The sequence below is a fragment of the Streptomyces aquilus genome (assembly GCF_003955715.1).
Classification (GTDB): domain Bacteria; phylum Actinomycetota; class Actinomycetes; order Streptomycetales; family Streptomycetaceae; genus Streptomyces; species Streptomyces aquilus.
Genome location: NZ_CP034463.1, coordinates 10306903 through 10364573, shown reverse-complemented (window position 1 = coordinate 10364573; position 57671 = coordinate 10306903). Strand labels below are relative to the sequence as shown.

54 protein-coding genes and 3 pseudogenes (1 of these 57 running past the window's edge) are annotated in these 57671 nt (G+C 67.7%); 33 read left to right on the top strand and 24 right to left on the bottom strand.

Translation table 11 applies throughout. The annotated features are described in order from the left end of the window. Positions 1–147, bottom strand: partial view of a GNAT family N-acetyltransferase gene (locus tag EJC51_RS47365; protein WP_425276834.1) — the 5' portion only. It extends 363 nt beyond the left edge of the window; only the first 147 of its 510 coding nucleotides appear in the window; the start codon lies at positions 145–147; the stop codon falls past the left edge of the window. Positions 148–158: 11 nt separating this feature from the next. Next, on the bottom strand, positions 159–1406 hold the full coding sequence (locus EJC51_RS47360; protein ID WP_126269120.1) for a helix-turn-helix domain-containing protein: 1248 nt from the start codon (positions 1404–1406) through the stop codon (positions 159–161). A gap of 243 nt (positions 1407–1649) precedes the next feature. Here EJC51_RS47360 and EJC51_RS47355 point away from each other — a divergent pair, with 243 nt between their 5' ends. The 5 genes from EJC51_RS47355 to EJC51_RS47335 all read left to right on the top strand — a co-directional run bounded on the left by EJC51_RS47355 (position 1650) and on the right by EJC51_RS47335 (position 6167). Beyond that, the gene (locus tag EJC51_RS47355; RefSeq protein WP_126269121.1) at positions 1650–2213 is read left to right on the top strand and encodes an ATP-binding protein; all 564 of its coding nucleotides are present in this window, start codon (positions 1650–1652) and stop codon (positions 2211–2213) included. A gap of 381 nt (positions 2214–2594) precedes the next feature. After that, on the top strand, positions 2595–3611 hold the full coding sequence (gene rfbB / locus EJC51_RS47350) for a dTDP-glucose 4,6-dehydratase (protein ID WP_126269122.1): 1017 nt from the start codon (positions 2595–2597) through the stop codon (positions 3609–3611). Positions 3612–3613: 2 nt separating this feature from the next. Further along, positions 3614–4621: an ATP-grasp domain-containing protein gene (locus EJC51_RS47345; protein WP_244362269.1), complete on the top strand. Its 1008-nt coding sequence runs from the start codon at positions 3614–3616 to the stop codon at positions 4619–4621. Next, complete coding sequence (locus tag EJC51_RS47340; protein WP_126269123.1) at positions 4621–5751, top strand: DegT/DnrJ/EryC1/StrS family aminotransferase; 1131 nt, start codon at positions 4621–4623, stop codon at positions 5749–5751. The genes EJC51_RS47345 and EJC51_RS47340 overlap by 1 nt, the downstream gene beginning before the upstream one ends. Continuing rightward, entirely contained in the window at positions 5748–6167 is a 420-nt protein-coding gene (locus tag EJC51_RS47335; protein ID WP_126269124.1) for a low molecular weight protein-tyrosine-phosphatase, read from the top strand. Before EJC51_RS47340 ends, EJC51_RS47335 begins: the two co-directional genes overlap by 4 nt. A gap of 18 nt (positions 6168–6185) precedes the next feature. Here the strand turns inward: EJC51_RS47335 and EJC51_RS47330 are convergent, their stop codons facing one another. Further along, complete coding sequence (locus EJC51_RS47330; protein ID WP_126276726.1) at positions 6186–7358, bottom strand: UDP-N-acetylglucosamine--N-acetylmuramyl-(pentapeptide) pyrophosphoryl-undecaprenol N-acetylglucosamine transferase; 1173 nt, start codon at positions 7356–7358, stop codon at positions 6186–6188. 419 nt (positions 7359–7777) lie between these two features. Here EJC51_RS47330 and EJC51_RS47325 point away from each other — a divergent pair. From EJC51_RS47325 to EJC51_RS47300, 6 genes and pseudogenes are all read left to right on the top strand, one after another. Then, positions 7778–8958: pseudogene (locus EJC51_RS47325) on the top strand (IS110 family RNA-guided transposase). Between the two features lie 804 nt (positions 8959–9762). Then, complete coding sequence (locus EJC51_RS47315) at positions 9763–10710, top strand: IS481 family transposase (RefSeq protein ID WP_126269125.1); 948 nt, start codon at positions 9763–9765, stop codon at positions 10708–10710. 114 nt (positions 10711–10824) lie between these two features. After that, positions 10825–12858 (top strand): NACHT domain-containing protein, encoded by a 2034-nt coding sequence (locus EJC51_RS47310; RefSeq protein WP_126269126.1) that lies wholly within the window; start codon positions 10825–10827, stop codon positions 12856–12858. Positions 12859–13063: 205 nt separating this feature from the next. Next, positions 13064–13231 (top strand): replication-relaxation family protein, encoded by a 168-nt coding sequence (locus tag EJC51_RS49090; RefSeq protein WP_244362272.1) that lies wholly within the window; start codon positions 13064–13066, stop codon positions 13229–13231. 4 nt (positions 13232–13235) lie between these two features. Beyond that, a complete protein-coding gene (locus EJC51_RS47305) occupies positions 13236–14018 on the top strand; it encodes a replication-relaxation family protein (RefSeq protein ID WP_244362275.1) in 783 nt (260 codons plus the stop codon). Positions 14019–14316: 298 nt separating this feature from the next. Further along, positions 14317–15312, top strand: a complete 996-nt coding sequence (locus EJC51_RS47300; RefSeq protein ID WP_126269127.1) for an ATP-dependent DNA ligase — start codon at positions 14317–14319, stop codon at positions 15310–15312. Positions 15313–15991: 679 nt separating this feature from the next. Here EJC51_RS47300 and EJC51_RS47295 read toward each other — a convergent pair. Together EJC51_RS47295 and EJC51_RS47290 are read right to left on the bottom strand one after the other, a co-directional pair. Then, entirely contained in the window at positions 15992–16675 is a 684-nt protein-coding gene (locus EJC51_RS47295; protein WP_126269128.1) for a DUF6292 family protein, read from the bottom strand. A 42-nt stretch (positions 16676–16717) separates the two neighbouring features. Beyond that, the gene (locus tag EJC51_RS47290; RefSeq protein ID WP_126269129.1) at positions 16718–17728 is read right to left on the bottom strand and encodes a DNA polymerase Y family protein; all 1011 of its coding nucleotides are present in this window, start codon (positions 17726–17728) and stop codon (positions 16718–16720) included. Here EJC51_RS47290 and EJC51_RS49085 point away from each other — a divergent pair. The 4 genes from EJC51_RS49085 (at position 17685) to EJC51_RS47270 (ending at position 22743) form a co-directional block, all read left to right on the top strand. Further along, positions 17685–18461: a DUF6233 domain-containing protein gene (locus EJC51_RS49085; RefSeq protein ID WP_244362277.1), complete on the top strand. Its 777-nt coding sequence runs from the start codon at positions 17685–17687 to the stop codon at positions 18459–18461. The genes EJC51_RS47290 and EJC51_RS49085 overlap by 44 nt on opposite strands. Before the next feature lie 96 nt (positions 18462–18557). Then, a complete protein-coding gene (locus tag EJC51_RS47280) occupies positions 18558–19727 on the top strand; it encodes a tyrosine-type recombinase/integrase (protein ID WP_166682789.1) in 1170 nt (389 codons plus the stop codon). Beyond that, positions 19724–22222: a tyrosine-type recombinase/integrase gene (locus tag EJC51_RS48350; RefSeq protein ID WP_208870669.1), complete on the top strand. Its 2499-nt coding sequence runs from the start codon at positions 19724–19726 to the stop codon at positions 22220–22222. Before EJC51_RS47280 ends, EJC51_RS48350 begins: the two co-directional genes overlap by 4 nt. After that, the gene (locus EJC51_RS47270; RefSeq protein ID WP_244362280.1) at positions 22219–22743 is read left to right on the top strand and encodes a hypothetical protein; all 525 of its coding nucleotides are present in this window, start codon (positions 22219–22221) and stop codon (positions 22741–22743) included. Before EJC51_RS48350 ends, EJC51_RS47270 begins: the two co-directional genes overlap by 4 nt. 35 nt (positions 22744–22778) lie before the next feature. Here EJC51_RS47270 and EJC51_RS47265 read toward each other — a convergent pair whose 3' ends face one another. Further along, positions 22779–24059 (bottom strand): PIN domain-containing protein, encoded by a 1281-nt coding sequence (locus tag EJC51_RS47265; RefSeq protein WP_126269131.1) that lies wholly within the window; start codon positions 24057–24059, stop codon positions 22779–22781. Positions 24060–24423: 364 nt separating this feature from the next. Here EJC51_RS47265 and EJC51_RS47260 point away from each other — a divergent pair, with 364 nt between their 5' ends. Beyond that, positions 24424–25506, top strand: a complete 1083-nt coding sequence (locus EJC51_RS47260) for a hypothetical protein (RefSeq protein ID WP_126269132.1) — start codon at positions 24424–24426, stop codon at positions 25504–25506. 426 nt (positions 25507–25932) lie between these two features. Here EJC51_RS47260 and EJC51_RS47255 read toward each other — a convergent pair whose 3' ends face one another. From EJC51_RS47255 to EJC51_RS47245, 3 genes are all read right to left on the bottom strand, one after another. Continuing rightward, the gene (locus EJC51_RS47255; protein ID WP_126269133.1) at positions 25933–26619 is read right to left on the bottom strand and encodes a hypothetical protein; all 687 of its coding nucleotides are present in this window, start codon (positions 26617–26619) and stop codon (positions 25933–25935) included. Positions 26620–26740: 121 nt separating this feature from the next. Beyond that, complete coding sequence (locus EJC51_RS47250) at positions 26741–27145, bottom strand: hypothetical protein (RefSeq protein WP_126276729.1); 405 nt, start codon at positions 27143–27145, stop codon at positions 26741–26743. A 16-nt stretch (positions 27146–27161) separates the two neighbouring features. Continuing rightward, positions 27162–28019, bottom strand: coding sequence for an IS5 family transposase (locus EJC51_RS47245; RefSeq protein ID WP_126269134.1), 858 nt, complete (start codon positions 28017–28019; stop codon positions 27162–27164). 246 nt (positions 28020–28265) lie between these two features. On the opposite strand from EJC51_RS47245, the gene EJC51_RS47240 reads away from it, so the two are divergent. From EJC51_RS47240 to EJC51_RS47225, 4 genes are all read left to right on the top strand, one after another. Continuing rightward, complete coding sequence (locus tag EJC51_RS47240; protein ID WP_126269135.1) at positions 28266–28472, top strand: DUF6207 family protein; 207 nt, start codon at positions 28266–28268, stop codon at positions 28470–28472. 139 nt (positions 28473–28611) lie between these two features. Then, a complete protein-coding gene (locus tag EJC51_RS49475) occupies positions 28612–28944 on the top strand; it encodes a DUF6207 family protein (protein WP_341870723.1) in 333 nt (110 codons plus the stop codon). Between the two features lie 159 nt (positions 28945–29103). Next, positions 29104–29403: a hypothetical protein gene (locus tag EJC51_RS47230; protein ID WP_126269137.1), complete on the top strand. Its 300-nt coding sequence runs from the start codon at positions 29104–29106 to the stop codon at positions 29401–29403. A gap of 38 nt (positions 29404–29441) precedes the next feature. After that, positions 29442–29882, top strand: a complete 441-nt coding sequence (locus EJC51_RS47225; RefSeq protein WP_126269138.1) for a hypothetical protein — start codon at positions 29442–29444, stop codon at positions 29880–29882. Positions 29883–30988: 1106 nt separating this feature from the next. On the opposite strand, the gene ku is transcribed toward EJC51_RS47225, so the two are convergent. Both ku and EJC51_RS47215 read right to left on the bottom strand, forming a co-directional pair. Then, positions 30989–31960, bottom strand: coding sequence for a non-homologous end joining protein Ku (gene ku, locus EJC51_RS47220; protein WP_126269139.1), 972 nt, complete (start codon positions 31958–31960; stop codon positions 30989–30991). Between the two features lie 127 nt (positions 31961–32087). After that, positions 32088–33098 (bottom strand): RNA-binding protein, encoded by a 1011-nt coding sequence (locus tag EJC51_RS47215; protein ID WP_126269140.1) that lies wholly within the window; start codon positions 33096–33098, stop codon positions 32088–32090. A gap of 527 nt (positions 33099–33625) precedes the next feature. On the opposite strand from EJC51_RS47215, the gene EJC51_RS49075 reads away from it, so the two are divergent. The 4 genes from EJC51_RS49075 (at position 33626) to EJC51_RS47200 (ending at position 35228) form a co-directional block, all read left to right on the top strand. After that, a complete protein-coding gene (locus EJC51_RS49075) occupies positions 33626–33763 on the top strand; it encodes a hypothetical protein (RefSeq protein ID WP_244362283.1) in 138 nt (45 codons plus the stop codon). 144 nt (positions 33764–33907) lie between these two features. After that, positions 33908–34039, top strand: a complete 132-nt coding sequence (locus EJC51_RS49340; RefSeq protein WP_279631326.1) for a hypothetical protein — start codon at positions 33908–33910, stop codon at positions 34037–34039. Positions 34040–34466: 427 nt separating this feature from the next. Continuing rightward, positions 34467–34679: a hypothetical protein gene (locus tag EJC51_RS47205; protein WP_126269141.1), complete on the top strand. Its 213-nt coding sequence runs from the start codon at positions 34467–34469 to the stop codon at positions 34677–34679. Between the two features lie 192 nt (positions 34680–34871). Then, positions 34872–35228, top strand: coding sequence for a hypothetical protein (locus EJC51_RS47200; RefSeq protein WP_126269142.1), 357 nt, complete (start codon positions 34872–34874; stop codon positions 35226–35228). Positions 35229–35666: 438 nt separating this feature from the next. Here the strand turns inward: EJC51_RS47200 and EJC51_RS47195 are convergent, their stop codons facing one another. Then, positions 35667–36362 carry a hypothetical protein gene (locus tag EJC51_RS47195; RefSeq protein WP_126269143.1) on the bottom strand — a complete coding sequence of 232 codons (696 nt, stop codon included), beginning with the start codon at positions 36360–36362 and terminating at the stop codon, positions 35667–35669. Positions 36363–36502: 140 nt separating this feature from the next. On the opposite strand from EJC51_RS47195, the pseudogene EJC51_RS47190 reads away from it, so the two are divergent. Together EJC51_RS47190 and EJC51_RS48130 are read left to right on the top strand one after the other, a co-directional pair. Further along, positions 36503–36958, top strand: a pseudogene (locus EJC51_RS47190) (ATP-dependent DNA ligase); the annotation flags it as partial. Positions 36959–37206: 248 nt separating this feature from the next. Continuing rightward, the gene (locus EJC51_RS48130; protein ID WP_166682771.1) at positions 37207–37356 is read left to right on the top strand and encodes an ATP-dependent DNA ligase; all 150 of its coding nucleotides are present in this window, start codon (positions 37207–37209) and stop codon (positions 37354–37356) included. A gap of 219 nt (positions 37357–37575) precedes the next feature. Here the strand turns inward: EJC51_RS48130 and EJC51_RS47185 are convergent, their stop codons facing one another. Both EJC51_RS47185 and cdgB read right to left on the bottom strand, forming a co-directional pair. Beyond that, a complete protein-coding gene (locus EJC51_RS47185) occupies positions 37576–37959 on the bottom strand; it encodes a hypothetical protein (protein ID WP_126269144.1) in 384 nt (127 codons plus the stop codon). A 441-nt stretch (positions 37960–38400) separates the two neighbouring features. Continuing rightward, entirely contained in the window at positions 38401–39933 is a 1533-nt protein-coding gene (gene cdgB / locus EJC51_RS47180) for a diguanylate cyclase CdgB (RefSeq protein WP_244363331.1), read from the bottom strand. Between the two features lie 1740 nt (positions 39934–41673). On the opposite strand from cdgB, the gene EJC51_RS47175 reads away from it, so the two are divergent. After that, positions 41674–41874, top strand: a complete 201-nt coding sequence (locus EJC51_RS47175) for a hypothetical protein (RefSeq protein WP_126269145.1) — start codon at positions 41674–41676, stop codon at positions 41872–41874. Positions 41875–41883: 9 nt separating this feature from the next. Here EJC51_RS47175 and EJC51_RS47170 read toward each other — a convergent pair. Further along, positions 41884–42233 (bottom strand): annotated as a pseudogene (locus EJC51_RS47170) (DUF72 domain-containing protein); the annotation flags it as partial. Positions 42234–42444: 211 nt separating this feature from the next. Here EJC51_RS47170 and EJC51_RS47165 point away from each other — a divergent pair. Together EJC51_RS47165 and EJC51_RS49070 are read left to right on the top strand one after the other, a co-directional pair. Beyond that, positions 42445–44163, top strand: a complete 1719-nt coding sequence (locus tag EJC51_RS47165; RefSeq protein ID WP_126269146.1) for an SIR2 family protein — start codon at positions 42445–42447, stop codon at positions 44161–44163. A 216-nt stretch (positions 44164–44379) separates the two neighbouring features. Continuing rightward, positions 44380–44841, top strand: a complete 462-nt coding sequence (locus EJC51_RS49070) for a hypothetical protein (protein WP_244362286.1) — start codon at positions 44380–44382, stop codon at positions 44839–44841. Here the strand turns inward: EJC51_RS49070 and EJC51_RS47155 are convergent. From EJC51_RS47155 to EJC51_RS47140, 4 genes are all read right to left on the bottom strand, one after another. Then, a protein-coding gene (locus EJC51_RS47155) for an IS5 family transposase (RefSeq protein WP_126269147.1) occupies positions 44811–45628 on the bottom strand; the annotation gives its coding sequence in 2 pieces (ribosomal slippage) (positions 44811–45286 and positions 45286–45628; 819 coding nt in all). The genes EJC51_RS49070 and EJC51_RS47155 overlap by 31 nt on opposite strands. Before the next feature lie 71 nt (positions 45629–45699). Further along, positions 45700–46104 carry a hypothetical protein gene (locus EJC51_RS47150; protein WP_126276729.1) on the bottom strand — a complete coding sequence of 135 codons (405 nt, stop codon included), beginning with the start codon at positions 46102–46104 and terminating at the stop codon, positions 45700–45702. 16 nt (positions 46105–46120) lie between these two features. Beyond that, positions 46121–46978, bottom strand: coding sequence for an IS5 family transposase (locus tag EJC51_RS47145; RefSeq protein WP_126269134.1), 858 nt, complete (start codon positions 46976–46978; stop codon positions 46121–46123). Positions 46979–47266: 288 nt separating this feature from the next. Next, on the bottom strand, positions 47267–48457 hold the full coding sequence (locus tag EJC51_RS47140) for a helix-turn-helix domain-containing protein (protein WP_126269148.1): 1191 nt from the start codon (positions 48455–48457) through the stop codon (positions 47267–47269). 90 nt (positions 48458–48547) lie between these two features. On the opposite strand from EJC51_RS47140, the gene EJC51_RS47135 reads away from it, so the two are divergent. Together EJC51_RS47135 and EJC51_RS47130 are read left to right on the top strand one after the other, a co-directional pair. After that, positions 48548–49096, top strand: a complete 549-nt coding sequence (locus tag EJC51_RS47135) for a flavoprotein (RefSeq protein WP_126269149.1) — start codon at positions 48548–48550, stop codon at positions 49094–49096. 515 nt (positions 49097–49611) lie between these two features. Further along, entirely contained in the window at positions 49612–50241 is a 630-nt protein-coding gene (locus tag EJC51_RS47130) for a hypothetical protein (RefSeq protein ID WP_126269150.1), read from the top strand. 6 nt (positions 50242–50247) lie between these two features. Here EJC51_RS47130 and EJC51_RS47125 read toward each other — a convergent pair whose 3' ends face one another. After that, the gene (locus tag EJC51_RS47125) at positions 50248–51036 is read right to left on the bottom strand and encodes an SAVMC3_10250 family protein (RefSeq protein ID WP_126269151.1); all 789 of its coding nucleotides are present in this window, start codon (positions 51034–51036) and stop codon (positions 50248–50250) included. Positions 51037–51362: 326 nt separating this feature from the next. On the opposite strand from EJC51_RS47125, the gene EJC51_RS47120 reads away from it, so the two are divergent. Together EJC51_RS47120 and EJC51_RS47115 are read left to right on the top strand one after the other, a co-directional pair. Continuing rightward, positions 51363–52088, top strand: a complete 726-nt coding sequence (locus tag EJC51_RS47120) for a hypothetical protein (RefSeq protein WP_126269152.1) — start codon at positions 51363–51365, stop codon at positions 52086–52088. Between the two features lie 143 nt (positions 52089–52231). Further along, entirely contained in the window at positions 52232–52480 is a 249-nt protein-coding gene (locus tag EJC51_RS47115) for a hypothetical protein (RefSeq protein WP_126269153.1), read from the top strand. Positions 52481–53638: 1158 nt separating this feature from the next. Here EJC51_RS47115 and EJC51_RS47110 read toward each other — a convergent pair. From EJC51_RS47110 to EJC51_RS47095, 4 genes are all read right to left on the bottom strand, one after another. Further along, positions 53639–54837, bottom strand: a protein-coding gene (locus EJC51_RS47110; protein ID WP_126269154.1) for an IS3 family transposase whose coding sequence is annotated in 2 segments (ribosomal slippage) — positions 53639–54532 and positions 54535–54837 — 1197 coding nt in all. Because the reading frame shifts where the segments join, the coding sequence is not laid out codon by codon here. Between the two features lie 364 nt (positions 54838–55201). Continuing rightward, complete coding sequence (locus EJC51_RS47105) at positions 55202–55861, bottom strand: HAD family hydrolase (RefSeq protein WP_126269155.1); 660 nt, start codon at positions 55859–55861, stop codon at positions 55202–55204. Positions 55862–55865: 4 nt separating this feature from the next. Next, positions 55866–56615, bottom strand: a complete 750-nt coding sequence (locus EJC51_RS47100; RefSeq protein ID WP_126269156.1) for a phytanoyl-CoA dioxygenase family protein — start codon at positions 56613–56615, stop codon at positions 55866–55868. After that, complete coding sequence (locus tag EJC51_RS47095; RefSeq protein ID WP_126269157.1) at positions 56612–57652, bottom strand: DUF5919 domain-containing protein; 1041 nt, start codon at positions 57650–57652, stop codon at positions 56612–56614. The genes EJC51_RS47100 and EJC51_RS47095 overlap by 4 nt, the downstream gene beginning before the upstream one ends. Between the last annotated feature and the right edge of the window lie 19 nt (positions 57653–57671).

Sequence of the window (57671 nt, the reverse complement as noted above, 5' to 3'; positions counted from 1 at the left end):
TCCCTCGGCACTCGACCAGTGCTCCACGAACCAGTCAAAGCGCTGGTTGAACGGGTCGTCCATCTGGTCGGCATAGGCGTCGGCATGAACATCGATAAGTAGCTGCCGGAATCCTTCGGGAAGGTGTCCGTGCCGGAAGTGGCGCATCTCGATCACATTCAGCTCCATTCTGTTCGCAGACGGTCTGCCCAGTCGCGTGCGTACGTGGCGGAGGGGGCCATAGTGAACAGAGCCCGGTGGAAGTCGCCGATGAGGGTGCGCATCCGGCCGGGGAGCGGCGTACCGGCCATGACAGTGAAGACGTCAGCAGCTGTGGCCGTGGCCTGTTCGCTGTCTCCTTGGTGGAGTTGCGCGAGGGCGAGCTGGGCGGTTGCCAGCGCCCGGTTGCGGCGGAAGGACGGCGGGATCTTGGCCAGGGCGCGGTGGGCCATGGCTTCGGCGTGGGTGTAGCGGCCGCTGCGGTGGTTGACGATGGCCCCGAGGTGGTCGAGTTCGGCTTGGCAGTAAAAGGTTGTCCAGCGCGGGCGTTCGCGCTCGGGGGCTGCGGCGAGGGCTTCCTGGGCGGAGCCGAGGGAGCGGAGGGCGGCGCGGCTGTCGCCGAGTGCCGCGTAGGCGAGTGCTGCGCGAATGCGCCCCAGGGAAGCGAAGAACAGGTCTGCGCGGGCCGCTGGGGAAGCTTGTGCGGCCTGTGCTGCTGAGAGTGCCTCTGGCCAGTTGCGGCGCTGGGCGGCGAAGATCGCCATGCTGACCCACACACTCATCTGGGTGGGTCCGTCCTGGGAGAGGCCGGCGTACGTGGAGGATTCGTTCAGATATTTCTGTGCCTGGTCGAGGTTGCGGGCGTCGATGCAAGACCAGGCCGCCGCGTCGGTGTACTCGGCGGCCAGTGCGTACAGGGCCCGACGGACACGTTCGCTCGCGTTGCGCTGCTGCAGTTCCAGCACTCGGTTGCGGCCACGGAGGGCGGCCATTTCAAGGTTGGTGTGTCCACCTTGATGCTGATCGGCCGTGACGAGGGCGTTCATTCCTTTCGCAGCCCGCGCTACGTCCGACATCCCGACCGTGCGGCGCTGAGCGAGCAGGGGAACCGCGGCGGATGCGGTCCCGGTGGCCGAGGCGATGAAAGTGCGACGCCGCACGGGATCCTCCTGCGGATGCTGCATGGTGCGTGGTGCGCTGAACCCTAAGTCCTGGACAGAGCAGCCGAACACCCGCTCCAGGGCAGCACAGGTACGGCCGATGGGGCGGCGGGACGTACCGTTGAGCAGGTTGCGGACCGTGCGGGCCGAGACATCGCCGGGCCTGCCGGTGATCTCTGCCAGCGCGGTGTTCATCCGACCAGCCAATTCGTCCTGCGTGAGCCCGAGTTCCTCCATCCGGCGCTTGAGCACGGCGTTCGCTGCCATGGCACCGACGGTAAACCGGCAGGCACTGGCCGAACCAGACTCCAGGTCACGCGACCGCAAAGTCTTCCGGTTCAAGGCGGTTAGTGAGAGCACGACTTTTCCTGTTCCTCATGAGCCCCGGGTCGTTGACTCGGTATCAGCTGTTCGAGGTCCGGGCTCCCCTTCCTCGACGGCACAGAGGAGAGCCCGGCCCGACGTCCCCGTCGTCGGGCCGGGCGCCTACCCCGGAGGGATACCGCGACCATGATCGCTGCCCGACTTACCCCGTCCGGCGCCCGCAGGTACACCGAGACGCTTGCGTGCGAACCGGCATCCGCTCGCCGAGCCCGCCTGCTCGTCTCAGCCGCTGTGAACGCCTGGGGCATAAGCGAGATGTCCGAGGCGGGCATGCAGATCGTGGCTGAGCTCGTCAACAACGCCGTCGAGCACACCCGGTGCCGCAGCGTTCGCGTACTGGTCACGCGCACGACTGAGCGCAGGGTGCGTATCGCCGTCGCCGACACCTGCCGCGAGACACCAGAGATGGGCAGACCCGACGGCGACGCTGAGGGCGGACGCGGCCTGCTCCTGGTCGATGCCCTCAGCTCCAGATGGGGCTACGACCGCGACCCCTTGGGCAAAGTCGTCTGGGCCGAGTTGGAGGTGCCACCAACCGCGGAGCATCAGTTCGCCGAGGCGTTATCTCTTGGCACCAGGACATCGCGGCCCCGGGGAGACGACGCTCCGCCTGGCTCAGCACCACCATCGGGTTCAGCCGCACCGTGCTCACATAAGGCGGCACCGAGTGCGCCGAGGCCGCCGCGATGAGGGTCGCCGGCCCCGCCGCAACTGCCCGGCCCAGCCGCGCGCGGCAGAAGCGGTCCACGCCAAGGGTCTCGGCGTCACCCTCGGCTTCGACGAACCGAGAACCTCATCGCCCCCTGACCGCGCGAGGTCGCCCTCCTCCGGCGGGTCATGGATGTCAGATCGTCCCGCTCACCCTGCCCGCGATCTTCAGGGGGCCGCGTTCCAACGGGGGCTCGTCCCCTGCGAGGCTCGCGCACGTGAGCCCGCGGCACGACCTCAGTGTCCCCTCGGGCATTGTCCGCAGGCTGCCCGTGTGCCCCGTGCGGAGCGGGCTCCCTTCCTCCCAGAGCCCTCCGCCCCCTCCCTGCTCCGGCCATCACTCGACCGAGATTGGTCAGGCTTATGGAAAAGATCCTGGTTACCGGCGGCGCCGGTTTCATCGGTTCGCATTTCGCCGCGCGGATGCTGGCGTGTGAGGACGTCGCCAAGTTGACCGTCATTGATGCGCTTACCTACGCCGGGCACAAGGAGAACCTGGCAGCCGTGCTCACCTCGCCCAAACTCAGCTTCGTGCGCGGCAACATCCTTGACCAGCACCTGGTGGACGAACTGGTGCAGCGACACGACGCGGTGGTGCATTTCGCGGCCGAATCGCACGTCGATCGCTCGTTCCTGGAAGCGGGCACCTTCCTGACCACCAACATCCTTGGCACGCACACGCTCCTTGATGCCGCCCGCCGCCACGGCGTGACCAAGTTCGTGCACGTTTCCACCGACGAGGTGTACGGGCCGATGCCGACGGGGTGCGCCACGGAACAGTGCGCGCTCAACCCAACCGTGCCCTACGCCTCGTCGAAGGCCGCCAGCGACCTCTTGGCCCTCTCCGCCTTCCTCACCGACGGCGTTCCGGTGTGCGTGACCCGCTCCTCCAACCAGTACGGGCCGCAGCAGCACCCCGAGAAGATCATCCCGCTGTTCATCACGAATCTGCTCAAGGGCCAGCAGGTCACCCTCCACGGTCAGGGCCAGCACGTGCGGAACTGGCTGCACGTCCAGGACAACTGCTCGGGCATCGAACTTGTCCTGCGGCGGGGCATCCCCGGCGAGGTCTACAACATCGGGGGCGGCACCGACCAGACCAGCCGGGAACTGACCGGTCATCTCCTTCGGCTGTGCGGAGCCGACTGGAATGCGGTGACGTACGTCCCGGACCGCAAGTGCAACGACGTTCGCTACGCCATGGACTGGTCCAAGGCGCGTGACGACCTCGGCTACCGGCCTGTCTGGTCGCTGATGGACGGTCTTGCGCAGACCGTCGACTGGTACCGGGCTCACCCCGAGCGCTGGGCGCCCGCATCCCGCAACACAGATGCGCCGATGGCTGCGCTCAGCATCACCGACACCGGGGAGAAGAAGTGACGATGATCTCCAACATGCGCGTTCTGGTGACCGGAACGGGCGGAGCGCCGGGCTTCGACCTCGCCCGTCACCTGATCCGGCTCGGCTGCCAGGTGATCGCCGCCGATGCCAACCCACTGGCCTGCGGCCTGGTGCTGGCCGGCGTGACGCCTTGCCTCCTGCCGTCCAGCGATGACCCGGACTTCGGGGCGCGCCTCTTGGACGTGTGCCGGCGCCTGCGGCCCGAGGCGTTGATATCGACGATCGAGTGGGAACTGCCGGTGCTGATCGCGCAGCGCGAGGCACTGGCCGCCCTGGGGGTGCGGACGTGGCTTCCGGATGCCGGCACAGTGACCGTGACCGGGGACAAGGCCGCTTTCCACTCCGCGCTCACCGCGCGCGGCATCCCCACCCCCGCCACGTGGCTGCCGCACCAGCTCGACACTGCCGCAGTGCCCGGCCCGTTCGTCGTCAAGCCGCGACGGGGCCACGGCACCCAGAACGTGCACGTGTGCCGCACCCGCGCGCAAGCAGCCGTGCTGTGTGAACTCGTCCCCGACCCCGTCGTCCAAGAACACATCCTCGGGCAGGAGTTCACGGCCGACTGCCTCGTCGACCGTACGGGCAACGCCTCCGTCATCCTGCGCCACCGCCTCCTGGTGAAGGCCGGACTGTCCGTAGTAGGGCGCACCTTCCACGACGACGAGGCCGCCGACCTGGTCAAACGCACCCTGGATGCCGTCGGCATGATCGGCCCGTGCTGCGTCCAGGGCTTCCAGTGCGCGTACGGCGGCGTGACGGTGACAGAGGTCAACGCACGCTTCGCCGGCGGCTTCCCTCTCGCCGTCGCGGCAGGCGCCGCCCTCGTCGAGCAGACCCTCAACGGGCTCCTCGAACTCCCGGTCGACCACACCCGGCTCGCCTACACGCCGGATGTGTGCCTCACCAAATGCTTCGAGACCGTCGCTACCGGCGCCTGGCCGCCCCCGCCCCTACACGGCCTCACCGAACCTGCTGAAGGAGCATCCTGATGGGTGCCGTGCCGCTCCAGGTAACCATGAACGCCCGTCCGTACCTGCACGGTCCAGAAGCCGAGGCGCTGACCGAAGCTCTCCAGGCGGGCCAATACGGACACAGCGCCATCGTCGACCGGTTCGAGCAGGCCATCGCCGACTACCTCGGCGTTCCCGACATGGTCGCGGTCGCCTCCGGAACCGCCGCACTGCAACTGGCCCTCACGACCGCAGGGGTTGCCCCCGGCCACGAGGTGATCGTCCCCTCGCAGACCTTCTGCGCGTCCATCCACGCGATCCTCGCCACCGGCGCACACCCCCGGTTCGTCGAGATCAATCCGGACACCCTGTGCACGGACGCCGCGAATGTCCGCGACGCGTTAACCCCCAAAACCCGCGCCATCGTTCCCGTCCTCTACGGAGGCCGCGCGGTTGATCTCTCCACTCTTCACGACGAACTCACGCGGCAGCGCATCACAATCGTCGAAGACGCCGCCCACGCCTTCGGCTCCCACTGCAAAGACACCTTCGTCGGGGCACGACCAGGCGTCCTGACCTGCTTCTCCTTCGGCCCCATCAAGAACCTGACCTGCGGTACCGGCGGCGGCATCATCCCCCGCACCCCGCCAGAAGCCCAGGAACTACGCACCCTGCGCGCCCTGGGAATCGTCCAAAGCCAGACACAGCGCGCCGCCACCACCTCCTACACCGTCCAGGAGTTCGGGCTGCGGGCCACCATGTCCGCCCTCAACGCCGCCATCGGCCTCGCCCAGCTGGAGCACTTCGAGAAGGTCGCCGCCAAACGGCAGGAGCTGTGGCGCACCTACGCGGACGGCCTGCACGCCCTCGACGGCGTCCGCCTGGTCGACGTCGACATCGACCACACCGTCCCCTTCAACTGCGTCATCCACCTCACCGACCGCGACCGCGTGTTCGCGGCACTCCGCGCCAGCGGCCTCGGAGTCGGCGTGCACTACCCGCCCAACCACCACCAGCCGGCGTTCAAACATTGGCACCGGCCCCTGCCCGTCACCGAGAGGTCCGCACGCCAGCTCATGAGCCTGCCCTTCCACCCCTCCATGAACCGAGACGACGTCCAGTACGTCCTCTCGGCCCTCGCACGCTCCCTCGCAACGGAGACGCCGTGAGGAACATCCTGACCGTCTGCCTCGGCAACATCTGCCGCTCCCCCTACGCCGCGAGCGTCCTCCAGCATCGTGGAAGCTGGGCCGTCGACGCCCGGTCGGCAGGCCTGAGCGACAAGTGGACCGGTCAGCCCGCCCACGAGGAGATGCTCGAACTCGCCGCCGCCCGTGGCTTCGACCTCGCCGGCCACCGCGCCACGCAGGTCACGCCGGAGCTGTTGGAGTGGGCCGACGTCGTCCTGGCCATGGACTACAAGGTCCTCGACGAACTCCGGAGGCAGGCCGACCCCACCGTCTTCGGCAAGATCACCTTTTACCTCGACGACCAAGACGTCCCCGACCCCTACGACGGCACCACGGACGATTTCGCGCGCGCCGCCGACCTCATCCAGCAGGGCGCCCACCGGCACCTGCCGTGACCGCGGGCCGCGGCCCGGCTACCTGCCGGCCGCGGCCAGCACCACATCCACCAGACGCTCCGCAGCATCCGGCCGCCCATGCGCACGCGCCCGCTCGGCCATCGCCGCCCGCCGCTCGGGATCCGTCAGCAGCGGCGCCACTGCAGCCCGCAGCTGTCCGGGCGTCACCTCGCCGGTCAGCGCGACAGCCGCCCCGGCATCAGCGAGATGCCGGGCGTTGTGGACCTGCTCGTTGCCGGCCGAGGTGGCCAGCGGCACGAACACGGCCGGCTTGCCCAGCGCGGTCAGCTCCGCGATCGTGCCCGCCCCGCTGCGGGAGATCACCACATCGGCCAGCGCGAACACATCCGGCAACTCCGCGCCCATGTAGCCGGCCAGGTGATAGCGCCCCGCACTCGCAGCGGGCAGCTGAGCGGTCTGCCGGCGCAGTTCGTCGACGTTGCCGGGACCGCACTGGTGGATCACGTTGGCGTGCTCCAGCAGCCAGGGCAGCACATCCCGCACCAGATGGTTGACCTGCTGTGAACCCTGCGCGCCGCCGGTGACGTACACCGTCGGCAGCCGTGCGTCGAACCCGTGCAGGCCCAGCGCATGAATGGCCTTCTGCGCCTGACCGGTGAACACCTCCGGCCGCACCGGGTTACCGGTGACCACCGCAGCAGCGCGCACGCTCTCGGGCAACAGCGGCAGCGTGGACGGAGAGGACACCGCCACCCGCGTCGCGGCTCCGGCCAGCGTCCGATTCGCCAGGCCCAGCCGCACCGTCTGCTCATGCACCACCAACGGAACCCGGCACAGCCGCGTCGCCGCCACACCGACCGGCACCGCCACATAGCCGCCCGTCGCCAGCACCACATCCGGACCGAACCCGGTGATCGCCTTCCTCGCCTGCAACACGCCCAGCGGCACCCGGCTCATGTCAGCAATGTTCGCCGGGGACACCAGTTTGATGGGGTTCTTCGATCGGCGGATCTTGCCCACCGCAACCGACTCGAAGCGGATCCCCTCCCCCACCGCGACCCGAGACTCCAGACTGTCTGCCTCGCCCACCCACACCACATCCAGCCCGGCGCCCTGTGCCGCGAGACGGGACTGCAGCGTGCGCACCGCGGTCAAAGCAGGGTAGGTATGACCACCCGTACCGCCACCCGTCACCATCAAACGAAAATACCGGCGGTGATCGTTGTACATGCTGCTCCAGTTGTTCCAGAATCGGCCCGCTGCCAAGGCCCGCACCTTCACCGCGGCTGAGGGCCTTGACACTCGAGCCTCCCACAACCAGAGACGACAACCCTCCCAACCAGCCACGGGACAACCGCCCCGTCCCCTTCGCCCTCGTAGAGTGCACCGGTTCCCCGAGCGTCGAAGGCCCCCCATTACCGTCTTCGTAGCCCCGCAACGGGGTTACCGGCCTTCGGAGTTGGCATGACTACCTCCCCTTGTCGAGTGCATGGCCTGGGGGGGGTGTCACCAACTCCGGCGGCACTGACAGACCGCTGATTAGGGGCATGACCACCGACCTTTCCGCAGGTTGGGAGGCTCTTCGTAATGTGGATGTGGCGATCAGTGCCGTGGCAGGGCCGGACGAGTACGACCGGAGGACACCCCACGTGATCGACACCGGCGACATCAACATCTACCTCGGCCTGGACGTCGGCAAAGGCGAACACCACGCCACCGCACTCACTCCGGCCGGGAAGAAGACCCTCGACCGCAGACTGCCCAACAGCGAGCCCAAACTCCGCGAGGTCTTCGCCAAACTGCAGGCCAAACACGGCTCCGTCCTCGTCATCTTCGACCAGGTCGCCTCCATCGGCGCCCTGCCCCTGGCCGTCGCCGGCGAGCTCGGCTGCCATGTCGCCTATCTGCCCGGCCTGGCCATGCGGCGGATCGCCGACCTCTACCCAGGCGAGGCCAAGACCGATGCGAAGGACGCATTCATCATCGCCGACGCAGCCAGGACGAGGCCCCACACGCTGCGGTCGGTCGACCTCGACGACGAGACGATCGCCGAGCTGCAGATGATCGTGGGGTTCGACGACGACCTGGCGTCCGAGGCAACTCGCCTGTCCAACCGGCTGCGGGGCCTGTTCACGCACATTCATCCGCACCTGGAAAGGGTCCTGGGCCCGCGCATGCAGCACCCGGCCGTGCTCAGGCTGCTGGACCAGTTCGGCTCGCCGGACCAGATCCGCAAGGCCGGACGCCGACGACTCGTCGCCCTGATCCGGCCGAAAGCGCCCCGCATGGCGGAGCGGCTGATAGACGACGTGTTCACCGCGCTCGACGAGCAGACCGTTGTCGTCCCGGGCACGGATGCGGCCGCGCTGATCGTTCCCAGCCTCGCCTCCTCGCTCCAGGCCGTGCTCGACCAGCGCAAACTGCTGGCCCACCGGATCGAGGAACTCCTGGAGGCCCACCCTCTTTCCAAAGTCCTGATGTCCATGCCCGGCATCGGCGTCAGGATCGGAGCCCGCATCCTCATCGACGGCGGCGACGGCACCGCGTTTCCGTCCGCCGCCCACCTTGCCGCCTACGCCGGCCTCGCCCCGGCGACCCGCACCTCCGGGTCGTCCATCCGCGGCGAACAGCCCTCACGGAGAGGAAACCCCTCTCCGCGTTCGCCGCACTGGCCGACCCGGCCTCCCGCACCTACTACGACAAGAAGATCACCCAGGGAAAGCACCACACCCAGGCCATCCTCTGCCTCGCCCGACACCGAGCCGACGTGCTCTTCGCGATGCTCCGCAACGGCACCTTCTACCAACCACCAACCCCAGCTGCCCCTTGACCGAAGTCATGGGGCCCCCGCAGGACCTGCAGACCAGGCTCGGCCTGATCGACCAGGCTCTCGTTCATCAAGCCGCCGCCGACCTCGCTTCGAGACGCGACACCCGCCGAACAAACGCTCGGGGCGTGCACGGACCCGCGCTCGCTCCAAGCCGCTGACCCCATGCACTACCCACATGCCCTGAACATGGTGGGCGAGCCCACCTGGTAGCTGATGGAAGAGGTGCCAGACCTCCTGCCTGGCCGCAGGAACGTGAAGTGGCCCCACATGATGATCTGAGGGGGTCAGGTTCTGGGAGCGTGGTTAACACGCCCGCAACAGATACTGATCCCCCATCAGCCCTTCCACCGCTGCCGTGTCGAACAGATGCCCCTGCAACTAATGCATGCGGCCACAGGTCTTCGCCACCGACTTCCCCCAAAGCTGCGACATCCGTTCACAGCCCCCGGCCGACAACCCCGTCGCCTCCATCGGCCCGACGACAGAACCCCCACGCTCCACCATGGAAACCACCCCTCCGCCCAAGCGCCCTGGCACACTAGACCGCGCCACTGACAACACCCCCCAACAAAGACACAGAAGCGGCATGCAGGCAAAGGAAAACCAGCCCCCTTACTAGCATCACCGCAGGTCACAAAGTGTCGTCCCCGCGCCCGCGGGGTTGCTCGGGCAGTCCTCGGGGGCCGGAGCCACCCCGCCCTGTCGTCCCCGCGCCCGCGGGGGTTGCTCGCGGGCGTGCCTTGTCGGTCTAAAACTGACGACCATCGTTGACACCTGGGTCTCCCGACGCCTACGGAGATCCACATGTCGAAGACAACCCCGCTCGATCGCGAGGCCAAGCGGCGCCTGGCCGTCATACGCCATGTCGAAGAGGTCACCGGCAACGTTGCTATGAGTTGCCGGTACTTCGGCATCAGTCGGCAGGCCTACTACATCTGGTACCGCCGTTACCAAGCCGAGGGCATCGAGGGGCTGCGCACGCGCTCGAAGGCCCCCAAGCACAGCCCGAACGCCACCCACGTTGAGGTAGTCGGGAAGATCATCTACCTCCGGCAGAACTACCACTTCGGGCCAGAGAAGATCGCGATGTACCTCAAGCGGTATCACGACGTCACGATCAGCAAGTCGGGCGTGTGGCGGATCCTGAACCGCCTGGACATGGGCCGTCTGCCGGCCTCTCAGCGGTACAAACGCCACGACCGCCGATGGAAGCGGTACGAGAAGAAGCTGCCCGGCCATCGGGTGCAGATCGACGTGAAGTTCATCGAACCACTTGCCTCGATGCCTCAGGGCCGCCGCGGTGGGCGCAACAAGTACTTCCAGTTCACCGCGATCGACGACTGCACCCGGCTGCGAGTCCTGCGGATCTACCCAACGCTGAACCAAGCGACCGCGATCCAGTTCCTCGACTACGTCATCCAGCGCCTGCCGTTCCAGGTCGAGGTCATCCAGACGGACAACGGCGCCGAGTTCCAGTCTGCGTTCCACTGGCACGTATTGGACAAGGGCATTGCCCACACCTACATCAAGCCGCGAACACCGCGCCTGAACGGCAAGGTTGAGCGCTCTCACCGCATCGACGCCGAGGAGTTCTACCGGCTCCTCGAGGGCGTCATCATCGACGACGCCGAGGTCTTCAACGACAAGCTGCGTGAGTGGGAGGACTACTACAACTACCATCGCCCGCACGGCGGCCTTGGCGGCCAGACACCTTACGAACGCCTCAAGCAGAAGACCACGACTCAGGCGTAACCGGTGATCGTCAGTTGCACACCGACAGACTCGGGCTGTCGGGTTGTCCGTCCGCCTGGTCACGAGTGGGAGAAGTCGCCGTTGTGGGGAGCTCGCGGTGGTGATGATCGGGGGGTGGCAGGACTCGGGGGGCGCCGCTGGCGGCGCAGGTGGCAGATGTTCGGGGCTCTGGGTGCCCTGGCGGTCGTGGCGAGTGTCGCGTATGCGATGCGACAGTTGTTGCACGGTGGTCTGGAACCGGGTGACACCGCCGGGCTGCTGGGTCTGCCCCTGGGGGTAATCGGGCTCGTGGTCTCCGTGGTCGCATTGCGCAATCCGGTCGAGGGCAACGATGCTGAGCGTTCCCGTGGTTGGGCCGCGACGCTGGCCAAACAGGTTGAGGATGGGGAAAGCGGGGTGTGGCGGCAGTTGCTGGGTGACGACACCCGGCGCATCAACCTTGCCTATGACCTGCAACCTGCTGTCTCCCGCCCCGCCGTGGCGTTGGCGGCCGGACGGTTGACCGCCGACGGAGCAAATTCGGCGACGGTGCCGGATATCGTCTCTTATTACCGAGCCACCCAGCCTCTGCGCTTGGTCATCACCGGCGCTGCCGGGGCCGGCAAGACCGTCCTCGCCCTGGAACTACTCTTGGCCCTCCTGGACGGCCGGGCCGAGGACGATCCCGTTCCCGTGCGTATCCCGCTGTCCCGATGGGACACTGAACGCCAGTTGCTGCCCGACCTGCTGCGGCAGCGGTTGGTGGAGGCCTATGACTGGCCCACCGACCTGGCGGCCGGCTTAGTGCGGCAGCATCTGGTGCTGCCGGTGTTAGACGGCCTGGACGAAATGGACCCCCTGGTCGATGGCTCCCCCGATCCTGCCGCGCCCCGCGCCACCGCCGTCGTCCGCGCGCTCAACGCCTACCAGCAGGGCCGTGACGCCGGGCCTCTCATCCTGACGTGCCGCACCCGGCACTACGACGCTCTAGCCACACATGCTGAGGTGCTGGATGCCGCCCGCATCACCATCGCCCCCGTTGACGCCACCGACGCCCGCACCTACCTCACCGACCGCGCCCTCACAACGGACCGCTGGCAGCCCCTACTCGACCACCTGGCTGCCCACCCCAGCGGACTCCTGGCGACGGTACTTTCCACCCCCTGGCGACTGTGTCTGACTGCCACCGTCTACCACCGCGACGGTGACCCCGGGGAACTCCGCACTCTCCTCGACGCGAGCACCCTGGACGACCATCTACTGGCCCGGTACATCCCCGCGGCCACCCGCATCGCGCCCAACCCTCACGGGTACGCGCCCAAGGACGTCCACCGCTGGCTCCACCACCTCACCACCCACCTCGACCCAACCGGCGCCCTCCCCGCCACGGCCCCTACATCTGTGGAGGCCACCGATCTGCTCCTGCACGAACTGTGGCCCCTCGCCGGACGCACCCGCGTCCGCACTACCGACGCCGTCCTCACCACTCTCGCCGTCCTCCCGTCCGCCTGGACAGCCCCCCTAAAGCCGACAGGGCTCGCCGCCCTGATCACTGCGCTTGCCGTCATGTCCGGAGCCCTCGCCATCACAACCGGCCAGCCCACAAGTACGGCGAACCCGCTCAGGACCCGTCAAGGACGCAGGGAGTTCGCGTTCTGGCTTGCAGGCGGGCTCGTACTCGGGCTCGCGATCGGGCTCGCGATCTGGCTCGCGATCGGGCTCGCAGCCGGACCCACAGTCGGGCTCGCAGCCGGATTCGCGACCGCACTCACGGTCGGACTCACGCGTGAGCCGGGTACAAATCTCGGAGCCCGGGCCGTCATCAGGAGTGACGCCATGGCCGGACTCATGTTCGGACTCACGTTCGGGCTCGCAGTCGGGCTAGCAGGCGGCCTCGAAATCGGGCTCGCGGCCGGGCTCGCAGCCGGACTCGCAATGGGGCTCGCGGCCGGACTTTCGGCCGGACTCGCGGGCGGTGCCCGGGCTTCGCGGCGGTATGCGGTGTTCCTGCTCTGCTCGCGCCGCCGTCTGCCGTTCCGGCTCGGCCTCTTCCTGGACTGGGCTGTCACCGCAGGACTCATGCGCTACAGCGGACCCGCCTATCAGTACCGCCACCGCGAACTCCAGCACTGGCTCCGCCAGCACCCCCAACCAGCGGACCTTCCCTGAAACTCGGGGCGTCGCATTGCCGGTAGCCGCCACGCCCTCAATTCCGTTCGCGGGTGGGGTTGTACGGCGTGGTCGGGGGTGGGGTTATCGCATCGTGATGCTGGTCGGGCCTTCATGGTCGGTGGTCTGGTCAGGGCCGGCTGCTGGCCTGTCCCGTAGGCGCGGCGCCGGTGGTGGTGCCGCCCCGTACGGGAGGCGGCGGGTCATGGTGAAGAGGGATGCGGGTGGCGGGGACCGGTTGGCGTTGACGGTCCTGGCGCAGCACCGGATGGCTACCACTGAGCAGATGCATCTGATGATCGGGCCGGGGGTGCGGATCGAGCAGACGAGGCGGCGGCTGGTGAAGCTGCGGGGTGAGGGGTGGGTTGGTTGATCGTGTGACGTTGCCTCAGGCGGGCCGGATGCGGGCCTGGTTCGTCACCGAGTACGGGGCGGAGGTTGTTGGTGGGTTCGCGGAGTTGCGGGGCTGGCGGCCGTCCCGGCTGGGAGCCGACCGTACGGCGGTCCGTCTGCGGGCGGGGCACGTGTTGACGGTGACGGAGACCGCGCTGGCGTTCGTGCAGGACGCCTGCCGCTGCGGGGATGTGTGCCGGCCCTTGGACTGGATCCCTGAAGTGCACCACCCCTTGGGGGGTGGCGAGGCCGTCATTCCCGACGCCCTGCTCTACTACCGGCGCGGCGGTGAGGGTGAGCGGGACTGGTCGATGTTGCGGGCGTTCGTGGAGGTGGACCGGGCCACCATGAGGCCCGAGCGTGTGGCGGCGAAGATCCGGGCCTATGAGCGGCTGTATCGGTATGTACCGACTCCTGTCGGCCGGCCGCGCGGGAGCGCTGTTCTCGAGGAAGAGTGGCGGCGGTATCCGCTCTTCCCGCGTCTGTTGTTCGTCCTGGACGGCACCGGCCCCGCCGGGGTGGAGAACCGGCTGAGTGCACTGCGCGCGGCCGCCCGGCTGGCCGGCGCCGATTTCGCGCGACAGGTACCCATCCTCGCGGCCCCGCTGACGGAGCTGCTCCGTGCGGGGCCCTCTGCACCCGTCTGGCAGCCGATGACCGAGGCCGGGCAGTGCGTTCCTGGGTTGCGCCCTTGGCAGGCTGACAGGCTGCCAAGGGCTGGCTTTGGTGCGGCGTCGACCGGACGGCAAGCCCGACCATGGGCCTGACCACACCCCGACCATGGGCCCGACCACGGTCTCCCCGCCCCCAGCCACAGGGCTGACCATGCAGGTCATAGGCCTGCGCAATCAGATGGGGCGTTGTGCACCAGCCATAGCCGCCCACCGCCCCCTTGAGTGCGCAGACGTGCGAAGCTCCCGGCCGCTTGCGCAGCAGGACCGGCCTGGTGCGCACTCGCTGCGCACCGGCCGTCTGCGTGATTGCGCAGCTGATTGCGCAGCCTGTCGGCGCGGCCGTTGGTGGGCGGTGTGCAGGAGATGCCGCCCAGGGTGGAAGGGGTTGAGCATGCCTGCTTCCTCACCCGGCTGGTCGCTGCCGGAGCCCATGCGCGCCGTGCCCGTCACCGACCCGGCGCTCCCGGCCGGGTGGGCGGCGCAACTCAAGTGGGACGGCTACCGTGCACTGGTTGGCCGGTGGGCTGATGGCCGGGTCGCGGTGCGCAGCCGTAACGGCGGCGATCTGACCGCATCGTTCCCCGAGATTGAGGAGGCCGTTCGCCTGCTTCCCGACGACACGGCGGTTGATGGCGAGCTGGTCGTGTGGGAGGGCGGACGGCTCGCGTTCGAGCGGCTGCAGCAGCGCATGCACCGCCGCGGCGCGGCCGCGACCCGCGCGGCCGGCGAGCTCCCCGCGCATCTGGTTGCGTTCGACCTCCTGCGCCTGAACGGCCAGGGCCTCACCGGCTGGCCCTTCAGCGACCGCTATGCCGCGCTGCAGGAGCTGTTCCTCAAGCATCATCTGGCCGCGCCGTGGTCGCTGTGTGCGACCACGACCGACCCGGTGCAGGCGGCCGCCTGGCTGGCCGACTACCCGGCCGTCGGCATCGAAGGCCTGGTGTTCCGGCCTCTGGCGAGCAGGTACGTGCCGGGCGGGCGCGGCTGGACCAAGTACAAGATGCGCCACACCACGGAGGCAGTCGTCGGCGCGGTCACCGGCAGCCTCACTGCCCCCACGACCGCCCTGCTCGGCCGCTACGACGACGCCGGCCGGCTCCGGTACGCAGGCCGCACCACCACCCTCAGCACGACCGCGCGCCAGACTCTCGCCGGGCAGCTGCGCACCGGTGGCGCCGACTATCCCTGGACAGGCCGCACCTTCAGCGCTGGGTGGAGTTCAAGGGAGCACCTGTCGGTGCGCCTGGTCGTACCCGAAGCAGTTGCCGAAGTCGCCGTGGACGTCGCCCGGGACAGCCCCGGGCGCTGGCGCCACCCGGTCAGGTTCACCCGCATTCGAGCCGACATGACACTAGGCGACGTGCCACTGTTCGGGGCGGCTCCCTAACAGGTCACCATCAAAGGCGACCAACCTGCGCGGGTTTGAGGGCCCGACAGCCTCGGCTCATGCGGTTTCCGGATGGCAGCCATGCGAGACATTCGCTTGTCGCATATGGCCCCTCTCCCTAGGGTCGACGCCGTGGGCAACACCGCCTTCCCGCGCCACCACGTGGGCGCGGCTGCGGTAAACCGCCAGACAGCCGTAAAGAGCTGTCGTCGGCGGACGTGCTGAACGAGATCGACAGGGAGACGCGATGCGCAAAGCAGTAATCAGCTTGTTCGTGGCGCTGGCGGCCGTGCTCGCCGTAACCCCCCTCACCACCGCCGGCCACACCGACACCGTCGCCTGCTGCGGTCAAACCCCCAAGTAGGAGACGCTCACCCGTACTTCGGCGCAGCAGTAGGGGCCCGTCAGCTCTTCGACAGGCCCTTGGTCACTTCGGGAGTGCGCAGTTCAGGTGGGCCTGGCAGTAACGAGATCGACAAGGAGACGCGATGCGCAAAGCAGCAATCGGCTTGTTCGTAGCACTGGCAGCAGTGCTCGCCGTAACCCCCCTCACCACCGCCGGCCAGTCCGACACCGTGGCCTGCTGCGGGCAAAACCCCAAGTAGGAGACCCTCACCCGTACTTCGGCGCAGCAGTAGGGGCCCGTCAGTTCCTCGGCGGGCCCTTCTTCCTTGAGCTGTCACCGCTCATGTTCTTCCATGGTCGGCCGGAGTGCTTGCCCGAGGTCGGTCGGTGAGCGGCGGTGCGGGGCGTCCTCGTTGTGTCCGTAGATGGCCTGCACGGCGGCGAGTGCCTGTTCGTAGGTGTCGGTGAGGGTGTCGATCGTCAGCCGCATGCCCTGCTCCTGCTCCGCGTCCGGTCTGCCGCCGGGGCCGGTGGGCGTCTCGGGGTGTGCGAGTGGCGGCAGGCCAAGCACGGCGCGGCGGAAGTCGCGGGCGGCGGCCCGGAGTTCCTCTCCTCGCTCCCACTCCGTGCGGTACTCCATGTCGGGGATCTGGCGGAAGCGGACCAGCTGTTCGGCGACGTCCGTGACGTGCTCCGGGTCGGGGACGACGGTGCGCAGCGGGGCGAGCGGCGCGTAGAGAAGGATCTCCCGGGTGTTGAGGCAGGTGAGGGCGTAGAACCAGCCGCGGCGTTCCTGCCAGTGCAGGCGGATGCCGCTGCTTCGGTAGCGGGTGCGGCTGGCGTCCCAGGTCAGCCACATGTAGGTGGTCAGGCCGCCGTACTCGCGGGTGGTGCAGTCGGCGTGTACCGAGCCGGGCGGGATGCCGCGTGCAGCGAGCGCGTCGTCGACGGCCCGCACATAGGGCCAGTGCGGCAGTCCTTCGGGTCGGCCTGGCCATCCGGGCGGCTCAAGCAGCACGGACCTCACCCCCACAAGCATCGGGAGCGGACGGCGTGCGGGTCATGAGGCGCGGCGGAAGACGGCGGCCGGGCCGATGACGCCCGCACCGAACTTGTCCCGAACCCGGTCGACCACGGTTTCGGCGACCAGGCGGGCTTCACGGGCGTCGTCCAGGCTGATCTGCTCGGCGGCCTGGTCCGCGCCGATGAGGTCCTCACCCCTGAGCGACAGTCCGGTCAGCCTGCCGCGTTGCAGGCCGGCGGCGTCCATCAGCTGGTAGGCGAGGGTGCGCAGGTCGTCGTCGTGGGCGGACGGCTCCACCAGGCGCCGGGTCTTCTCCCATCGGGTGTTGCCGGCGAAGGTGAGGGTGAGGGTCAGGGCGCGGGCCACCTGGTCGCGACGGCGCAGCTGGCGTCCGAGCCGGACGACGAGTTCGAGCAGGGCGGCACGCACGGTGGCACCGTCCAGGACGTGCCGCTCGAAGCGACACCGCACGGAGGCGGCCGGAGGCAGGGCGCGGGGGACGACGGGGCGCGGGTCGATGCCGCGGGCACGGTCCGCGGCGATGCGGCCAGCGCGGCCGCCCAGCAGACGGTGCACGGTGGCGGGCGGGACGGCCGCGAGCAGGCCGACACAGTGGATGCCGTAGTCACGCAGCACCGCCGCCTGCCGCGGGCCGATGCCGTGCAGGGCCTCCACCGGCAGCGGCCCCAGCCAGTCGTCCGCCTCGCCCGGGGCGACGGCGAGGATGCCGCCCGGAGACGGGACCTGGGCGGAGGCGGTGGCCGCCACCGTGATCGTGGGGCCGATACCGACACGGACGTCGACGCCGAGGCGGGACAGGGAGCGGATCCGCAGGATCTCCCCCAGACGGCGGGCATCGGTGCCGTGATAGCGCAAAGCCCCCTTCAACTCCACCACAGCCGCGCTCGGCGGCAGGGCTTGGACGATCGGCGAGAGTTCCGCCATCAGTTCCAGTAGCTGCCGGTAGGCGGGCTCTGGCAGCCCGTCCGGGCACCGCACATGCATGATCGTCGACACCTGGTCCGGTGTCACCGCGCTCGTGGTCATCACCGTCACCTCCCACACCCCACGTTATCGAACGCAAAATCGAACACGCGAGGGCACGGGGAAGGATCATGGGCCTAGAATCGGCAATGTGTTCGATGATCTGCCGCCCGACCTGGAGCGCCTTCACACCCTGCGGGTCTGGCATGCCCTGTGGATCGAGCGCATCGACCGCAAGATCGAAGCCCTCCGGCAGCGGGAACGCGAGCAGGAACGCGGCCGCCGCAACCGGCCCGCCCCGCCGGAGTGGATCGTCGGACTCGGCATCGGCGCGGGCCACCCGCCCGTCCAGGTCCACGCCGGCGACTGCTACGCGGCAGGCAAACGCCGCCGCCCTGTCGACCGCGACGAAGCCCGCCGCCTGCTCGCCACGGGCCTGCCCGGCTGCACCCACTGCCAGCCCGACGTCCAGCTCCACATCATCGACTTAGCCGCCCGCCGCCCGCCGGGCCGGGCGCAGCAACACCGACGCACGGTTTGGGGCATTCTGACACCGGCGTGGCTCGAACAGTCGTGTCATTCGGCCGGTTATCCTGCGGGAAGGCGGCTGGTCTTCGCCGCCCAGAACAGGACGCACGATGTCGACTCCCCCTCCCCCGGCCTCCGAACCGGACCCGTCCGCGCTGACCTGCCCCGGCGACCAGGTCGGCCTGTGTGCCGGATGCCAGCGCAAGACACACCGCTACGGCAACGGCGGCTGCCCGATTTCTCTCGGGGTGGACCGGCTGTGGTGTGACGTGGGGTGAGGCGGGTTCGTTGACCCTCGGGGACTCGTTCTCGGGGGGTGTGGCTCTGCGGCGGGTTGTTGCACGACTCGTGGCAGGAGTTTGGGATGCGAGCGTTTCCCGTGGTGATGCCGTCCGGGCAGAGGTACTGGACGGTCCTTGATGACCATTTGGAGGTCGTCTCTCTAGCTGATCAGTGGCTTCGGCATCTGAGGTTCGGCCGAGACCGGGCGGAGCTGACGACCAAGGCTTACGCCGGCAGTGTCGCGCTCTACCTGCGCTGGAGCGGATCGACGGGGCGGGCGTGGGCGGAGGCCGGGCGAGACCTCGGATTGTTCATGGTCTGGTTGAAGTACACCCCGGCCCCGCGGGACGGGGTGGTGCCGGTGGTGCGGGCCGGGCCCGGTGCCGTCCCGGTGCGCGGTGAGCGGCGGATCAACCGGGTGCTGGTCGCGGTGCGGGGTCTGCTGTCGTACGCGGTGTCAGTCAGTGAGGCACCGAGGTCGGTGCTCGGGCAGATCTACGAGCTTGCCGACAGCCGGGATCTTCCCGCGGAGGCACAGGGGGAAGACGGCGGCCTGTTCTACCGGCTGCGTCCGGTGCACTCGCTGCGCGAGCCGGAGACGACGGTGGACCGGGCCGCGGACGCCGCGCTGGTGGCGATGTTCGTCGCCTGCCGTAACGCGCGTGACCGGCTGATCGTCCTGCTGGTCGGCCGGGTCGGGCTTCGTCGCGGTCAGGTGGCGGGCCTGCGGCGCAGCGATGTCCATCTGCTGCCGGACTCCCGGGCGCTGGGCTGCGACTACCCGGGCGCTCACGTTCATGTGCGGCGGCGGGAGAACGTGAACGGGGCCTGGTCGAAGTCGCGGCCCGCGTGGGTGGCGCCGCTGGACTTCCTCGTGGTGTCCGCGTTCGACCTGTACTACGACGAGCGGCACCGGCTGCTCGGGATGGGCGGGAGCGACTTCCTGCTCGTGAACCTCTTCCGGGCGCCGCTGGGAGAGCCAATGTCGCCGGAGGCGATCGGCGAGCTCCTGGAACGGCTCAGCGGCCGGGCCGGACTGGACCGGCGGGTGGGCGCGCACATGGCGCGCCGGGCGTTCGCCTCCAACGTCACCGACGCCGGAGGCCAGCCGGACGAGGTGCAGGCGGTGCTCGGGCAGAAGAGCCTCGACTCACAGGCGCCGTACCTGTTCCCGGATCCGAAGCGGGTGCGGGCGGCGATCGAGCGGGTGCCATCGCCGCGTGGCATGGCCGGCCCGGAGGACAGCCGGTGACGGCCGCCAGCGCCCCAGCCCTGTCCGAGGCCGAGGCGCCGGACGAAGACCAGCGGGTGGGGGAGCTCCTGCGCGCCCTCGATGCCGATTTCCTGGCCCTGTTGGGGTGGGACTGGAACCGTCGCGTGATCACCTGGCCGCGCCGGCATCCGGTGATCGGGCTGCCGGACTGCCCGGTGCCGGGCTGCCCCTTGGCGATCACCGTGCTGACGCGACCGATGTGTGGGGGCTGCATGGAGCGGTGGCGCGGTTCCAGCCTCCCGCTCGACGAGTTTCTGCTCGTGCCGAAGGAGACGAGCCGCGGAGTCGGCGAGAGCCTGTGCGTGGTCGGAGGCTGCGAGCGGCCCCGCGACACAGTCGCCGGCCGGCTGTGCCAGGCCCACCACGCCCAGCACACGAACACGAGCTTGAGCGCCTTGAGCCTGGAGGAGTTCCTTACCCATCCTTGCGTGACGGGGTACGCCTCGTTCGGGCCGTGCGAGGTGGTCGCCTGCTACCTCGACCGAGCCGGTCGCCAGGACCCGTACTGCAAAGCACACGTGCGCCGCCTCTACCGGGCACGGTCGGCGCCCGGGTTCGACGAGGCGCACTGGCGCCGGACGGACAAGGCGATCTGCACCACCCGCGAGGTCAGTCTGCGCGGCTTGCCGGACCGCCTGGTCGCCGAGCTCCTCTACGGGCTGTGGGCCCGTACCCAGGAAGGAATGAAGGCACGGCCCGAGTGCCTGCGCCCGCTCTACGACCGGCTGCGCGCCCATCAGGTGCAGGAGCTGCAGGAGGTGACGGACCCGGCCGGTCACGGGCACAGCAGCGAGCAGGTCACGATGATCCGGGCCTGGCAGCGGGCGCTGCGCCTGCTGAACATGACGCCGGAAGCCGAGCGCGTGAAGGACGTCTGGGACATGGCGGTCTTCGGCTACACCGGCCGCATCTCGTTCGCGCCCGTGCTGCAGGTGCCGCTGCGGGAGGCGATGAAGGTCTGGGTGTACGACGACCTTCCCCGGCGCCGGAACAAGAACGCCGTCCAGCACGCCCGCGCGATCATCGCGGCCATCGGCATGCTCTCGGAGAGCTTGTGCCTGCAGCGTGAGGACCGCGGCGCAGTGCCTGCGGCGTGGGGGCGCGGCGACATCGTCGCCTTCACCAACCGCATGGGCTACTTCACCTCGACCGGGAAGATCAGCCCAGCGCGGCGCCTGGCCTTCACGCGGTTCGTCCGCAGGGTCCTGCTCCGCTTCCGCACCCTCGGCCTCACCGCTCGCGGGCAGCTGCTGGAGGGCATGCCGGCCGACTTCGCGGTCGGGCCGGAGGACATGCCCGACGAGCCCGAGGACACCGAGGCCGGCCGCGACCTGCCCGACGAGGTGCTGCGCGAACTGTGCGCCCACCTCGACGAGCTGGAGGCCCAGAGCAGCACCGAGGTCCGCGTCGCCACCGAGCTGCTCATCGACACCGGGCGGCGCCCCGACGAGATCAACACTCTGCCGTTCAACTGCCTGGAACAGGACCCGGACGGCTCCGACGTCCTGGTCTACGACAACCACAAGGCCTACCGGCTCGGCCGACGGCTGCCGATCGGGGCCGAGACCGCCGCGGTCATCCGCCGCCAGCAGCAGCGCGTCCGCGAACGCTTCCCCACCACCGCCCCGGCCCGGCTGCGGCTCCTGCCGCGCCCCAAGTCCAACCCGGAGGGCACCAAGCCACTCGTCGACGTCTCCGGCCACCACCGGGCTTGGGTGAAGTCCCTGCCCGACATCCTCGTCCCCGTCGTCGCCGCCGACGCAGACACCCGAGTCACGCGGCTGGTGCCGTTCGACAAGAAGCGGATCTTCCCCTACGCCTACAGGCACTGCTACGCCCAGCGGCACGCCGACGCCGGCGTCCCGGTCGACGTCCTGAAAGAGCTGATGGACCACCGCCTGGTCAGCACCACCATGGGCTACTACCGCGTCGGCGACGAACGCCGCCGCGAAGCCGTCGACCGCGTCACCGCGCTGCAGTTCGACCGCCACGGCGACCGGGTGTGGCGCACGGCGAAGAGCCTGCTCGACTCCGAACACGTCCGCCGCGCGATCGGCGAGGTCGCCGTCCCCTACGGCGTGTGCCGCGAACCCACCAACGTCGCCGCCGGCGGCCACGCCTGCCCATTGCGCTTCCGCTGCCTGGGCTGCGAACACTTCTCCACCGACGTCTCCTACCTCCCCGACCTCCAGGCCCACCTCGCCGACCTGCTCCGCAGCCGCGAACGCCTCATGTCCGCCTTCGAAGCCGACGACTGGGCCCGGACCCAGGCCATGCCCTCCGAAGAAGAGATCCGCCGGATTCGCCGCCTGATCGAACGCGTCCAGACCGACCTCGACGACCTCACCCCCGAAGACCGCGCCCAGATCGAACAGGCCGTCACCGTCGTGCGCCGTAGCCGCACCGTGATGCTCGGCATGCCCCGAGTCCGCCAGCCCCTCCCCGACGTCCGACCGGCAAGGACCCCGACGTGACCAGCCCGATGCAGGACGGCCGACACGCCGGCACCGAACGACGCCGGCAACGAGTCCAGGACGCGATCGCCGCCGCCGTACGCGACGGCACCGCTCTGACCGCCTCGGCGATCGCCCATGCGGCCCGAGTCGACCGCACCTTCCTCTACCGCCACCGCGACCTCCTGGACAACCTGCACACCGCGAGCAGCCGCTCGACCAGCCCGTCCCCCGGATCCGCCCCGACGGTCACCACGGCCTCGCTCCAAGCGGACCTCGCCAACGCCAACGCTCGAGCGACTCGTCTGGCCGCCCGCGTCCGGCACCTGGAAGAGCACCTGTCCCGTCAGCTCGGCGAACGGGCCTGGCATGAGTCCGGACTCAGTGCTCCGGCCGACATCGCCGAACTGCATGCCGCGGTCACCCACCTCGAACAACGCACCGTCGAACTCAGCCGCGACCTGGAGGAGCGACAGGCCGAACTTGAAGCGGCTCGCGCCGCGAACCGCGAGCTGACCCGAGCCCTGAACCAACGCGGCTGACGTGCCCGGGCCGGCCCGGTGCTGGTTATCCGGCCCTAGTCCTCGTCGGGCTCGACCCAGACCTCGACCTCTGCGGTCGGCAGCGGCAGCGGGCTAGGACGCGCGAAGCCCAGCATCATGTCGAGTGCTTCCTCCGCGGTGCTGGCCTGGCCAAGGTAGTGCCGCATATTCCGACTCATGCGGTTTCGCCTGATCCGGTCATCCAACTCCGCGATGTAGTCCGGCAGGATGAGGGGGTCCACCTCGGGGAGGTTGTCGGCTTCCTGGGCGGTCGCGGCTCGTGGTGTGCTGCTCCGCAAGATGTCGAGCTTCGAAGTTGAGTCCGTCAGGGAGACGAGTACTCGTGTCTCCCAGGCGCACCCAACTTCTGCGATGTCGAGCGTTCGGTTGAGAAGAGCGTGCCCGCTGAGCAACCACGTGACCCATGCTGTGCACCAGACGTGGTCACCAATGCGATATGCCTTCGCATCACGGACCGAGGCAAACGAGACGTTCGGGTTCCCGAGCCACACCTCCGCGATGCCCTCAGGAAGCTCCGCCCCCGTCGGCTCTTCCAGTTGAGTGCTTCTGAACCGACGCCACCCGGTCTGGTGGCGGCTGGGGCGCAGAGGCGCGCCGAAGCGCGTCTCGAAGGCGATCGTCTCCAGGTTCCCTTGCCCCCTGAGAGCGGAATCGAGATCGCTCTCAGGAACGTCGATCTCTTCCGAGAACTGCGGGAGGATGTCCTCCAGCTTCAGCAGATGTACGAAGCGGTCGCCGAGCTTCTCAACATCCCTGTCCATCGGGTACTTGTAGGTTTCGCCACGGCCGAAATCCTTGATGTTCTCGCTGACGAAGTAGACCGTCTCCTGTGGATGCTCCGTGGCGTATTCCACGGCCGACAGCCAGATCGCGGTGTCACGGCCACCAGTCTTGATCGTCTTGATGACCTTGCCTTCCTCGTTCACGATGTCGACCGCTTTGCATGGCGGAAGCACGGCTGCTTCGCGTGTCGTGGCCTGCTCGAGAGCGTTTGCGCTCGTCGGGATGACGTCGACGATCTCCAGGTACCTCTGCCTCCAGTACTGAAGGACCCGATCGTGATCCAGGGGTGCAACGACGCCGGAGTTGCCGGTCGGTGCGCTCTTGGCGAGGGCCCGCAAGGCCGCTTCGGCTTTCTCATGAGCCAGGTGGTAAGTCCGAGCGCGCTGCCCCGCCAGCTCCTCCAGAGCAGCCCAAGGGACTGACACCCCTCCTACGTCCGCTGTTTTGATGGCCCGAAGGAGTTCGGCCTTGGGACTCTGCAGCTCGAAGCCCCTCAGGATGTTCGTGTCCAAGATGATCAAGGTGGGGTGCTCCGTCTCCCTCGAATCCGAGTCGTACGGTCACACCCTCTCAAGTTCTGATCACCGAATGGGGGGCCTCAGGGCTACGACTCCCTCGGTCTGCACCTTGCCAGCACGAACACGTGCCGACCACGGTGTGCTCCGGGCCGGGATCGTAGATCACGGCCTCGTAACCCTCGTCGGTGTTCAACTGGACCAGGTGCAACGGCTCTTCGTCGCCGGGCTTCGGGTCATCCGTCACCCAACCAGGGTTGGGCGCGCTGCTGACGCCCCATCCGGGAAAACCGGGGCATCGCGCGGAGCTTGCGGTACGTTGATCTCTTCGCCGACGGGCGGAGTCCCGTAGGAGCACTCCATGGCCTCACATCCACTCGGCCTTTTCCCCGCCCACGACGCGGATCGTCATGGCAAGGGCAAACAGAAGATGCACGGCCTCGCCCTGTACATCACCCACGTCTGGGAAGCCGCTGCGACGACCGACACATCCCTGTGCCGTGTTCACGGCATGGAGGTGGACACCGAGCGCATCGCCCTTGAGGTCGCCCCGGCGCTCGCTGCCATCCGCACCCTAGATCGAGACGTCATCTGTCTCAGCCAGACAGCGGCCGAACAGACCCGGTACCTCGACTTCCAGAAAGACGATCCGCAGGGACGCGCGGTCCGCGGCCTTCTGATCCTGCGCAACGCCGACACCCACGTGCCCGCCACAATCGAAGTCCCGGCGGACCGTGTTGTCGGCGGTGTCGGCCTCGGCTACCGCGTCATGCCCCGATGGCTCTCGTTCGACGATCTGCCGGACGCCATCCGCAACAACCCCAAGAACAACCCCGGCGCCGTCCAGGCATACAAGGACGCGGTCGGTGGCCAGCTCGTCATGGACACCCTCCTCGACGCCTTCGCCTTCATCGACCGATGCGACCCCACCTTGGCGCGCCGGGTCCGGGGAACTGACGACCTTGAGTACTTTCCGCTGCACGACTACACCACGCACGACTACGACCGGCTCCACCCCGATCAGCCCAGCCGGCCGCAGCTCGACGCTGAGATCCGCCGGCTCACCCAAGAGACCCCGCCCTACGGCACCGGCCGGGAGATTCTCCACAGCTTCAACCGCGACGGTCAGGAGGTCTACTGCGGGAACACGATCCGCCACGACATCCGCACGGCCTTCGTCGAGCCAGGCATGCAAGTCACACGGGATATCCGCGCTGGGTTTCCGTACTCCGTCATCACCTCCGACGGCACCCAGCACGACGTCACCGTCGACGAGGAAGGTCACCTGACTGCTGCCGGCTCGCCGCTCGCCAGCGTCCCGCTGCAGACTCCACGCAACCACTGCCGCCCTGAGGTTTGCGAAGGCTGGTGGGAGCTGACAACCAGCGACGCCTTCCTGTACCGCCAGCAGCGGCACCTCCACGAGGCGATTCGCGACTTGTAGGGCTTCGGGTGCTGTCAGCGCCAAGGGTGAGAGGCGGGCGTCGGCCGTCGCGGGGTGGCTACGCGGCAACTCCTGCGTCGTCCACATCAGAGGCATCGACACACCTACGAGCCGCGTCTGGCTGCCACGCCGCCCCGGCAGCCAGGACCACGACGGTTCCACGGAAATTTCCTCGCGGCTTCCCTTCGCTCGATTCAGTGATGGCGCCACACCTGTTGCACCAGATAGCGTCAGAGACACCGGTGCTGAGCTGTGCTGACGCGTCCATCACCGACCTGCGCCACACCATCAGCCTGAGAGAACCCGATGTGCCAGTGGTGCATGGCACCCGTACAGGACAAATGGGGCCCCGCCGTGCGCTACACCAGCACCCGCGGCTGAGCGCGGCGATCCCGAAGGGCATCTGCCGACACCAGAAGCACCTTCCTACGGGCAGTACTGCACAGCGCTGGGCACACAGGTGTTCTTATGCCAGGCATCCCCGAACCCGACCGCGAAAACGATCGCGCTGACAACAAGAAGGCCAATGGCCAGAACCAGACTCGTCTCAGCCATGTTGCGCAGCCTGGGCACCACGGGAGCCGGCCCAGCCAAGGCGGCGTCGGCTCGGCCGTGCTTCTCGAAGAGAGCCGCCAATGCCGGGCGGACTTGTTCCTCAAACAGTCGTTCAGGCTCCGCTCCAATGGATCCGGCTCGGTGGAAAAGGTAGTCCGTCACCTTCGACATCTGCTGACCTCCCCTCGACGCGGCATGGGCTGTGCCTCTGAGCGCGAGGACGGCAACGCCGCCTCCCATACCCAGCACGCCCAGCACCAAAGGAATGAAGATGCTTCCTGTCGCCTGGCCTGCTTCGGCGGTAACGGTCAGCAAGGCGGTCATACCGGCCCCGGCGGCCCCGACCCACCAGGGCCACGTGGTGTGCAGGACGGCAGCAGAACCCAGGCTCAACATCTGCTCGGCGACCCACTTCCGCACGGCCTGGAGGCTGTTGCCAACGACATCATGCTTCTGCAGTTCCTCCACCAGGGGCGCCAGTTCCTTGCGCAATTCGTCGCCGTCATCCACCCGGCTGGCAACCCATGAGTCAGCGTCCGCGGCCGAAGCAGCGACCACGGCGTGCAGAATCCTTTTCGACAACGGCTCGGTGGCGAACAGCGCGTCCCCTTGGTCCAGGGTCCTGCTGTAGGCGTTGCGCAGAGCTCTGAGTGGGTGTTCTGTGAGCTTTCGTGGGGTCTCAGTCCGGGGATGGCGTTGGTTGCGGTAGCCGGAAGAGGCCGGGCTCCGGCTCGGTGAGAATGCCGCGGCTGACCAGGCGTTTCAGTTTCGCGCGGACGCCTTCGACATGCCGGGGTTCGGTGCCGGTGTCCAGGGCGATGCAGACGTCCTTGGGGCGCAGTCCGTCTGCGGTGTCTTCGAAGAGGGCGAGGATCTGACGGTAGGCCGAGGGCAGCGGAGCGAGGCCGCCGGGAAGGTCTGGTGCGATCTCCAGAATCGTCTCCCGGGTGATCCTCAGTCTCTCCAACGCCTTTTCGGCGGCCGCGAGTTGGGTGGTGAGCTCGGCGATCTGAGTGCGGAGTCTGTCCGCGAGGTCACGGCCGGCCGCCTCGCGGATCTCGAGCTGTTCCAGGAACTCCTGCATGCTCACGCTCACTCGTTCATGCCGGTCCGGGGGAAGCGGGTCGGCGGCGGTCCCGCCAGGTGGGAGTGGTCGTGGCGGTGAGCCGGTGGGTCATGACGTCGGTCATCGACCAGCGGATCCAGGACGCGGAACTGGCGGGCAGGGTCTCGTAGTCGCGGGCCAGGCGGCGGTGCAGCATGAGTGTGCCGAAGGTCTGCTCGACGATCCACCGCTTCGGTGACGGGGCGAACCCCTTCGCCTGCGGGTCACGCGATACCACCTCGACGTCGATGCCCAGCGACCTGCCGTGCTCGATGACGGCGTTCTTGAACCCGGCATCGACCCAGCTCTTCACCACGCCGGGGTTGTCGGCGGCCACCTTGTCCAGCAGCGTGATTCCGACGGCGTTGTCGTGCACGCTCGCGGCGACCACGATCACGGCGATGAGCAGACCGAGTACATCGGTGGCGATGCCCCGCTTGCGGCCCCGGCTCTTCTTGCCCGGGTCCAGCCCGGTCGTCTCCTTGGGGGCGTTGACCGAGGCGTGCACGGTCTGGGAGTCCATGACGACCGCGGACGGGTCCTCGCGCCGGCCCTTCGACTCGCGGACCTGCCAGCGCAGCAGATCGTGGATGGTCTGGTCGGTGCCGTCATCGCGCCACAGCCCGAAGTAGTAGTACACCGCGGTGTACGGCGGGAAGTCGTGCGGCAGGTAACGCCACTGGCAGCCGACCCGGGCCTGATACAGGATCGCGTTCACGATCTCCCGCATCTCGTATCGGCCCTGATGACCGCTGACCGAGCGGTGCTGTCCCTTCCAGGCCGTGATGACCGGCCGGATCAACTCCCATGCCTCATCCGACAGATCACTCGGGTACGGCTGCCGCTCAGCCACGTCTCCAGCACACCGCAGAAGCCGTCAACCGCAACCCCTCAAACCGGACAACCAGACACGACGACTCGCAGAACACCCACTGACATCGTCGCGTTCGACAGCCATGCGCCGACAGCTATCGCGCTCCGAGCCTGCTCTCCGTGCGGCGCGCCCTGTCCGAGGCCTGCCGATGTACACGGGCCACCCGGTCGGGTGAAGACACCCCGCGAGCAGAACCCTGGCCGGCGCCAACCCGTCGTACCGGGCATGAGGCAGATCAAGAAGCAGCACCTGAAAGAGCCCGGGCTCGCCATGGTGGAAATCGCGGCCGCGGACACGGCGACCGCACTCGCCGTCCAGGCCACGCTCGCCGGACGGTGGGCGACGTCAGTGACCAACCCCTACCGGGAACCCGGCGAACCCGGCGTGCGGCTGACCTGTTACCTCGACATCCGCCAGGACAACGACACCTAGGCAGCCCTAGCCCCGCACCTCCACACCCACCCGTGGTCGGCCTCATGGTCGGGGCAGACCACGGGTGGCGCGCCCCGACCATGAGGCCGACCACGTCAACGCACCGCTGATCGAGAACGCCCGTACGCGCCAGCGCGTCATGCCGTACATCAACCAGGCACATACGGCGCTACCGGGCCTGGCCGTGGTGGAGATCGCGGCCGCCGATGACACGACCGCCTTCGCCATCCAAGAGCTGCTCGCCGCGCGGTGCGCCCCACCGGGGTGCTTGCCAGGTCAGTGGAAGCACGGCGACGCCGTCGCCGTAGGGCGGGACACCGATTCCACGGGTCACCGCGACCGCGTAGCTGCCCACCCACGCCGAGGACAGGTGCGTTACGAAATTCGAAGGAACCCCACCCATGCAGCCGGATCACAACTGCCCTGCGGTTTTCCGGGGGTTGACCCTGTTGCGGCGACTCTGACAAGATGAGATTGAGGGCAACACGCGTGTGCCCTCACATGCTGAGGCTCTTCTTCCAGTGGCGAAGACGGGCCTTTTTTGTTTCTTCGACCAGCCCCTGGGTGACCCCAGGGGCTTTTTTCGTACCTGGAGGTACCGTTGCCCACCCCGTCCGCCGCCCTGCTGGGCATGCCCATCTGGCTGGCAGTGCTGGCCGCGTTGCTCCTCGTGGCCCTGCTCGGCATGGTGGTCTGCATGGCCTGGCTGATTGCGCGACGGACCCCGTCCGCCGACCTACCGCAGGTTCTGCTTGGGCTCAGTCACGTCATTTCCGCGCTCTGCGGCCTGCTGCCCTGGGGCAAGCCCTCGGCGCCACTGGCCCTCCAGACGCCCCCGGTTGTGGAGCAGGAACCCGCTGCAGTGCCGACCGTGGTCGTCGTGCGGAGCGAGACCGCGCTGCGGTCTGCCAGGTCAGGGCACGAGGGATGAGTCGGCGGCCCCGAGCCAGCGGGCAACACCGGCCCCGCGTGGAGCGCACCGCCTCGCTGACTTACCTCCTCCGCTCTCTCGACCACGAGACGGCGGTCCTACTCCTCGCCTACGCGCTGTATGGCGCGAACCGTGCAGACCTGGCTCGGGGGCTGGGAGGGATCAACGAGTGGCTCGCCCATTTCAAGTCTCAGACTGCGCTGTTTCAAGCACGCCTGCCGAGGAACCACAGCAGCGCCCGGGAACTCTGGTACACGGACGATGGAAACTCCCTTGTCATCGACGAGGAATTGCGGGCCCTGATCCGCGAATGGAAGATCGAGGAACGGTTCGCGCCCCACTGCCGACAGTGTCGCGTGGTCTTCGAGCGTCCCAAGAGCGCTCGGCGACCGCGCGAGTACTGCTCCAACGCGTGCCGTCAGAAGGCATATCGCGCCCGCCGGAAGGCGGCGCGCTCAGGAGACGGCGACCGCGGGTGAGCCCCGAGAGAGCAGGTGGAGGTCAACGTGATGCAGGCAGGCTCTCGCGAGCGTTCGGTGTTCTGAAGTCTTCCCGCAGATAACGCCCTATCATCTGCGGCATCGCCGATCACGACCTGCGGCGACTCCGCGGGGCCGTGTGCGAAGCGACCCTGTTATCTGTGGCAAGGGAGAAGCGGTGCCCGCCGTCTGCTCGCCCCCGGCGACAGCACGCGCTGAGACACTCTCCGGACGGCCTCGGCAAACGCCAAAGCCGTCCCGGTGGCACGGGGGGGAAACCACCGAGACGGCCGTGCTCAGCGTAAACACCGAAGGGCCCTACAAGGCCACACCCCTGAGCCGCACAATCAGGGGCACCATCCGCCATCGCTAGCCAGGGGGCAGGAATTGAGACGTACGAGGACAGTGGCTGTCGCCCTGTTGATGTTGGCAGCAGCGGGTTGCTCGTCAGGGCTCCAGGGGGCCGAAGAAGGAGACTGCTCCGACTACGTGGGAACACTCAAGGCTTATGCCGGAACGCTGTCTCGCTACCATGACTCGGCGACTGCGCTTGAAGAAGACATCAACGGTGGATACGACCCTGCTGGCGCAGTCGCGGCGTACGAGGGCCGACTCCAGAACGACTCAGCGACACACGCAAATGTCGAGAGGTGGGCAGACGAGCTCTACGGCACCAAGTGGGACTGCCAGTGGGCTCATGATGGCGTCGACGGGCTTCCGGGCTGAGACCTCGCACGGGCAGGCCCCGCACCCAAGGGCCGGTTCGCTCCCCCAGCCATGCAGTACGAGGGAAGCGATCACCGCGGGTCGGGAACGGTCACGTTGTAGGTGACCGTCCACGGCTGATGTCCCTCGCGATGGCGGCGCACCCACAGCCGCACCGCGGCCCCGGGCAGTGGAGCGCTCGGGGCCGCGTACGCAGAGTGTGGAGGTGAAGGGCGGTCGCCTACGCGGCGAAAGGCACTGCAGGGCTTCAGCCGAACGATCGTCCCTGCAGGCAATAGGTGAGGCCCGGGGACACTGTCCCCTTCACAACCACGTCCCTCACAACCTGCCCGGCCGGGCAGACATTCCCGCCCTCGCTACCGAGGGACGGCACGCCGGGATCAGGCGCTGCGCGGCTTGCGGCCGGCGCTCTTCTTCGCAGTCTTACGGGCGGTCGTCTTCTTCGCGGTCTTCGCTGCCGTCTTCTTCGCCGTGCTCTTCGTGGCTGCCGTCTTCTTCGCGGCGGTCTTCTTCCTGGTGGTCTTCTTGGCCTGGGTCAGATCGTGGACGTCGGCGTCGCCCGCCTCGCCGCGGGAGGCCTTGGCCTTCTGCACGGACTCCGTCAGGGCAGCCATCAGGTCCAGTACCTTGCCCGGCTTCCCCGACTCCGGGGCCTCGGGAAGGGGTTTCTCCTCGCGCTTCGCTTCGATGATCTTCGCCATGGCGTCGGTGTAGGCGTCCGCAAACTCTGGGCCTTCGAGGTCGTCGCGGCTCATCGACTCCATCAGCGCCAGCGCACCCTCGATCTCGTCGTCGGACACCTCCGTGGGCGGCGGCAGCAGCTCAGCCGGGCTGCGGACCTCATCCGGCCAGCGCATCGCATGCAGCACGATCACATCGTCCCGGACCCGCAGCAGGCCCAGCCGCTCGCGGCCCGACCAGGCGTACTTCGCGACGGCCACCTTCGACGACCGGCCGAGCGCCTGCACCAGCAGCCGGTACGGCTTCGCCGCGACCTGCCCGTCCGGCGCCAGGTAGTAGCCCTCCGCGATGCGGATCGGGTCGATGCTGTCGAGCGGCACGAACGCCTCGATCTCGATGGCCTTCGCGGTCGGCAGCGGAAGCTCACGCAGCTCCTCATCGGTGATCGGGACGACTTCTTGGTCTTGTGCGTACTCGTAGCCCTTGCCGATCTCAGACTGGCTGACCTCACGGTCCTCCAGCTCGCACACCTTCTTCACCCGTACCCGGCCCATGTCCTCCAGGTGGTACTGGTGGAAGCGGATGCTGTGATCTTCCGTCGCGGACTGAACATGCACAGGAACGGTCACCAGACCGAAGCTGATGGCACCTGACCAGATGGTTCGGGGCATGACTGACCTCCGCACAAACCCCGAGCACCAGCAGGTGTGGGATCTCAGATTCCGTGGCCGAATCTCACGACCGATGGCCACTCGATGGCCGGGCGGCCACCAATCTGAGACCCGCAGGTCGAAGCGCTCACCCTGGAGGCTGACGAAGTGCCCAGTCGCGGTCGCCCGGCGTCGGCTCGGTTCGCCAACGAGCCCGTAGGACTCCGTCGTTGTCGGGCATGACAGCAGTGCACAGAGGCACAGATTCACCCGCATATACAGACAGGAACGCGGCGGCATGAGCACGGGATATCCGGGCGGCCAGTTCGGGGAACTCGTCCTCTTCGGCGATGGCGCTGCGGATGTTGCCGTCGTCGTCCTGCCACACGCCTTCGACGAGGCCATCAGCGGGCAGGGCTCTCAGGACGGCGTCGATGTTGGTGGACAGGGGCGGCCAGACGGCGAGACGGGCCCGGGGAGCCAGTCCAGCGCGAACGGGGTCGATGGTGTCGCTGGTGAGGTGGTGCCATCGTGAGGCACCTTCGAGATACGTCTCTTCCAGAATTCCTGCTTGGCCGGTGACGACTGCCCAGTACAGGTCGGCCCAGAAGTCGTCATCGCCGGGACGCTGGATGACCTGCTCTTCCTCCTCGGCCTCGAAGGCGTACGGGGAGGCGTCCAGGCGTTCTGGGAAGAGTCCGAGCTCCCGGGTGTGGGCCAACGCTTCCTCGCAAGGCCGACTGCTGCTGATGTAGAGGTACTGGTCCCATCCCACATGGACCGCGAACGCGCCTTCCGCCTCCAGCCGACACCAGGCTCCGTATTCGCGCAACATGGCTCGCACCAGCTGCAGCCCGATATCGAGCGGTACTTCTGCCCCGTCGTGAAAACCGGTAAGGCCGCCAGGGAAGAGCCCGTCCAACCCAAAGCCGTCCACCGGAGGCTCCACACCGAAGTGCGCCAAGGACGGGACCTGTGGTTCACGTACGGCCAGGTGATCGACGCCGCTGTCCCCGGCGAAGGCCGCGACCGCCTGAAGATAAGACGCCTCGACCTCGCCGTGATCGCTGACGGTGTCCTCACTGCCCGTGTAATGCCCGTGTTCGTCACGGTCGGCAGGGTCGTACTTGGTGACGCGGTAGACGTAGGGGAGCTGCACCGCCCCATCATCCAGCACGCTTGTGTCGCCCCCCGAGGAAATGTCATGGGAGGTGAGACAGAGGCGTAGGCCAATATCTTGAGACAGATCAGGAACCTGCTCGTCAGCGCAATGCTCTGTGACACGAGCCGCGAGATCCTACAGCAGGCTATGACCGGCCCACCCGTTGCGCACGCGGGAGCGCCCGCCGGGTATGCGATCGCCTCGACAGGGACGTCGATGGTCGGGCTCCTGGTCGGCCGCCGCTGCACCCGGCCCCGCGGTGCGCCCTCTTGTACGAGGCACCCCACAACGGAGTGATCTTGGATCGCAGGCCGTGACGGGCCAGGAGATCACGACAGTTTGCACGATTATGAACCGATTCATGACCATGACCGCGATCACGGCCATCCTCGCCGGCCTCGCCGTTGCTCCACAGGCCGCCGCCGCACCCCCGCAGAAGACGACCGCCGCACCGTGCACCACGCAGTGGGAGGTCACGGGCAAGACGGTGGCCGTACGGCGCCCGGCGAGCGGAGGGCGACCGCGTGACCTCCTGCGTCACCGCCATCGCCAGAACCGAGAGCGGACCCGCCTACCACAAGTGCGGCCGCGACGGACACCTGTGGCAGATCGTCCGAGGCGGACAGGTCCCCCAGACCTGCCTGAAGAAGGTCAACCACTAGGCCGGTCAAGCCCCCCCCCGGGGGGGGCGATGAGCCGTAGAACGCAGCGCCTACCCCCGAGAGCCGGGGACGGGCGCTGTTTCCACCATCAGTGCGCCGTTGTCTGTTGCGCCGATGGGCACGTGTTCAGTACCGCTTTCGACGATGTTCGTCATCGGGGACGGCAACCTGCTGCCCATGGAGAAGGAGCAGGACAAGATCCGGATGACCGACGGCGCTTACCTCAAGGACGACGACCTGTCTTCAACAAGGAATACGAGGTCCACGCGTACGTGAACTGCATGCTGGTCGACTTCTTCGCCGCAGATGAACGCGACCACGACTGCGAGGCCGACGGCTACAGCGACACGCCGCATGGACTCACGAAGTGTGATTCGGAGCACACGGTCCTGCTCCTCTGCGACAGGCCCAAATGCCCCTGACCAGCGGTTTTTGGAAAAGCGCCGGACGTAGGCAAGAGGTTGAGCAACACGCTACCTGAACGCCGAAATCCACGTTTCCGGGCGTCGCGATAGTCCGATTAGCCCGAATACAGGTCGTGTCCGGTGTAAGTCCCCACCAGTACGGTTGTCGCTACCGAAAACCCCTTCGGAGGCATGACGAAGGGAGACCCCTGCGCGGTCCGTGCTTTGGCGGGCCTGGCCACGCGGGGATCTCCCTCTCGTGTCGTCAACGGCTTGTCCGCTGTTAGGAGACCAACCGGATGACGCTTCACGAACGTACCCCAGGCGAGACCCCGCCGCCCAGCTCCGCATGGCTCACGCGGCTGACCGCCCTGACCGGACTCGTCTCCATCATCGGGATCGTGGTCCTGTCCCTGACCCACAACACCGAGGCCGCAGCCACCGTCGGCGCCATCGGCACGGCAGTAACGGCTCTGGGCGGCGTGCAGATCGGCGTGCGCAACCGCCAGTGATGGGGCTCTTGCCCGGCCCTGGGCATCCTTCGCCTCCCATGCAATCGTTCCCGAGCATCCGCGAATCCTGAAGGGCAGCACACCGCGGGTGTACGGGAACGGACCGGTTGCTGAGGCACCCTCTCCCGACAGACAACCAACTGCCATGCTGAGCCGCCGAACGCACACCTCACCCCACCTTTGGAGAGCAGTGTGGAACTGAGCGCCACCGGCGAACCCGCCGTCGTGCAGGAAGACACCCATGTCCACGTCGGCCTGGATCTCCGGCCGGGCAGCCTCACCCTCATCCGGGACGGAGAGGACTTCGAGCCGTACCGCGCCGTGGTGCAGTTCGTCGGCGTCCACGACAACCCGTGGGCAGCGCAGGAGGTCAAGTTTTCAGCGACGGGACCGGACGGCAAGAACGTGGGGTTGACCGTGGATCTCCTCAATGACTCCTGGGACGGGCCCCGGGACGATGTTCCCGAGGCGATCTGGAAGGTGGTGGCCCTGGCCGCGACGTCCGCCGGGGACATCGGCATCACCTATACAGCTCCTGGCCCAACCTGAGGCAGATGCGCGCTGTCGAGAATTACGTACATTGCCGCCAGCTCCTTCTGGACAGCGGCGACGGGATCGCTGGCGACGATCTTCGGGATGCCGAGCACGCAGCCTGTGATCGCCAGAACTTCCGGGACGCCGGCCTCTCCCCATCGGTCGGGCTCATCGCAGTCCGCCGGGTCCAGGCTGCTCGTGGCCTCCTCGACAGCGTCGGCCAGATCTCCTGTGATCCAGTTCCCGGTCGCCGGGCCAGGCAGGAACGAAGCCAGTTCGCCGCCCGCAGGTCGGCGGCGGCAGTCGCTTCAAGAGCCGCGGTCTCGCTGGGGATGGGCTCACGGGGCGGCCGACCAGGCTGCTAGACCGCGGCGGGACGGGAAATCTGGTAGTACGTCCCGTCTGGCAGAACGCCCCTCTGCGACCAGCGACACGTCCCCAGCCCGCACGTGCTCAGGCCGTGTCGGCGTAGGGCACAGCCCACGCGCCGCTCGTGGTGGACACTTCGAAGGGCAGGCGCCACGGCTTATGCCCTTCAGCTTCGCAGTCGGCCCACAACCGCAGGGGACGCTGGTAGCGGTAGTCGGCTTCCCATCGCAACTCGCCGGACGCGCCCTCGTACCAGCGCGGCCGCATGCTGGGTTGGACAGTGACCTTCCGCTCGTCGTGAGCCTCCAGGTGGAAAGGCCCAGCGGTTCGCTCTCCTGCGTCGGCCCGGTCGACCCCTTGACGGAACCTCAGCGGGCCCCAGATCACTGCGGCGCGCTCGGCTCGCTGTTCCTCGGGGTCCGCGCCAAGGACCGGGTCATCGGAGTGGTCGCGGTCGTCGCGGATGCTCAGGCGGACCTGAAGGCGTCCCAGCTCCCCTGGTCCCTCGAATCGCAGAACGAGCACGTGATTGGGCTCGGAAAGGTCAACGCGTACTCGGAGGCGGGGGGTCAGTTCGCGGTGCCAGCGGTCCCGCTCGATCTGGGCCACCGACTCGGCAGTCTGAGCAGCCAGTTCGGCCGTCCGATTCGCCGTCTGCCCGTTGTGGTCTGACGACTCGGCAGCCTTCTTAGCTGTCTTCGCGGCGTCCATGGCGCTGTACGCAGCCCAGCCCGTGAAGAGCGCGGCAGCAGCCGCGAGGCTGCCCTCAACAAGGTCCATGCGCGGCATTCAACCTGCACTGCGGACATGGCGCGCCGATTTGCCGAATCCGACGAAGCGGGCAGCGCCCTCCACGCCATCTGTGCAGCCGTCCGGGGGGCCTGTGCCAAAGATGCTCATGACGGTGGAAGTCGTTGACCATGTCCTCGCCTACGCCCGACTGGTCTCTGGCCGAACCGATGCGCGCCGTACCGGTCAACGATCCGGCTTTGCCTTCCGGGTGCGCGGCACAGGTCAAGTGGGATGGCTATCGCGCCCTCGCGGGGCGGTGGGCCGACGGCCATATCGCCGTACGGAGCCGTAACGGCCGGGACCTGGCCGCCCCGTTCCCGGAGATCGCGCACGCGGTGGAGCAGCTGCCCGTCGACACGGCCGTCGACTGCGAACTGGTGGTGTGGGAGGCGGGTCGGCTGGCGTTCGAGCGTCTCCAGCAGCGCATGCACCGCCGCGGCGCGGGTGCGGCCCGGGCGGCGGAGAAGTGGCCGGCGCACCTGGTGGCGTTCGATGTCCTGCGTCTGCACGGACGGGATCTGACCAGCCGTCCGCTCGCTGAGCGTCTGATCGCGCTGGAGGAACTGTTCCGCGAGCACGCCCTGGCGGCGCCGTGGTCGCTGTGCCCGACCACGACTGACCCCGAGCAGGCTGCCGCCTGGCTTGTAGTGCTCGTAAGGCGCCCTCATTTCCCACGCGTGCTCGTACGCGTCTTCGGCCGCTCGGCGAGAGACCGGGTTCCGTCGAACGCTGCAGCCCGGTCATCGGTTGAGCTGACGGGTGGGCCATTGCGCGCCAACATGCTGAACTTGACAGAGAATCCGCCGAGTGGGGCTCCCGGGAGCACTTGTCGGTGCTCCTGGTCGTGCCCGAGGTCATCGCCGAAGTCGCCGTGGACGTTGCCCGGGACAGCGCCGGGCGCTGGCGCCACCCGACACGGCTCACACGTATCCGCACCGACATGGAGCCCGGCGAGGTGCCGCGGTTCGGGACGGCCCTCTAGCGGGTCAGCGGCAGGTGTTCCAGTTGCGCCCGTCGTGTACCAAGGCGCCGCTGCGTTCCAGGACGCGCGGATCGCTGGACCGGCAGCTGGACGGCTGGCACTCCGCCCGAGTGTCAGCCGGACCCTTCGTAGCCCGGATCCGAGCAGCGCACGGCCGCCCGGACGCGATCGAGTGACAGAGATGATGCGGGAACTCTCACTGGCGCGCCATCGGTGCGCTCACCAGATGGTCGCCTGCTCCGCGGCGGGCTGGTAAGCCAGACCGCGGAATACCGGTGGCACCGTCGCGGAACGAGGCGCGTGATCATGCCGATGCCCAGGACCGGGACCGGGACCTCCATGGGCATGATGGCTGTGCGCGGCGACGTATCCGCCGTGCTCGTCCCGCTCGTACACGCCGTTCGCAAAGAGACGGGCGGCCCGCTCCCGCAGAGCAGAGAAACTGGCCGGTACGTCCTCCAGCAACGGGAATCCGACGGGGCTCTGCTGCAGCCACGCATGACAGATCACCGTCAGGATGTCGGCACACGGCCCGGTGACCTCCTCATGGACCACGGCATACAGCGACGCGATCAGATCAAAGACGGTGTCCTCGTCCTCCACGCGCATCCGTGCAGTGGGCGGGTACATCCGGCCCCCGATCACGGCTGGCTTGTCCCGGAACACCATCGGTTTCGGCACCACCCCGTGCGCGTTGCACTCATGAACGGCCGTAGACTTCGGCTTCCTGTTGACCACACGCCCAACTGAGGTCCCGGCGCCCGGGGAACGGCACCGTCGTCCCAGTTCACTCCAACAGCACGGCGATATACGCCATCCCCACCGCCCTGGGCCGCAACTGCCGCTCACCGCTTCACTCCGCCGTTGCCGTGCCACGATCGCGTACCGAGGAGCGGGGCGCGCGGGATCCGCCGCACCATCCCGTCCTCAAGAAACGCGGCTCGTGTGGCAGCCGGCCACCGAAGTTCGACCGCAGAACTACAAGACTCAGCCCGCCGCACAACGCCGTTTCCGTCCAGCGCACCGGTCCTTGAAGGTCTACGCTCACGACGCGAACCCGCGGGCCGCCCGCAGGATGTCACTTGGAGCGGTCCCGCACTGGGCCCATGCGATACCGACACCTGCGCGCATCTGCACGGTCTGGTTGCCCAGGGGGATCGGCAGGTGGATCTGGGACTGCATCCACACCGCGGCGCTGTGCGCATCGGCGGGACCGAAGCCGTCGGCGAGGACGACGAACTCGTCACCGCCATACCGGGCGACCGTGTCGCCGTCGCGTACGGCCTTACTGAGCCGCCGGGCGACCTCGACGAGGACTCTGTCCCCCGCGTCGTGCCCGAAGCGGGTGTTGATCGCCTTGAAGTCGCGGAGGGCGAGGAACACCACGGCCAGGCCATGGGTGTTGTCGTCGCCCACAGGGGCCAATACGTGGATGTGGGGGGACGCGGCCTGGTCGGCGTGGCGGAGGTGGGGGTCGTCGACCCGCTCCGCAGCAGTGTCGGACCCGTGGCCCCGGTATGCGCAGAGCCTGGCGTCAATACGGGCGTGCAACTCGGCGGAGTTCGGCAGGCCGGTGAGGGAGTCGTGGGAGGCGCGGTGGGCGAGCCGGAGCTCGCGGCGCTTGCGGTCCTCTATCTCCTCGACGTGAATGAGCAAGAAGCGGGGGCCATCGGCGGCGTCCGCGACCACGCTGTTGCGCAGCGAGACCCACAGATACGTCCCGTCGCGGCGCCCGAGGCGTAGTTCCGCGCGCCCGCCCTCGGCGCTGGTGCGGAGCAGGATGGCCATGTCCTCGGGGTGGACGAAATCAGAGAACGAATAGCGGCGCATGGCAGAGGCGGGGCGGCCGAGCATGCGGCACAGTGCGTCGTTCGTCCGGAGGATGCTGCCGTGGCGGCCGCCGTCCATCTCGGCGATGGCCATACCGTTGGGCCCGTACTCGAAGGCCTGCCGGAAGGATTCCTCGCTGGCCCGCAGCGCCTGCTGCTCCCTTTCGAGCCTGACCAGTGCCCGCTGCATATTCGAGCGTAGCCGCGCGTTGCTGATCGCGATGGCGGCCTGGAAGGCGTACTCCTCCAAATCCCGGCGCTCGTCCGGCCGGGGACGACGGCGGGTGAGGGGTTGGTCCACGGAAATCACACCGAGCAGCTCACGGTGGGCGGCGCCGGGAGCGCTCCGGGTGTACATCGGCGCGAAGAGGCGGTCGGAGGGGTGCCACTCGTCCTCGAAGCGGGGTACGGGGCCGTCGGTGTACCACTGCGGTACGTCGTCGTCGTCGAGGACCCAGCCCTCGGTGTGCGGGATGAAGACCAGGTCTCCCCAGTTCTCACCCATGCTCAGCCGGCGCTCCCAGGAGTCACGGGAGCCGACCCGGCCAGTGATCTGTGCCTCGGCGGCGGGGTTGCCCGCGAAAGAGGCGACCACGAGATCGCCGTCCGGGCGGACGAGGTTGACGGATGCCAGCTCGTACCCGAGACCGGCCACAACTCCGTGGGCGACGACCTTCAGGGTGTCCGCGAGATTGTGGGCGAGATGGAGACCCTGGACCGCGGCCCGCAGACTGTGAATCTTGTCGATGGCGAGCGCGCTGCCGGTGGCGAACTCGGCAGCAACCGACAGATCGGCGTCCTGGAAGGGCTGCTCGGTGGGGTGCCGCAGGAGGACCGCCGTGCCGATGATCCGCCTGCGACCGTGCAGGGGCACAAGAACGGTGTGGCCTCCGCCAGGTGCCTTATGCCCCTCGCCGAGCAGTTCCAGCAGTGCGGTGTCACCGACCGGCGAGTCGGTGGTGACCGGCAGTGCCCCGTTCAGTACTTCGAAGAGCGCGCTGTCGGGGCGTACCTCGCACTGCGCGGCACCCCCTCCGGCATGGAGCGGCTGCACTTGTTGCAGCCGGAGCACCAGCGGGCCCGCGTGTTCTTCGTCGTCCACCGGGAGCGGGTCCCGCAGGTAGACCATGACCGCGTCAGCGACGGTGGGGACGGCGGCCCGGCGCAGCCGCGTCACGATGTCCTCCGGGTCCCTTCCCCAGGTGATCCGCCGGGCGGCCTCGGAGATGTCGCCCTGGGGGTCGGCGGCCGGAGGCCGTGGGGATTCGAGCGCGGGGAAGGTTGTGTCCTGGCTGGTCGGCGGGTTGTTCGGGGTTGTTCCGGACGACCCGAAGGGTTGTCCCCCTGGGTTCTGCCGAATGTGTCCGGGCGCTAAGACGCTGGCTTGCGCCGGAGAAGCAGGGGGACTTGAGGACGACCAGTAACCCACCTCGTCGGCGGCCTGCTGAACGGCTTCGTGCTCCTGGTCGAGGACGGCGCGCGCCTTCTCCAGCGCACGGTCCACGTCGTTGAGCGCAGCGTCGTCCGGGCTGAGTGCGTGCAGATCGGGCCGGGACAGCAGCGGGGCTGGCTCCTGCGTCCGGGATGGCCCGTCCTCCCCCATTCGGTGCCGCAACTGGGCTAGTTCGGCCTCCAGTTCATCGATACGGCGTGCCGCGTGGTCGGCGACCTGCTGGGCGATATCCCGCTCCCGCTCGGCGCGAATCAGCTGTTCACTTAGTTCCGTCTCCTGCCGTTGCGCTCGGAAGAGAAGCTCCACCACCCCTTGACCGCCAGGGAGGTGGACCGCCACCGACTCCAGCGCGTCAAGCCGACGCCTCAATTCGGCGACCTTCGCCTGGGCCTGTCCGAGCATGACGAACAGCAACGTGGCGATTGACAGGGCCTGTTGCCGCCCGTGCTCGCCAGCCTCGTAGGCCTGCCGGGCGCGCTGCATCTCCTGGAGAACCTCGATGATGCGGTCCTTGGCCTCCAGCAACTCCCGGGCAGGCACCAGCTCCTGCGCCTCCGTGATCGCTGTGGGGTTCGTGCCCGCCCGATCCCACAGCATCCTCGCCTCCTCGAGGCGCTGCCGGGAGAGGCCGGCCTGTTCGTGGGGAAAACACACGTCGGCCACGGCCTCGACGAGATCCCACGCCAGCGACTCACCGGACAGCCGGTCGCGCAACCGGCGTAACTCGGGCACGGCGCCGGCGATGAAGTGCTCGGGAGTGAGCCGTGCGTGCAGCTCCCGTACAGACACCGCTGATTCATCGAGCCAGGAGCGCACCACCGCGACCAGCTGATTGATCTCGACGCACGAGCCCCGGGCCGGTCCCCACGGGCGCCCCGCTCGCTTCCTCTCGCCGGCCACTCGTTCTCCCCCATGGTTTGTTCGCCGGACAACCCTCTGTTGTTACCGGAGAATCATCCAACCGCCCCACCTGCGATTCCGCGCAGGGATCGTCGTAATTCGTCATCGACACCACACGACCCAGGCGGTGCCTTCATGAAACACACCCTCCCGGCGTTCCTGCTCCTCGCGCTGGCGGTGGCCGTCCTCTTCTCCGTCGTCGCTGCGGCGATCGCCTTCGCCCTCGCCCGCTGGGAGGGAGCCGCCGTGCCGTCGGCCCTGTCCCGCTGCGGCATCGCGTTCGCCGCCAGCCTCACCCTGTGCCTCGCCATCTTCTCGGCGCTGGACCGGACGTGACCGGAGCGGTCAAGGGAGTTCGTCGTTGTCTCTGACCCTTGTAGTGGCACTCGCCGGCCTGCCGGGGAGCAGCCGGGTCATGGTCTCGGCGGCGCGTACGGCAGCGTCCCCACAGCAGTTGTCGAACAGGACGTGGACGCGCTCGGCCCGCTCGGCGAGGGCGTGCAGCCGTGGCAGCACCATTCGGTGAGCTCGTCCCGGTCGTACGAGTACCGGAACCGCTCCTCCTTGTTCCCGGGCCTCCAGGACTCGCTGCGCCCGTGGAACCGTACGACGGAGAGCCGGGAGGACGGGAGTGCCGGGTTCATGTCGACGGTGGCGGCGGCCATGCCGTACCGCGCGAGCAGCGTGCACGTGGCCGACACCAGCTCGCTCATCCGCGCATCGTAGTGCGGGTATTGGCCGGGATGTCCGGCTCATCGGCGGCTACTGACTCCACAGCGTCCGACGATCCAGAAGGTCCCTTTCTCTCCGATTCCCATTCTCGTCAAACTGACGGTAAGATTGGATGCGGAGAGGCCGCCCCGTGCGACCGACACCCGGTCATGCCGTCGCACCCGGAGGCCAGTTGTGGAGCCCTACGTCAAGCTCGCGTTCACCATGCGCGACACCCCCGGCGCGTACGCGGTCCTGCTCGGGGCCGGCGCCTCGATCGCTGCGGGCATGCCGTCGGCGTGGGACGTCCAAGAGGATCTCATCGCGCGCCTGGCGGCCACCGAGGGCTCCACCGGGATCGGGGACCCCCACGCCTGGTACCAGGAGCGCTTCAGCCACTCGGCTACCTACGACGATCTCCTGGCGGCGCTCACGAGCACCCCGTTCGAGCGGCAGGCGCTGCTGCGCTCCTACTTCGAGCCCGACGAGCAGGAGCGGGAGGACGGCCTCAAACAGCCCACCGCCGCGCACCGCGAGATCGCCCGTCTGGTTGCCGCGGGACACGTCCGCATCGTGCTGACGACGAACTTCGACCGGCTTGTTGAGACCGCGCTGCGTGAGGTCAACATCGAGCCCGTCGTCGTCGCCGACGCGGCCGACGCCGCCGGCCTCGCCCCGCTGCACACCATCAGGTGCCTCGTCGTCCATGTCCACGGCGACTACCTCACCCCGACGAGCATGCTCAACACCCCCGAGGAACTCGACCGCTACGCCGAGGACATCGACCGCCTGCTCGACCGCGTCTTCACCGACTACGGGCTGATCATCTCCGGCTGGTCCAGCACCTGGGACCCCGCCCTGCGCAACGCCATCGCCCGAAGCACCACCCGCTACTTCGCCTCCTACTGGACCGACCCCAGGCCGCTGTCGGAGACCGCCCAGAAACTTCTCACCCACCGCGCCTTCACCTACGTCCAGGCCGACGCCGACACCTTCTTCACCCGGACCGCCGACGCAGCCGACGCGGTCACCGACACCAAGCGCCGGCACCCCGCGAGCATCGACATCGCCGTGGCCGCCGCCAAGCGCGCCCTGGACGGCTTCAGCCAGGGCATCACCCTGCACGACACCCTCCGCCGCGAGATCGACCGCATCGCCGCCCTCCCCCTGCGCACCACCGGCCCGTGGAACGTCGGGAACCGCGCCGAGACCGATGCCGAGCACGGCCGACGGCTCAACACCCTGGAAACCGAGATGGAACTCCTGCTCACCCTGGTCGCCGTCACCGCCTACTGGGGGAACAACACGACCGACCGCTGGTGGCTGCGCGACATCGAACAGCTCGGCGCACTCCACGATCCCGGCGGCGACCTCGGCCTGATGAAACTCGTCAGGGCCCCCGCCACCATGATGATCTACGCGGCGGGTATCGCCGCACTGGCCAACGAGCGCTGGGACACTCTCGCCCACGTTCTCACCGAGCCCCGAGTCGAGCAGCGGATCAACGGGAAGACCTACGCCGCGGCCGCCCTCCTGAGCCCGTGGGAGACCCTCAACGTCAACGGCTCCTCCAAGCGCGTTCACGACCAGCTGCGCCCCGTCTTCACCCAGCACCTCGCCCTCAGCGAGACCGCCTACGGCGAGGCGTGGGAACGCTTCGAGTATTTGCGCGTGCTCGTCGAGGACGATGCCGATCTGGCCTTCAGCCTGCCGCACATCAGCCCGACCGGCTACCTCGGCACCTTCGACCCCGCCCCCGCCGCCTGGCTGAAGAAGCAGATCGACCAGTACGGCGACAACATCCCCGTACTCCGCGAAGGCCTCCTCGACGGCAGCCGCCAACGGCTCGACCAGGCAGTCACCCGCGTCGAGAAATCCTTCAACTACATGGCCCAACAGATGCGCTACGCGTAGCCGAACGCGGACGCAGTCACGGCACCTCCCCGGCAGCCGGCGGGAGGTACGCCCCCGCCGTCATCGTGCCGGTGATCACCCGCGAGGCAGCCCCCGAGCCCTACCAGCAGGCTGCGACGCCACCGCGGCGGTCGAGGTCGTCAACGGGCGCGGCGGGGATGGCGGGATCGACATCAAGGTCACCACGGGATCGGCGGCCGCGGGGCGGGTCTGCGGATGCGAACGGTCGGCACCGAGCTCGCGGTGCGCCTCACCGAGACGGTGCGGCGCCTGGACCTCGACAACCGGGAGCTGCCGGTCGATCGCGGCCAAGACGAAGAGGAGGTCCTGGCCCGCATGCTCATCGCGGCAGCCTGGTACCAGGCCCTCGCCCGTACGCCGATCGGCTTCGCCTTCACCCTCACGCGGCTCCTGAAGCTCCCGCACCGCGACCTGGTCGCCGACGTCACCGCAACGACGCGCCCTCGCCAAAGTCACCGCCTTTGGGGCAGCGATCGATCAAAGATTCAAAGATGGTTCTCAGCGCGTCAGCATGCTGGTCCGCCGAAGAAGCCGTCCTCGCCGTCGCTGCCGTCACAGCCGCTGCCCCCGTCCGTGACGAAGCCGGTCCTAGACGTCCTGCCGTGCGATACGAGTAAGACCGTGTCCTACGTGGTGAGGCGGACGAGCCGCTTGTAGCAGCAGATGGCTGCGGCGAGCCCGAGGAAGGCCAGGTAGTTACGGGGATTTCGCTCGTAGCGGGGGCTGAGTCTGCGGTAGCCGGACAGCCACGACATGGTGCGCTCGATCACCCACCTGCGCCGCCCTAATCGTTCGCTGGACTCGATGCCTTTGCGGGCGATGCGCACGCCTATGCGTTTCCATCGGAGCCATCTGCGCAGGTCGGCACGGTCGTAAGCTTTGTCTGCGTGTAGACGCTGGGGCTTGAAGTACCGGCCGTTGCAGGGGTCGTGTCTCGTTTGGTGACCCTCGATCATGGGCTTCAGCCCTTCGCTGTCGTGGGTGTTGCCGACTGAGATGCCGACGAGAAGGGGCAGTCCGTTCGCGTCCGACAGGACGTGCATCTTGGAACCCGGTTTGCCTCGGTCCACGGGGCTCGGACCTGTGTGTTCGCCCCCTTTTTAGCCCTGACGTGGGCCGTGTCGAGGACGACGCGGGTGACGTCGATGAGGCCGGCGTCGTCGAGGCGGTGCAGTACGGCTTCGTGCAGGCGGCCCCAGACGCCGGCTCTCGACCAGATCAGGAACCGGCGGTGGGCGGTCGACTTCGATATGCCGAAGCAGGGCGGCAGTTGGCGCCAGGCGCAGCCGCTGACCAGGACGTAGATGATGGCCGCGAACAGTGTCTCGTCAGGCGTGTCCTGCGTTCCGCCGCCCTGCGGCCGCACCCGTGACGGAGGGATCAGTGGCTTTGCGATCTCCCACAGCCCGTCCGGAACAATCCAACTCCATGTACCCCGCCCCATGAACGAATCAACGTCCGCCTCACCACGTAGGACACGGTCTAAGTGGGTGTTCTGTGAGCTTTCGTGGGGTCTCAGTCCGGGGATGGCGTTGGTTGCGGTAGCCGGAAGAGGCCGGGCTCCGGCTCGGTGAGAATGCCGCGGCTGACCAGGCGTTTCAGTTTCGCGCGGACGCCTTCGACATGCCGGGGTTCGGTGCCGGTGTCCAGGGCGATGCAGACGTCCTTGGGGCGCAGTCCGTCTGCGGTGTCTTCGAAGAGGGCGAGGATCTGACGGTAGGCCGAGGGCAGCGGAGCGAGGCCGCCGGGAAGGTCTGGTGCGATCTCCAGAATCGTCTCCCGGGTGATCCTCAGTCTCTCCAACGCCTTTTCGGCGGCCGCGAGTTGGGTGGTGAGCTCGGCGATCTGAGTGCGGAGTCTGTCCGCGAGGTCACGGCCGGCCGCCTCGCGGATCTCGAGCTGTTCCAGGAACTCCTGCATGCTCACGCTCACTCGTTCATGCCGGTCCGGGGGAAGCGGGTCGGCGGCGGTCCCGCCAGGTGGGAGTGGTCGTGGCGGTGAGCCGGTGGGTCATGACGTCGGTCATCGACCAGCGGATCCAGGACGCGGAACTGGCGGGCAGGGTCTCGTAGTCGCGGGCCAGGCGGCGGTGCAGCATGAGTGTGCCGAAGGTCTGCTCGACGATCCACCGCTTCGGTGACGGGGCGAACCCCTTCGCCTGCGGGTCACGCGATACCACCTCGACGTCGATGCCCAGCGACCTGCCGTGCTCGATGACGGCGTTCTTGAACCCGGCATCGACCCAGCTCTTCACCACGCCGGGGTTGTCGGCGGCCACCTTGTCCAGCAGCGTGATTCCGACGGCGTTGTCGTGCACGCTCGCGGCGACCACGATCACGGCGATGAGCAGACCGAGTACATCGGTGGCGATGCCCCGCTTGCGGCCCCGGCTCTTCTTGCCCGGGTCCAGCCCGGTCGTCTCCTTGGGGGCGTTGACCGAGGCGTGCACGGTCTGGGAGTCCATGACGACCGCGGACGGGTCCTCGCGCCGGCCCTTCGACTCGCGGACCTGCCAGCGCAGCAGATCGTGGATGGTCTGGTCGGTGCCGTCATCGCGCCACAGCCCGAAGTAGTAGTACACCGCGGTGTACGGCGGGAAGTCGTGCGGCAGGTAACGCCACTGGCAGCCGACCCGGGCCTGATACAGGATCGCGTTCACGATCTCCCGCATCTCGTATCGGCCCTGATGACCGCTGACCGAGCGGTGCTGTCCCTTCCAGGCCGTGATGACCGGCCGGATCAACTCCCATGCCTCATCCGACAGATCACTCGGGTACGGCTGCCGCTCAGCCACGTCTCCAGCACACCGCAGAAGCCGTCAACCGCAACCCCTCAAACCGGACAACCAGACACGACGACTCGCAGAACACCCACTCAGATAGGCCAGTCCCCCAAGCCGCTTGCGCGGCTGTCGGGGCGCACCCCATCACGGCCTCGGTGGAAGCACGGGCCGACGCTGCATTGAGAGTCTGAGCAGGTGTCACCGTGCTCACACCGCCTGATCGTTGACCAGGAATGAGAACAGCGTGGCGCGGTGCGAGGGGCAGAACTCTCACTGTTTTGTGAGAGATGCGAGAGCGCTTTACAGGCCGATCCAGGCAGCCATGTGGTTGAGGCTGTCCGGGGTCCGGCGGGACAGGTGCACCAGGCCGGTGATAGTCTCCCTCGCCGCCGGGTGATAGCGGGTCTGCTCCGGAGCAACGCGACGGGCTTCAAGCAGCGACATCAGCGCGCCGTCGGCGTGTCCCGTCTCCATCTGGGTGCGTGCCTGGTCGATCAGGAAATGAGCTCGCCGGGAAGTAGCCAGCTGCGGCGGCAGCTTCTTTCCGATCTTGTGGGCTTTGGTGAGGGCGTCGTCGTAGGCGTGCATCTCCACGGCCGCGGACATCTCGTGCAGGTCCACGTTGGTCGGGCCGAAGCTGAGCCAGTGGATCTCGCCGGCGTCACCGAGCTTTCCCGCGATGCGGCGCGCCTCGCCGATGTGGACCTGGACGGCGGCGGCGTCTTCAGCACGTGCGGAGATCACTGAGGCACCCAGGTGCAGCTGTCCTGTGACGGCCAACGCCTCGCGGGTCGTGCCGTCCTGGCCCACCACGCTCTGGCCAGAAGCGATCAGCCTCTGGCCGATCCGGTACTCGCCCTCGCGGAAGTAGACCAGGGCCCGCATGTACTGGCGCACCGCGGCCAGGCAGGGGTCGGAGGCCCGTTGCGCCGCCCAATCCATCCGGTCCAGGGCAACAGCCGACAGGTCGTAGTAGCCGAGCTTCACACTGATGTCGTGCGCGGTGCGGTAGCACGAGGCAAGGGCCTGCCACAACGCGGTCGAAGGCGTCGACCACGCCGTGTGCGTCAGCTCGGCAATGATGCCCGGAAGAGCGCGGGCAGCCGTCCGCAAGTGCGCGGCACGGACCTGTGCGCACAGTTGGTCCGCACCGGCGACGAGCTGGCCGGCCGGCCGTGCAGTCACGTCCGGGTTCGGGCCGAGGTCATACAGGTCGAGAGCTTCACGGATCGGCCGCACGAGTTCGGCCAGCCGGTCCCGCTGGAGCTGCGTCACGTACGGCTGGCCGGTCAGCACGGTCACGTCAATGTTGAGCGTCTTCGCACACGCCGCCACAAAGTCGGCCGTCGCCGGGCGCGCACCGCACTCCACCTGGGTGAGGTAGCTGTAGGAGTAGGGCAACCGGGCAGCGAACTGCCGCTGCGTGAGCCGGGCCAGCCTGCGCTGCTCCCTGATCCGTGCGCCCGTGTGGTTCTCGTCCGGTGTGGGCATTCTGCTCTCCGTTCAAAGCACCCACTGGGAACACTACCCGCGCCCGACTCCCCTCCGGGCGGGCACCGTTGCATGTGGTCGTATAGAGCCATGACGACGACTCGTGTGCTCTACCTGTTCGGCAGCGCCGCCCCTCCCGTCTTCGACGTCGCGCAGGTGATCCACAACGCGCACGAGCGCGGCTTCGACGTGTGCCTCGGTCTCACCCCCACCGCCGCACGCTGGCTGGCCCCGCAACTCGCCGAGCTGGAGCGCTTGACCGGGCATCCCGTGCGCAGCGAGTACAAGCTGCCCGGCGAACCGGACGTGTGGCCGACAGCGGACGTGATCGCGGTCGCGCCGGCCACCTTCAACACGATCAACTCATGGGCGCTCGGCCTCACCCACGACTTCGTGGTGGGCGTCGCCGCCGAAGCCATCGGCAAGAACATTCCGACCGTGACCATGCCCTGCGTCAACGCTGCATACGTACAGCATCACGGGTTCGAACGCAGCGTCGCCGAGCTTCGCGCGATGGGCGTTGGGGTCCTGTACGGCAAGGACGGCTTCATCCCCAACCAGCCAGGCCAAGGCAAACCCAAGGAGTACCCCTGGCACCTCCTCCTCGACGCAGCCGAACACGCCTCACCCCCGAGCTAACACCTGCTCCCCAAGTGCAGCAGGGGCAGCCCGCTCATCCACGGCAAGGAGCCACTCAATCTCTCGTCATGGGCCGTAACCCATGGGATGGCCCGACAACGGCCTCGCCCATACCGCCGCCTTCGTCAAGGAAAGGTCCACCCCCTCCTCTGACCACAAGCCACAGCCCGACTACTACCGGCCGCGGCGAGCAACACATCGGCCAGGCGCTCCGCAGCGTCCGGGCACCTGTGGGAAGGAGCTCACTCGGCCATGACTGCGTCGTTGAGGACCTGTCAGCAACGGCGCCGCCGCGCCCGCAGTGGCTCTGGGAATTCCTCGCCGGTGAGCGCAACCACGGCCCCAGCATCGACGCGGCGCCATGCGTTGTGAGACCTGACCTCCTTGCCGGCCGCAGGTGGCGAGCGGCGTGAACCCGCCTGGTTCTCTCGGCACGATCCGCTCCGCGATCATCCCGGCCGCTTGCTCTTGGCTGTTGTCCTGCGCACGCTGCAGGTGCTGTGGACACTGGCGGAGTGACAGATAACTCCATTTCTTTTGTAGCCAACCTCATCACCGTGTTCTTCGCCCTGGCGATCGGCACCCGTCTCGGCTACATCGTCGCAGCTCGCGGAACAGCGCACCACATCGATCTGATAGACCGGCACTTCGAGAACAGCCGTCGGCTCTTCGAACACCAACAAGATATTCAGCGGCAGACCGACGCGCACAGGAGGTCGCGTGAGGAGCTGAAAGACAGCTATGAAGCACTCGGTATCTGGCTTCACCGCCTGGGCCAGACCCTCGACGAGATTTACTTTGGGGCCGTGTCGGACAAGCAGCCGATGCGGGACAAAGCCGAAGCACTCATCAGCGTCCGACCCTGGGAAGTCGTCTCACCGCCAACCAGCACAGCCGCAGCCGCGTTCTACTGGAGTCCGGAGGTGCTGCGGAAGATTCGCGAGCTGCAGGGTCCTTACGCACAGTTCGTCGCACACATACGGCTGACCATGCTGCCGACCGAGTCCGACGACGCCCCGGCATCATCCCGGCCCGAACAGGGGTGCTGGCAGCAGTGGCAGGAACTGCAGTCCCTCATCGCGAGCATCAAGAGCCAGGCACGCGCGGACCTGATGCCCACCTCGCCGACTGTCAACGAACGCTGATGAACATCAGGGCGTACGAGCCCGCCTGCGCATCTTGGGAAGAATCCGCCTTCGCGCCTGTGACGTCGGCTCGTGCACGGCCTCCACATACAAAGGGGTCGCCACCACCAGCCGGTGAACCCACCGCGGACGATCAATGTCCATCAACACAATGGCATGCCCTCGCAGACGTCCCCGAGTAGACGGCGGGTGCTCTCGCTGAATCCAGCCGTGCACCCCGAACGCGGCGTCTTCGATGAGCACTTCGCTGCGGCGATGGGGCATCAGATCATTGAGGAACTCGGGAATCACGTTCAGTCCGCGGTCCTCACGACGCTCAACCTCGAGAATCAGATCGTGCAGCCACGTGGTATCCGAGCCCATCCGGCCTCGCCCGCACACCTGCGTACGCAGATGCTGCACCGAGCCGCACAACATGAGCCCCAGGTCGCGCGGCTGGCCAGCCGTCCCCGCAGGAACCTGCCCGACGAACAAAGCAACGTCCTCGGGCGGTGTGCCACTGTCTTCGTGAACGGCTACTTGAGCCATGTCCAGATCGAAACTGACCCACTGATTCACCTGCAAGTTTCGGGTCGTAAACGGCACCGGGCTGAACCGCCGCTCGATGCTGCTCCGGGCCTTCTCCACTAACGCGTGCCCGGCGATTGGCTCAGCCGCCTCATCCCAGCTCCGGCTTCCCGACACCTCGATCAACGGCGGAACCTTCAACGAGGCCTGCAGACCCTGCTGCACGGAGACAGGCCGGATACCAAGCCGCCCGTAGATTTTGCGCTCAGAGACATAGACCAAATCCACAGCAATCCCCCACTACCCGCCCTGACGACTCGGTGAAGCCCTCGGCTTCAGAGGTCGTTCTCACACAAGCAGGCTCGCATAAAGGATCTACACAAGGGTGACGAAGGAGGGAATCGGTAGGATGAACGCGCCCTGACGGTCTGTCGGACACGGACGCACCACCATGGTCGCCCGCCACCTCTGCTTCGTACCACGAGGTTTCCTTGGAATCGCTCTTCGACGTGGAGCTCACGCAGGATCAGCGCAGCCTCCTCGACGCGATCGCCCATATGTGGCTCGCCCGCGGCGAGTAGCCGCAATGGGACATCGTCCAGTACCAGTTCGACATGCGCGGCCAGGACGCCGACGCCATCTTCCACTCACTGCCGCGCATCGGCGTCCAGGCGCCGTATGCCGCTGGCTACGGCTTCACCGTCCCCATGCGCGCCCCCATCAACGGCACTGACCGGGTTCGGCTGACTCTGGCCTCCGCCCTCAAGCTCACTGAGGTGTGGATGACGGCGGGGCAGTCGTTCGTGAAGGTCCTCCGTCACATGATCGACCTCTACACCAGTCGGCCCATGCACTTCGAGGTGGTCCCCACCGTCAGGTTGCGCTCCGACGCGCTGGCAACTGCACTCCCCGAGCTCACGCCATGGTTCATCAAAGTGCTGCCCGAGATCCTCTTCGTGGAGACGCCAGATCCGCCCGATGGAGCGCGCCGGGTCCGTCCCTTCGACCATGCCAGTTCCACACCCGGGAGGGGCACCTTCGCGTGGGTCGTCAGCACCGCGAGGACGTCGACGGCGAAGCTGCTCGGGCTCGGCTCGTTCATCTCCAACGCCCCAAGGCGCGCCGACGTCCAGGCCCCGCCGCTGCAGCCGAGGAAGGACGCGCCGACAGAGGACGTCGCGGACTGCTGGCACAGGGGGGGGCAGCACCGTAGTCGTGTCACCGCTTCCCCACCAGTGCAACGATGCACAGTTGGGCGATCGAGCTGTGTTACGAAAGCGGCGAGTAGCACCGGCCGGCGATCTGACCTGCACGTTTCATGCCTGCCTGATCATGTGTAACATTGGTTGACGTCGGGCATTCTTGTGCCCTAGTCAAGCTTCGAGCCCGCCTACTGGCGGGCTTTTCGCTTTCCTCAACTCATCCGGGCTCCCAGCTTCACGCTGGGGGCCTTTCGTCATTTTCAGGGCCGGAGGCTCTCATCGTGTTCCCTACTCAGCTCCTCCATACCAGCACCCTGATCGTGCTGGCAGCCCTCGTGCCGGTCATCGCGGCTATTGTGGTCTTCGGTGTCATCGCAGTCATGGTCGTACGGCGCCTGAACGGGGCCGACTTGGTCTCGACCCTGGAAGTCACGGGCCGCACCCTGGTTGCACTGCTGCCGAGCCGCAAAGCCCAGGGGGTGTTGACCGGTGCTCCATCGGGTTCGGCCTCGGAAGGAGAACAGCGATGAGCCGGCCGTCGACCTTCCGTGATCCGACGTCGCGTCATGCGGACGAACGGTGGCTGGATCGGGCGCTGAACGAACTGCATCCGTGCGACAGGGAGATCTTGCTCGCCTACGTGGGCGGGGCCAGCCGTACTCAGCTGTCTCTGGCGATCACCGCGACGAGAGAAGTCGACCAGCGACTCGACATGGTGCTGGGCACCATTCTGCAGCAGCTGCGCACCTCATCTGCGGTAGAGGGCTTGCGTGAAGATTACGCAGCAGAGCACGGTCCACGGCATTCGCTCATGATGCGCGCAGCAATGGAGGCACAGGACCGCGTGCCTCGGTGCGCACACTGCCGCAAGCCGATGCTGGAGCCGACCGCGACAGGCCGACCTCGCCGCTACTGCGGCAACGCATGCAAGCAAGCGGCTTACCGGATCCGCAAAACCGCGCCCTCAGGATCTGCTCCCCCACCAGGGGAAAACCTGTTTCCTGTGCGTGATCTCTTCGCCGCTGCCTGGGCTCTGCCGAAGGTAGGCGACGTGCCGCTCGCGGATCCCGAACTGATGAGGGAGGCACGTCAACGATGGCGGGAGCGCCACCTCACCTTCAGGAGGTACGGCACAGCGGGGCTGGTGCGAGACCAAGATGCGGACCGCCGGGAAGGAGTGCAGGCGATGCGCCGAATGGCCTCCGGACGTAACCGCGTGGGTGGCGCGCCTCGCTACAGCAGCCAATTGCACGGCCAGCGCAGCCGACGTAGGCGTCGTACGACGGCAAGCAGGTGTTTCCCTCGCAGAGACGCCTCCAGCTCGCTGTCCTTCGGGAGCGCGGGAGATGTGATGATGCCGTGGCCCGTACGATGCCTGTCATGCATCACCTCTGTGATTGACCAGCGATCGTTCCGTGGCCCTCCGTAGGCCGCGGGACACAAACGACGTCATTCCGGTCGTTCGTCCCGGTCATCGTTCGGGACGTCACACTGCTGGAGTCACTGGTGCTCTTCGCTCGACGCCGCCCTCACGCAAGTCTCGTCGCGCTCCTGCGCGACAACGCCGACTTCCGACGCCTCTTCTGTGCTTCCGCTCTCAGCCTGACTGGTGGCTGGTTCACTTCGTCGCCCTCAGCAGCTTCGTCTACCGCCATAGGGACTGCTGCGTGATCAGGTGACAGCGGGATTTATGCAGCCAGGGCTGCGGGTGGGGTCATGATGGTCTCGTACTCGATGGGGGTCAAACGGGCCAGGCGTCTTTGGCGTCGACGGCGGTGGTAATTGCGCTCGATCCAGGTCACGATCGCGATCCGCAACTCCTGTCGAATGGACCAGACTTGGCGATCCAGGACGTTCTTCTGCAGCAGCGCGAAGAAGCTCTCCATCGCCGCGTTGTCGCCGGCTGCCCCGACCTTTCCCATCGAGCCGGCCATGCCGTGGTGGGTGAGAACGGCGACGAATTTCCGTGAACGGAACTGCGATCCACGATCCGAATGCACGATGCATCCGGCGACCTGGCCGCGGCGGGCGATGGCAGACTCCAGCGCGGTCACCGCGAGGCGGGACTTCATCCTTGCGTCGATGGAGTAGCCCACGATGCGGCCCGAGAACACGTCCTTGACCGCACAGAGATACAGCTTGCCCTCGCCGGTGGGGTGCTCGGTGATGTCGGTCAGCCACAGTCGGTTCGGCGCCTGGGCGGTGAAGTCGCGCTGCACCCGGTCGTTGTGAACCGGCGGCCCCGCCTTGGCGTTCTTGCCGCGGCCCTTGCGCTTGCCGAACACGCTCCACCAGCGGTTGTCCCGGCAGATCCGCCAGGCGGTCCGCTCAGCCATCGCCTCGCCTGCGGCGCGGGCCTCGTCGACGAGGAAGCGGTGGCCGAACTCCGGGTCGTCGCGGTGCGCGTTGAACAGGGCGTTGGCCCGGTAGGCCTCGGTCAGTTCGGTGTCGGTGACCGGGGACCTCAGCCACCGGTAGTAGGGCTGACGGGCCAGCCCGAGCACCCGGCACGTCACCGCCACCGGCACACGACGAGGGGCGACGGCGGCGGCCAGCTCGCGGACGAGCGGGTACATCATTTTGCCGGCAGATTCGCCTGCGACAGATACGCCGCGGCCCGGCGCAGTACCTCGTTCTCCTGCTCCAGCAGCCTGATCCGCTTGCGGGCCTCGGCCAGCTCAGCCAACTCACTCCTTGCGGAGCCAGGACCGGCGGCCGGGCCCGGCTCGCCGCGTTCCTCAGCCGCCGCGCGTCGGATCCACTTCGTCAATGAGGCCGGGTGGACGCCGAAATCAGCGGCGACTTGCTCCAGGGTGACGCCGGGCTCGCGGTTGCGCGCGACCCGCACGACGTCCTCGCGGAACTCCTTCGGATACGGCTTGGGCATTGCGACATCCTTCCAGCCCGCCCCTCAGCGAGCCAGATCAGGGTCACCCAACCCTGCAGCAGTCCCTACATCCTTTCCGCTGCCTACACGCGCGCGACAACGGTCGAACAGAGCTTCCTGGAAGCCTTCAAGGCTTCCATGGCTCGCAGCAACAGTGCGTTCGACTCACAAGCGAACTGCACTGTCACCTGTGCAGAACGGCGGGACGCTGAACTACAAGCACTCCGCGACCTGGAACCGCCGTGAGCAGGTATGTGAGCGACCTGTAACGGTGACCGTGGCGTGGCAGGCTCGCTGGCCGCGTCCGGCACGTGCAGGCCCTGCTCAGCCCACACCTACCCGGTCACGGCTTTTGCACCACGCTTTAACCGCTGACCATGCGTTGAGGACTGTTCACGATGGTGATCGCGGCTTCGAGGGCGGAATCGACCTCGATGTCGGGGTGAGTCATCGTGCCGTTCCAACTCCGGCCTCTGCGGAGCCATGCTGTCCGCAGACCGGCCTGTGCTCCCCCGAAGATGTCCTCAACCGGTGCATCACCGACCATCCACCCGGCCAGTTCAACACCGCAGCGGCGGGCCGCCTCTTCGAAGATCCTTCGATCCGGCTTGCCTACGCCGACGTCCTCCGCCACGCACAGCGCGTCGATCAACGGCGTCAGCCCCGAGCGGGCGAGTTTCTGGCTCGTCCTCGTGTTCGATCCGTTGGTCACCACGCCGATCTTCCAGCCGGCATCGCGTAGCAGGGTCAGGGCCTGAATCGACTCCTGTTCTGTTCCGTAGCACGAGGGGTAGCTGACCGCGTACCACTCGCGCATCTCACCATCGGTCATGTGGACCCCGGGGAGAGTGCGCACCACTGCCAGGAACTCGTCCCGCGGCCTGGTGCCCTTTTGGTCGGCGTCGACGATGGCCTCAACGGCGCCTTCGGGCATGCCTTCGCGGCGGGCGAGCAACCGCGCCCAGCGCCGGATGGCGGCAGAGCGGCTGACCAGCGTGTCATCGAAGTCGAACAGAGCCAGCATCAGGTCAGCTCTGTCCCTGCCGCAGTGATCCGGAGACGCGGAGTACGCGGTTGGCGAGGAAGCGGCGCTTGCCGAACAGCTGGGTCGCCCCGGGGTGGTCGACCTGGCTGAGTTCGTCGGAGCCACGGCAGGCGAAGACCACACTGCGCCGCGAGAATGCCGAGGTGTTGCGCCCCACGCTGTGGAAACACAGGCAGTTGAGGAGCAGGATGCCACCGGCGGGCATTTCGACCGGCAGCTCCTGGCCGATCAAGTGCTGGTACTGGTCGTGTTCGTCGGCCCAGTTGCCCCCGCCGCCGCCGGACTGGGGGCCGGCATACGGCAGACGGTGGGATGCCGGAACGACCGTGGTGCAGCCGTTGGCGATGGTGGCCGGCTCGAGGTAGAAGAAGACGGCGACGAGTGGCTGTGACCACTGCTGAATGTCGCGGTGCAGCCGGAACGGAATGTCACCTGGGCCGTTCAGCGTTGCATGATTGTGCCTGGCGTGCACCACGTCGACAGCTGGCCCGAGGACTTGCCGCAACGCCGCTGCAACGCACTCGTGGCGCAGCGCTTCCAGGAAGACAGGGTCTCTTTCCAGCAGATCATCGAGTCGGCAGGGCGTTCCTGTGTCGTTGACACGGTAGGGCGGGACGCCGCGAGCGAAATGATCATCGATCACCGTGCGCATGCGGCTCACCAGATCGGGAGGCAGACGATCAGGGAGTTTCGCGTAGCCGGTCGCTTCGAAGAAGCGGGCCAGGTCTGTCATGATCCCCTCCCGTTAGCGATCTCGCGGGTTTCCTCGTTCGTCCACATCCCTTCGAATTGGCTTCGAAAGCGTGCGTACCACAACGCGTCGGTCGCCCGTGCCACGAGGAAGCCCGGACGCCAGGACGATGGCTGTCGCCACGACCAGAACCAGATGTAGACGTGCGCCCGCTCGTCGTCCGCGTCGAAGAAGTACGCCGTGAAGGGCGGCATGATGTCGTAGGCGCGCAGCTGCAGGCTGTCGGCCGGGGCCGCTGCCGCTGCTCTGATCGATGTCAGGGTGGCGATGGCGCTGCGGTGTTGATGGCGGACGTCTTCGGCCGATGCCTTGGGCGTGGAGCTGCGGCGGTTTGCGTCAAGGACCGCTTGGCCCTCCGGATCCTGCATGAGGACGCGGACCTGGCCGCCCGACCTGAGGATGCGGCCGATCTCGTCGGAGTAGGTGACAGCCATCCGGTTGTGGCCGAAGCCGCACATGTCGACGGTGCGGGCATGTTTCCAGGACGCCGCGAACCGAGGGCTGTTGTGCACGTAGTTTTCGATGAACACGCCACCGGCCGTGGTCGGTGCATGTCCGTTCGGCTGGGCCGGTTCGATCACCGTGTCGAAATCGGACGGCGGCACCGGCTCGCTCTCGGCAGCGGGGCGGGCCCGCATGAGCAGCTGCAACAGCGCGAGGTCGGCCTGGTGTCGTACGTTGCGCGAACTGCCGATCCACTCGTGCGCCAGCGCGAAGTCTTCGACTCGTTCGAGCCAGTTGAAGTCACCGAATGCGCCGTCGATGTTGAAACTGAGCCTCAACAGCTCCCGCTCACGCGGCGGTGCCCTCTCGATGAGCTTCTTGAGGTTGTCCAGCCCCTGGGTGAGCTGGCTATCGGTGTCGTCTTCGATACACAGCACCCGGCGCTTGACGAACTCGGACAGGTAGTAAAGATCACCGGGGCTGGCGATGCCCCTGCCGTGGCGCAGACGTTGCAGGCTGTCGAAGTCGTCGCGCAGGCCCTGAGCCCTTGCCAGCGTCGCCACGGTGACCCTCATGAGCATACGTTACGCCGCA

Coding starts and splice junctions, on each gene's coding strand:
- EJC51_RS47360 (WP_126269120.1), bottom strand. CDS start 1,406: ATGGCAGCGAACGCCGTGCTCAAGCGCCGGATGGAGGAACTCGGGCTC.
- EJC51_RS47355 (WP_126269121.1), top strand. CDS start 1,650: ATGATCGCTGCCCGACTTACCCCGTCCGGCGCCCGCAGGTACACCGAG.
- rfbB (WP_126269122.1), top strand. CDS start 2,595: ATGGAAAAGATCCTGGTTACCGGCGGCGCCGGTTTCATCGGTTCGCAT.
- EJC51_RS47345 (WP_244362269.1), top strand. CDS start 3,614: ATGATCTCCAACATGCGCGTTCTGGTGACCGGAACGGGCGGAGCGCCG.
- EJC51_RS47340 (WP_126269123.1), top strand. CDS start 4,621: ATGGGTGCCGTGCCGCTCCAGGTAACCATGAACGCCCGTCCGTACCTG.
- EJC51_RS47330 (WP_126276726.1), bottom strand. CDS start 7,358: ATGTACAACGATCACCGCCGGTATTTTCGTTTGATGGTGACGGGTGGC.
- EJC51_RS47315 (WP_126269125.1), top strand. CDS start 9,763: ATGTCGAAGACAACCCCGCTCGATCGCGAGGCCAAGCGGCGCCTGGCC.
- EJC51_RS49090 (WP_244362272.1), top strand. CDS start 13,064: ATGGTGAAGAGGGATGCGGGTGGCGGGGACCGGTTGGCGTTGACGGTC.
- EJC51_RS47300 (WP_126269127.1), top strand. CDS start 14,317: ATGCCTGCTTCCTCACCCGGCTGGTCGCTGCCGGAGCCCATGCGCGCC.
- EJC51_RS49085 (WP_244362277.1), top strand. CDS start 17,685: ATGATCGTCGACACCTGGTCCGGTGTCACCGCGCTCGTGGTCATCACC.
- EJC51_RS47290 (WP_126269129.1), bottom strand. CDS start 17,728: ATGACCACGAGCGCGGTGACACCGGACCAGGTGTCGACGATCATGCAT.
- EJC51_RS47280 (WP_166682789.1), top strand. CDS start 18,558: ATGCGAGCGTTTCCCGTGGTGATGCCGTCCGGGCAGAGGTACTGGACG.
- EJC51_RS47260 (WP_126269132.1), top strand. CDS start 24,424: ATGGCCTCACATCCACTCGGCCTTTTCCCCGCCCACGACGCGGATCGT.
- EJC51_RS47250 (WP_126276729.1), bottom strand. CDS start 27,145: ATGCAGGAGTTCCTGGAACAGCTCGAGATCCGCGAGGCGGCCGGCCGT.
- EJC51_RS47240 (WP_126269135.1), top strand. CDS start 28,266: ATGAGGCAGATCAAGAAGCAGCACCTGAAAGAGCCCGGGCTCGCCATG.
- EJC51_RS49475 (WP_341870723.1), top strand. CDS start 28,612: ATGCCGTACATCAACCAGGCACATACGGCGCTACCGGGCCTGGCCGTG.
- EJC51_RS47230 (WP_126269137.1), top strand. CDS start 29,104: ATGCCCATCTGGCTGGCAGTGCTGGCCGCGTTGCTCCTCGTGGCCCTG.
- ku (WP_126269139.1), bottom strand. CDS start 31,960: ATGCCCCGAACCATCTGGTCAGGTGCCATCAGCTTCGGTCTGGTGACC.
- EJC51_RS49340 (WP_279631326.1), top strand. CDS start 33,908: ATGTTCGTCATCGGGGACGGCAACCTGCTGCCCATGGAGAAGGAGCAG.
- EJC51_RS47205 (WP_126269141.1), top strand. CDS start 34,467: ATGACGCTTCACGAACGTACCCCAGGCGAGACCCCGCCGCCCAGCTCC.
- EJC51_RS47195 (WP_126269143.1), bottom strand. CDS start 36,362: ATGGACCTTGTTGAGGGCAGCCTCGCGGCTGCTGCCGCGCTCTTCACG.
- EJC51_RS47175 (WP_126269145.1), top strand. CDS start 41,674: ATGAAACACACCCTCCCGGCGTTCCTGCTCCTCGCGCTGGCGGTGGCC.
- EJC51_RS49070 (WP_244362286.1), top strand. CDS start 44,380: ATGCGAACGGTCGGCACCGAGCTCGCGGTGCGCCTCACCGAGACGGTG.
- EJC51_RS47150 (WP_126276729.1), bottom strand. CDS start 46,104: ATGCAGGAGTTCCTGGAACAGCTCGAGATCCGCGAGGCGGCCGGCCGT.
- EJC51_RS47140 (WP_126269148.1), bottom strand. CDS start 48,457: ATGCCCACACCGGACGAGAACCACACGGGCGCACGGATCAGGGAGCAG.
- EJC51_RS47135 (WP_126269149.1), top strand. CDS start 48,548: ATGACGACGACTCGTGTGCTCTACCTGTTCGGCAGCGCCGCCCCTCCC.
- EJC51_RS47120 (WP_126269152.1), top strand. CDS start 51,363: ATGCGCGGCCAGGACGCCGACGCCATCTTCCACTCACTGCCGCGCATC.
- EJC51_RS47105 (WP_126269155.1), bottom strand. CDS start 55,861: ATGCTGGCTCTGTTCGACTTCGATGACACGCTGGTCAGCCGCTCTGCC.
- EJC51_RS47100 (WP_126269156.1), bottom strand. CDS start 56,615: ATGACAGACCTGGCCCGCTTCTTCGAAGCGACCGGCTACGCGAAACTC.
- EJC51_RS47095 (WP_126269157.1), bottom strand. CDS start 57,652: ATGAGGGTCACCGTGGCGACGCTGGCAAGGGCTCAGGGCCTGCGCGAC.